Here is a 57,671-nt window from a genome sequence, read left to right as displayed (position 1 = left end):
GTGTCCTGATGCCAATTCCCCGTATCCTGTGCCCTCAGCATAAAATGATGCAGATCAAGAGGTATTCCTTTTCTTATATACCATTCCAGATCATACCAATCACGGCCCTTAACACGGTTCTGCCACTTGCGGAACAGTAGGGCGTGCATCTTACCGGCAAACAGGCTCGGCCTGTCAAAGCACTTCACATAAAAAGAGAAAGGCCGGGTGAGGAGCTTCATTTCTGTTGTAAAACCAAGAGGCGGTTGACGGTCTACCTCTATCTTTATCTTAATGGTTCTGTTGGTAGGTTTTATTCCTACCTGCCTGACAATATCCTCCAGAACAAGCTCCTTCCATAATGTCTCGGATTTAAGGAAGGCCGAATCGACATTTGTTTTCTCCTTCTTTTCTTTCTCACGGATGCTCACCTTCATGCCGATAGACTCGAATTCGATTACGATGGCACCAAAATAGGGTTCGAGAGAAAAATCGGGATCGGGTTCCAGCAACGAGAAATCAAGGTCTTCCGAAAAGCGGTCCAGCCCATAGAAGATCCGCAGGGCCGTACCGCCATAAAACGCAGCCTTTTCAAAAAAGTTTGTCCGTGAGAGTCCCGCAAGGGCAACCTCCTGCATAATTTCCCTTAAAGCAGAAAGGACATCTTCCGTATCTTTTGGGGCATATTCCCCTATCCAGTCTTTAATCATAAATCACTAAGTGTTTTTGTAAGCATTTTAAGGCTCTCTTTTTTCGGAGCGTCCGCAATCCAGGAATGTATCATTTTATGATCCAGCGTTTTGAGCCGTGTAGGGTCTATGCGAAGATCATCCCGGAGGTACTGTTGTGTCTGAACAGTGCTTCGCAGCGTAAGGCCGGCGGTAGTGACAATCTTGTCGCAAAGTGCCTTTTCCGGTGTTGCCATAAGGACGACCTGCCCAGGGGTGAGTACCACACTGTTGATCCCAAAGCTGTAGTAGGGCCAGGGAAGATACCGATAGCTGAACCTGCCTTTAGCAGTAATGAATTTCCTGGAAAGCTTCATTGTCGCCGAACCGATCTCATAGACTCGTTCCGGGATCAGCCCCCAGTATGACAGGGCGGACTCAAAAGATATGTAGCTCGGTCCCCAGAGATGGTTCGCGATAAGGAACGGTTCAGGGCCCTGAAGATCTGTGTTTGGCCCCGGGATATATAACCCTTTTTTTAACAGAATCAGTTCACCTTTTTTTATAAGTTCGCTGATCTTGTCATTCGGTCTTTTGTAATCCCGTAGCAAATCCAACATTAACTGACGGGTAAATGGCACATTATCATATGGTTTTACTAGATATCTAAAATCCATTATTGCTAAATTATTCAGCTAAAGTCGGAAATTTTCCGATTTAAAGCAAATATTTATACACTTTTATATGCTATATTATTAGATTATAATCGGAAAATTTCCGATTATATAATAAAAAATAAACAAGTAAAATTGAAAATTGCAATCAAACAACAACCGTGAAACCCTACCCCCTCTGCACTGTCGACATTACCCCGGACCACTTTCGTGGAGCCAGAGCAACCTGTGCCGGTTTGATATCATGCAGTACTACGGATTTTTTTTTAGTACTGCCAAGATATTTATATATTAGCAGCTTACAACCTTACCTTATGAAATACTTTCCTGACCTTATACCCGAGCGGTCAAAAGTGCAGGATCGAATTCCAAAAGCCTCTTCCGGACAAGGCGGTAATGCCTTGCGGTAGGGGCACTATCCTTAACGGAATCCGATAACAGTCCTCCAACAGTATAATCCTCATAAACTACAGTAATAACAATAAATAGATTGTATAACCTCTGTACTAAGGTTACCAGATAATTTTATCTAAATAAATACCTTCACTCAGTCCTAACTAGCTGTAAAATTCGAAACATATCATTTCCCCGTTCTGATACGCAGACGATGGTCTTTTGGGGACAGCCCAGTACGGTTTTTAAAGAACTTGCTGAAATGGGAAAGATGTTCAAATCCCAGCAGAAATGCGATCTCGCCCACCGTACGGTCACTTCCGGCAAGTAATACCTTTGCTTTTTCAGTAAGTTGCAGATGAATGTGCTCCTGCGTGGTCTTACCGGTGAACCTGCTGAGTAAATCGGAAAGGTAATTGGGTGAAAGATGAAGCTGGGAGGCAAAGTATTTTACATCGGGAATGCCCGATTCGCGTAACGCTTCTCCCGAAAAATAGGAAAGCAGCAGCCCCTCAAAGCTTTTGACCACATCATTACTTGTCTTTTCTCTGGTATAAAACTGCCTTTTGTAATAACGCATGCAATAATTGAGCAAAAGTTGCAGGTTGTCGGCAATCAATGTGGCAGTGAGACGGTCGATGTTCTGGTTGCATTCCCTCTGTATCTTGGCCAGACAATCCAGCAGGATGGCATTCTCTTCCTCAGAAACATGCAGCGCCTCATTGCTGTCGTACTGAAAAAATGTATAATCATGGATACTGCTGCCAAGGGGTGTCCCGGCCAAAAGATCCGGATGAAAAAAAAGCCCCCACCCTTCGGTTACCTTCAGCTCGGGATCGGAAAGAACCACCTGACCCGGCGCAGTAAACATCAGTGACCCTTCTTCAAAATCATAATAGGAACGACCGTATTTAAGGGTTCCCTCAAACTGCTTGCACATGATTACATACAAATCCGAACGGTAAAATACCGCATGGGCATCACGGTTGGGCGTAACCGATGCCAGATCCACAACGGTTATCAGCGGATGTTTCGGTTTGCCACAGTTGTAAAAACGATGGACATCCGCAATGGAGGAGATGACAACATAAGCCTGGCTCATGGTAGAATAGTTTAGGTGTTGCTACGGCTAAAGATACTGGATGTTGCGGAGATAGGAAATAAAAACCGGAAATGCCTTGACAGGCCCTCCGGCTTTATCCACTTACAATTATTTTACAAAGAAGCCCCGCATGGCATCAAGGAAGGTTTTTTCGTCATTATCGGCTTTAAGGCTGATGTAAAATGCGCCATCCTCACCTACGGTAAAGCGCAGCCTACCATGGGTATCAGTAACGGCCGTGTAAATGGTCTGCGCAACATCCGATGCAGTAGCATTGGTAAGTTCCTTAGTCGGTTCGGGATAGCGCTTAAAAAATGAGGCCATAACAGGGTCATACGAGGTAACAAGATTCGTGATAATTTCCAGTCCGTTGCGGAAATTGGTATGTACACCGCCCGGCTCAATAATTTTGACCCCTATATTGAAAGGCAGTAATTCATGGGAAAGCGCTTCTGAAAATCCTTCCACAGCGAATTTGGAACTGTTGTACAAACTGCCGAATGGCAACCCCACAATACCTCCGAAAGATGATACATTGACTATTGTCCCCTTTCCGCGCTCCCTGAAGTGAGGGAGAATTTCCTGCACAACACGCATCATGCCAAATACATTGACTTCAAACTGGTGCTGAATCTGCTCGGCTGTTGCCGATTCAAAAACACCCATCAGGCCGTAACCTGCATTGTTTACCACGGCATCAATACTGCCGAATGCTTCGATACCGGTAGCTATAGCGGTATGTATTGATTCCCTGTCAAGGACATCTAGACGGGTCAGCAATATGTTATCCATTGCGTTAAGTTCCTGCTCCTTTTCCGGGGTACGCATGGTTGCCACAACGTTCCACCCCTTTGACTGAAACAATAGCGCAGCTGCCTTACCAAAACCCGATGAAGCACCGGTTATTAAAACTGTTCTTTCCATTTTATAAGACTTTTAATTAGACAGGACAAAGTTCCTCCAAATAAAGAGTGGGTATTTATACATTTCACGGCAATACTTATACATATCCCGAATCAGAAAAAAACTGCACCGCACTGCCGAAAATTGCAGCAGAAGCCTCCCTTAAACGAAAAAAAGGATGTACCCGGCGGGTACATCCTTTTTTGCTATCTCTTGATAAAACGTAAAGCCTGTACTTCTACTCAATCCTGAATATATAATTATATAATGATCAGAAAACCACAGGCGATCCTACCTGCAAACTGATGTTTATTTTATCCGTGTGCTGCCACTGAAACTTCATCCCATGCTCTCCAGGTTTGCAGTTTCTCAGCATAAATGCGTTCTGTTTTCTTCAGTCCGACCTTACCCAGGAATAAACGTAACGGCGGGTTTTTACTGTCTATCAGTTTTAGTATTGCCGCTACCGTGGCTTCAGGCTTTCCGTAGTCTTCAGGCAGCAGCCCCTCGGTTTGTCCCAGTCCGGCTTTTACCGTATCGTAGGCAGCAATGGCATCACTCTGTACTGCAGAACTTCCCCCGAAATCAGTAGCGTAACCGTTAGGCTCTACTAATGTGACATGGATACCCAGGTCTGCCACTTCTGCATGCAGGGATTCCATAATTCCTTCCATGGCAAATTTGGTCGCATTGTAGATGCCTAATATTGGTAACGTCCATACGCCCAAGACACTGGACAACTGTACAATGTGTCCGGATCCCTGCTCACGAAGAATAGGCAACGCGGCCTGTGTTACCCATAATGAGCCGAAAACATTCGCCTCAAAAACATCTTTAGCGTCCTTCTCACTTACTTCCTCTATGGCACCAAATACACCATAGCCCGCGTTATTGATGACCACATCAAGGCTGCCAAAATGATTTTTGGCCTTATTTACAGCCGCTATTACAGCGGATCTGTCCGTAATGTCGAGTTCTATAGCCAGAAACTGGTTCTTGTACTTATCCGTCAGATCTTTTAAAGAATCAGCAGTTCTTGATGTAGCAGCTACGTTGTCGCCGCGTTGCAATAAGGCTTCAACCCAAAGTTTTCCAAATCCTCGTGAAGCTCCTGTAATAAAAATTGTTTTCATTATAATAGTATTGATTATTAGTTATTAATTTAAAAGTTATAGTAGCAAATTTATGTGGTTCCCATCCGGCAGAATGGTACATATGTAGGAATAAATAGTACGTTTTCACGAATTGGTGCAACCGGTCCTTGCTCAGGAAAAGTAGGGCGGGCCGGCTTAAGGACTTTAGGCACTACCCCCTTTTGGTGTCCTGAACATCTCAGGCGGATATCCTTCCATTTTGGTGAACAAAAGGGCAAACTTTTTGATTTCCTTAAAACCCAAAGTGTATGCTATTTCTTCGATGGATACCGGACTATTGCTCAAAAGTTCCCTGGCTTTTGCAATAAGGGCGATCAGTACAAGGCCCTCAACAGTATTGCCAGTCTTAAACTGCAACACATCGTTGAGGTAATACGGCGAAAGCTGCTGCTGCTTAGCGAAATGGGCGGCGGCCGGAATACCTTTGCGCTTCAGTAATCCTGATTTTATATAGGTTTCCAGATGGCTCTTAAAGCGTTCTGACACACTGTCGGTAATGGCCATCTGGTCCCTGAACTGTCTTTTGTAAAACCGCTTTACATATATTAGCATCGCTTCATAATGGCTCAGAATGATGTCCTTGCTGTATTCGTCTGTATTGTTATAGTATTCCCGCTCCATTTTTGTCTTGAGGCTGGTGATCAACTTTGCCTCGCAGGGAGCAAAAAAAAGGGATTCACTGGCGTAGTACTGAAAGAAATGGTAGGTGTTAATGCTCTGCGCCAGTCTTTGTCCCCGGAAGAAATCCTTATGTGCCACAATGACGAACCCGTTACTGCCGACCGTGATTTCCCGTGCTGAGATGTCAGTGCCCGGATGTATAAAACGCATGGCACCGTTACCGTGAGTGCCCTCCGGAAGAACAGCAGATGGTATCCCCTCGTCCCTGAGATCAAACCGAATGAGGTAGCAGTCGGTACTGAAGCGTTCCTCGGGAAGCTGATCTGAAAATTGACTGACAATACTGAACATCGGATTTTCAGGTGGCGCCCAGCCTAGGTCCCGGTGCAACTCGCTTACCGTTTTCAAATGTTTCATGCCTATAAAGATAAATTAGCTGTATACTTACATTAGGAAGCCGTTTACCGGCTGTGGTGGTTCCGGGACCCCTGAGTCATCAATCAGTTCCCGCAGATCAATTTCAATACCTTTTGAAATTGAGGTGATAGGCACATCATTATAGGTGCCCTCAAAAGGATTTTCTGAATAGTCCCCAATCATTTCCATAAGAAGGAACACCCATGAGATAAGGGCCGAAAAGGGAATGGTCAGCCAAACCGCCCCAAAGGATTCCTGACTGAAAATACTCAGCAGTCCAAAGGGAATTAATGCTGTGAACAGCAGTGTGATCCAAATTGCAACCGAGGCATACTGACGGGGAAAAGGGAAGTTTTTGATACGTTCACTTCTGCCCTGCTCGTCCATCAGAGCCAGTAACAGGCGATGAAGCTCCATATGCCTGAAGTCCTCAAAATAGCCTTCATCCCTGAGTTCCTGCAATCGTTGGGACTGTTTCCTGAGGATCTGTACCGCTGCGTTGGATGTTTTTTGAAAGGCCGTCCATTCGTTATCCCCTAAAAACGGCAGAATATCCTGTTCAAGTCCCGATAGGGTGTGTTCCGCTATTCGGGGCATATCATGGTCTTTCATCCGGTTCTCGGTATGTTCCCATTCGCGGTCGGTCCTGAGCTGGTAACGCAGGGCGGTTAGCCAGGCGATGTGCCTGTAAATCAATTCCTTTTTTATCGCCCCACTGTGTTCTCCCTGTACAAAACTGACCACTGAGGTTCCGAATCCACGGGAATTGTTGACAATACCACCCCATATCTTCCTTGCTTCCCAGGCCCTGTCATAACTGGCACTGTTTTTAAACCCGAGATAAAAGGCAACAGCTATACCCAAAACGGTAATAGGCTGCCAATTCAGCGAAATGTCAAAATCGAAAGCCCGAAATAGACTGCGATAGACCAGTGTTATCAGTGTGGCATAAAGAATACTGTATAAAAAGGGTTTCTTACTCCATCGGAAAAGTTTCCAGAAACCATAGTGTCTGCGGGTATACATGAATTTTAAGTTTACGGCCTCTTACGTGCCGTGGTTAAAAATTGTTTAGAAAATCGTTGGTCTGATTTACGAACCGTTGCGGATACTGATAAAAAGATCCGTGTGCTGCATCAGCATAATAGGTCAGTACGGCATTGGATAACTGCTTAAAGAGTGCGTACGAATTATCCGAATCCATCATCTCGTCATTACTGCCCTGTACAATCAATACCGGATGGGGTATCATTTTAAGGTTCATCGTAACGGGGTCAGCCCCCCATCGGGTAATGGCAGCCATTTGTGCCAAAACACTTTCCTGTGCTGTTTCCTTATCGCGGTCTTCGGTTCTCGTAAACAACCTTTTCAGGGTTTCCTTTCCCTTATTTCGGCTCGTAGTGGTGGCGGTAAAAAAAATATATAAAAAGCGTTCCTCCGGATCTTTTTGCATGGCATTGTTAATTAGTTCAGGAAAATGCTGCAAAACCGTTGCTCCCTGTGGCGCTGCGCCCACAATAACAAGCTTCCTTATCAGTTCCGGATACTTGACGGCCAAATATTGTGCAATGAAACCGCCAAGCGAAAAACCCAGCACGTCAAATTTATATACCCCCAGTGCCTTTAGAAAATCTATCGCATCATGAGCCATATCGGCAACGTTATCAGGCGTCTCACCTGTACTGTTTCCAACACCGGTATTGTCAAAAATTAGTACCTCCCGTTCCTGTGCCAGACCGTCAAGAATTAAAGGGTCCCAATTATCAAGGGTACCGGTAAAGTGCTGGAAACCGACAAGAGGAAATTCAGAGGGTTTACCAAATCTTCGGTAGGCGTAGTTAATGCCGTTAACATTTATATATTGTGTGGGTGCCGTGAGTGCAGTTATTAAAGTGCTCATCTGTTTGTTGTTTTAGAATGTTACTAATGGTTTGAATTATTCGAAGCGTACGTCAAGAATGTCAATGGATACCAGTACCGGGTCTGTCTGATAGCTGTTATCCGCATCGTTTAGGATGTAGATATTTCTTTTGGTACCGGTTTTTACACCCTGAAATTCCTTGTAACCTTCAATTATCTGGGTTGCAGACGAGCCTCCCAGTACTACCGGCCAATAGTCATGACGTTTTAATAATCCGGCTTCATTAAAGTAAAATACCTGTCGTTTGCTGTGTGTGGCAAACCCCTCAGGATAAATCACCTCAAGCCTGCTCAGGGTCTCACCCTTTTCATTCCAGGGTTCCAGTTCGTTAATTTCTACACCGGGAACAAGAAAATTAAAAGGCGCGGTAGCATAATTCCATGTAGCATAGCTCGAAAAGTACACCAGTTGCGCCCTTGTCCACGGGGTTTCTACAGTATGTCCTTCAAATGAATCACGTGGGGTTGTAAGGGCTTCCAGTAATTTACCGTTTTCATCAAACAGCTGTACTTTACCGGGTTCGAATGTTGAGGTATACCCCGTCTGGAAAAGGTTTTTCCAGCTGCTCTTCTGCTCGGTTAACGAACCAGTAAATTCTACATCGGCAAGGGCACCGTCATGCCCTTTTATAGGCCACACCACACCACCTATATTGGTGTGTATTTTTACTGTTGTAAAAGGGGCTGCGTTGGCGCCTCCGTGTGCGGCAATAACTTTGTCTACTAATTGTTGGGTTGAAGTTGTCATGATTGAATATTTATTATTGTTGGATATAATTGTAAAATGGTAATCGATTAATGTCCGTGAGCGGCAATACTTACTTCTTTCCAGGCCTCAATACTGTTAAGCCTTTCAGTATATACCTGTTTTACCACGTTATAGGCTATGCGGCCAAACAGAAGTCTTTGCGGTGGGTTAGCATGGTCTACAAGGTCAAGCACAATGCTTACCGTAGCTTCGGGCTTGCCCCAGGTTTCCGGATTTTCGCCGGTGGTGGCAAACGCTTCACGAACTGGATTATAATCTGAAATATCGTTCGTGGTTTGGTTTGCCGATGCCCCGGCCCAGTCCGTAGCATAGCCGTTAGGTTCTATAAGTGTAACATTGATACCCATGTGTGCTACTTCCCTGGCGATTGTTTCGCTAAGTCCTTCTACTGCAAATTTTGAGGCATTATAAAGGCCCAGCATAGGCAGCGTGGTAAGCCCTAAAAAGCTTGAAACCTGAATAATATGACCGCTTTTTTGGGCTCTCATAACCGGCATTACCGCCTGTGTAACCCAAAGCAGGCCAAAAAAGTTAGTTTCCATTTGTGCTCTGGCCTGTTCCTCGGTCGTTTCTTCTACCGTACCAAACAAGCCATAGCCGGCATTATTTATTAGTACATCAATACTGCCAAAATGATTTGCGATTAGGGCTACGGCCTTGTTTACATTTTCGCGTTTGGTAACGTCAAGTTGTATGGGTAAGATTTTATCACCATACATTTCCACCAGGTCGGCAAGGTCGGCCGTGTTGCGGGCAGTGGCGGCTACTTTGTCACCACGCTTTAAGAAGGCTTCGGCCCATAGTTTTCCGAATCCTCTCGAGGCTCCGGTTATAAAAATTGTTTTAGACATAATTGTATTTTATTACGGGTTATTGATTTTTGATAGAGCAAATTTAGCTTCAGTATACGCGACAGGGTAGTTCATATGTGGGAACTAATAGCACAAAACAACGTTTATACAGTCCGTGCCTTTACATAGTGTTTGAAAGCAACAAGCACTACTAATAAAAGCAGCACAATGCCAAGGTTTACAGACGATAAAAGGTGAACCGATTTAATGCTTAGGGAATTTATAAGCCCATAGCCAACCACAGAGCTGATAACATAAATACCACCACCGGTAAGGCCGCTGGCTGTACCTGCATTATGTGTAAAACGTTGTAGGCTGTAGGCATATACATTATTAAATATAAAACCGGATGCAAGATGAAGGGCCGCCGTAAAAACAATCAAAACCCAAATCGTTACGGTTGAGACGGATATCAGCCACATCATGGCTGCGGCAAAAAGCTGTAGTATTATGGCGGTATCCAGTTTTGTAAACAGTGCCCTTTTTAATAATAACTTGCTCATGATACCGCCACTCATCAGCGCAACACCCGATACCAGGGAACTGTACCCCGTAATTACCGGAGAATATCCATATACCTTTTCTATGATAAAGGGGCTTACCATACCATATACAACCAGAAGGGAATAACTCAGTCCGATAATCAGCAGCCCCATGGTAAAATCAGTCGTTTTCAACATTTCCTTATACACCTTTACAATGGGCTGTATACTGAAGGGCTGCCTTTGGGATAATGATTCACCCGAAAAACGTATTTCCATGATTAAGACAATAACTGCCAGGCTACCCAAAAAGTAAAAACTAGACTGCCACCCCAATACTTCCTGGAGATAACCTCCAAGAAACGGTGCCACTATTGGTGCTGTAGCCCATACAATGGAAAAAAGACTTGTATAATGCTTTAGTTGGGAACCACTATACATATCCACAAAAAATGCTCTCTTCCCAACGATGATAAGGGAAACGGTTATACCCTGTATAACTCGCATGGCATATATTACATAAATATTTGTGGTAAGGGCAATGGCAAAACTCGCTATGGCGAAGATTAATAATGCAAAACTGCTGATCCGGTAGCGTCCGAAACTGTCGAGAATACTTCCAATAAAGAGCTGGCTAAAGCCGGAACTGATCATAAAAAGAAGTAACGATAACTGTATTGCCCCCACCGACACGCCAAGATCGTGTGCCATGGCCGGAAGCGAAGGGATATAAATGTCTGTGGTAAGCCCTCCAAGCGGTATCAGTATAAAAGCTAAAATGGTGCTGATACGCAGGAACTCTGATTTTTGATTCTTCATAATAGATAGTGTTAAGTATCTTGTTTTTAAAAAGGTTACCCGGTATGAGGCCCAGGTCTCCGCAATCAAAAGTAGGGCTGCGGCTCCCCATTCAATAGTTCGTTTGTAAGGATAAATAGCACATATCTACGTACCCTTGCCTTTTGCAGCCGATCCGAAAAAAAACCGGAAATTTTCTCCACCCTTTTATTTTTTTACTACTTTTCACCTTCCAATTCTTGTTCATTAAATCCCTACGATCATTATGGAAAAAATATCACACTACAGGAGCATCACAGAACTGCATCAAAAAAGTGGCTTTGCCCCCCCAAACCATCCGTTGGTAAGCATGATGACGTGTAAGGAACTCATGACCTATTCAGTAGGTGAAGATCGCTTTACAGGCGACTTTTATATGATAGCGTTAAAGAAAATTATGGACGGTTATATGCTTTATGGAAAAACCAAATACGATAACGATAACGGGTCCATGGTTTTTGTTAAGCCCCGCCAGATTATTGAGGTCAGTAACGTGAAATTTGCCGAAAAGGGCTTTGTCCTGTTCTTTCACGAGGACTACCTTTCAGGGCATCATCTTCATGAGCTGATTAAAAAATACGGTTATTTCGAATATGAGATTAACGAAGCGCTGCACTTATCCCCGCAGGAGGAGACGATAATATGGGATCTTTACGATAAAACAAGAGCTGAATATGAAAATAAACCCGATGAGCTGAGCCGGGAGATCATTTTAAGCCATATTGATTCAATCCTCAAATATTCGGACCGCTTTTATAAAAGACAGTTCATTAACCGCAGTACCAATATTTCAGGTACCACGCTAAAGAAGTTTCAGGACACGCTGGAAAAGTACTTCGAGACTTCCCAGCATATTAGCAATGGGCTCCCTACCGTTAATTATCTGGCTGAGAAGCTCAATATTTCACCAAGATACCTTAGTGATGTCTTAAAGCAGGAGACGGGAAAAACTGCGCTGGACCACATTCATATTTACCTGATTAAGGAGGCTAAGAATCTGCTTTTAAGCAGTGACAGTAATGTAGCGCAAATTGCTTATGAGTTGGGATTTGAGACCCCGTCCTATTTTACAAGGCTTTTCAAAAAAGTGGTAGGGCATACACCGGTTCAATACAAACAGCAACAAGGTGCTCAGGCATAAAACATACCCGTTTTAAACAAAAGAGGTAAGCTGAAAGGCTTACCTCTTTTGTTTCATGCTATGTCCTTTTGATAGGGGACGGTTTCTTGTCCTTTAATTAGTCAAGTGCCGGTGCGGCAGGAAAATCTACCGGAACCTGAGTCTGTGCGTACACGTAATTCGTAAAGGTACGCACTGTAACAATACCAATAAGTTCAATCAAGGCCGCTTCATTGTAACCCGCATTAAAAAAAGCTTCTTTAAGGGATATAGCGGCAGTTCCCTTGTTTTGTGCAATTGACTGGGCAAGCTGTAATGCAGCCTCAAATTTGCCGTCAGCAGTTTGCCCCTTCCTTAAACCGATAATATCCTCCGGGGTATAACCTTTAAGTCCCGCAAGCATAGTATGGGCGGCAAGACAATAATCACAGTTGTTTACCTGTGAAACTACCAGGTTAATCCCCTCACGCTCCTTGGCGCTGAAGGCACTGTGACTGAATGCCTCCTCAAATTCCAGTATGCCTTTAAGTGCATTGGCAGAATATCCGATTGTAGCATAAAGGTTCGGTACTTTTCCCATTTTCTTTGTAATGGCTTCAAATATTTGTTGTGATGGTTCACTTACCTGATCTTTTGTAGGTACATTAATTGTTTTCATGATATAAAATTTAAATATTTTGTTATTACGTATTTTGATAAAGCAAAGTTAGCTGCTGTGATTTCGCTGTAGTAGTGCATTTTTGCGGAAGAATAGCACAGATTTACGAAGAGATTAATCAGTACGTTCCGCCGAATCTCCGGAACCTTTACTTGCCTTTGTGCTGCAGGTACAATCGGGCGGACTGACTCATGGTAACCAGGGCACCGCCAAGAATTACGACATCCTTGATTACCAGCCTCCCACGACCTGAAAGAAAAGGAAAGCCATAGTCTGTATCGCCCAGATTACCCACCCACGCCTCGGGAGTAGTGACAAGAAAGGAAAGAGTTCCCAGTGTCATCAGGAAAATGAGCATACTGCCCAACATACTCCATAAAGGAGCCACGCGGTGTAAGGCCACAAGCAGGCCCAGACTCATTAAGAAAATACCCAGCCCTTTCGAAAAGCCATAGGTATTGTTCTGAATATGCCATTGATGGTTTTCCACAATAAAGGCACCTTCCTTATTGAGATGCGTGGCATATTCATCAGGATGGTTGTAGAAAAAGCGCATAAAGGGACTGTTGGCGACAAATGGAACAATGCCATCAGCTTCATAGGTAAAGAATTTCAATGCCCCTATCCAGATAAAAACTATAACTATCCCTGCACGAAGTATATTTGTAGCAAGGTTATCTAACTGGGCAATCTGTTGTATAAAGAATGATTTCATGATGTAATTTGTTTTTTGTTGAAACAAAGTTACATCGGGACTAAAGCCTACAACATGGACAAAAATGGATATTACCTGTACAAATCTGCCACGATGGATATACCTGTCTTATCCCTAAAGCTTTGAGGTGATTCATTGGTTTGCTTTTTAAAAACACGGCTGAAATAGAATTCGTCTTCAAAATTCAGAGCATAAGCAATCTCCTTAATGCTTTTTCGCGTCAGGTGTAATTCTTTTTTTGCTTCGAGTATCAGCCGTTCCGTAATAAGCTGCGAAGGTGTTTTTCTAAAATAACGCGTACAGCGCTTGGTAAAATTATTGGGTGTCATTCGCAATAGCCCGGCATAATCTGAAGGCTTACGAAGTTCCAAAAAACGGGCTTCAAGGAGCTCTTTGAAATGCTCCATTTCCGTATCCCGTATCATGACGCTAGCCGTGGTCTCCATTTCCTTATTCTTAACCTGGCTAGAGCGGGCCAAAAAAAGTTGTAACAATGATTTCAGTACAATATCCGAAGGTGAAGCCAGTGCCAGCTCCCCTGCTATCTGATCTGTGATCTGAGTGAAACCAGATTTCTCCGAAGGGGTTAAGCTAACTGATGGCGCGATGTATATATTATTAAAAAGAAGTCCGTTACAGGCTACTTCCTCCCTATGGTACTCTATACAATAAAAATCACTATGGAAATGCAGTACATCATAAGACAGCGGTATTTCGGTCTCAATGTAGATAAGCTGCATGGGAGTCGCAAAAAGCAGGATAGGACCTTTAAAGTCAAACCTTCCAAAATCAGCATAAAATGTGCCTTGACCTTCACTTACAATAATTACAGTATACTCACTGAATTGTATAGGCTTCTTAAGTAATTCTGCTTCGGCTCGGAGCAGCCTTAGTAACAGGTTACCATCGGTTGAGGAAATTTGTGTCATATTATAAAACATTACAGTCTTAGGACCAAATCCTATTCTGTTTAAGTTTGTGGTCCAAAATTAGGAAAATATATTATACATATTAAATGGTGTTTTGGCCGTTTCAACAAAGTTAATTTTGGCCGTTTCAACAAAACAGGCAAATGGATTTAAACCGATATTTGTATCACAGTTAATCTTATAGCATAATGCAAAGTACTCTTGACCCCTATCCCCTTAGTTTTTCCTGTGAAGCGGCAGGATGGCGAGATGGTGAGCAATTTGTTTCACTGCACTGCCTGACCTACCTTGTGAAAGGAGAACTCCTGCTGGATGACGGTCATACCCGCACGCTGCTGAAAGAGGGCGATTTGTTTTTCTGTCGTAAGAATCAACTGCTGCGCTTCCGTAAGCCACAGGAAAAGGTAAAGGACTTCAAAACCGTTACGTTGTTCTTTGCAGAGCGTTTCCTAGGCGATTTTGCAAAAGAATTTACCATAAGGGCTAATGAAAATGTAGCGTCACCTGCCGTACAGCGAATTGAAAATAACATAATCAAATCATTCATGGACAGCATTCAGGCCTATGAACCGTTCCTGGCAACACCTTCTGAAAATGCCTTGGTGCCATTGAAACTAAGGGAAGCGCTACTGCTTATCCTCCAGCATTTACCGCAGTACGGGAGTATACTGTTTGACTTTTCCAACCCGGTTAAAAAGGATTTAAGCACTTTTATGGAAAAAAATTTTCATTTTAATGTCCCTCTGGAGCGCTTCGCCCTGCTGACAGGACGAAGCCTCACTTCATTTAAGCGGGATTTCAAAGCAATTTACGGAGAATCGCCCGCACGTTGGATTATCAGGAAACGTTTGGAGAGCGCTTATGAAATGATTACGCAACAGGAAAAAACAGCTGTTGAAATATATCAGGACCTGGGCTTTCGTGATCTTTCCCATTTTTCATATGCTTTTAAAAAACAATACGGGCTAAATGCTTCACAGGTAAAAAAAAATAGGTAATTCCTACCCTATCCCTGCACAAACAGAGGCGCTCACCTGCGGTGGAGGCAGTCTCCCCTATTACCCGGTCGGATTTGAATTAATAGTAATATTTATATATATATGGATACACAAATGCAACTTTTACCTGCGCTGTTGCAATACAGCATAGGAAACAGGAAAATCACCATTATAAACGACAGTTTCTTTATCGCGGGTGAATCCTACTTTACCCACCTGCCCGAAAACGGAGTGGGCCAGATACTGAGGAAAAATTTCAGGTCTGATACCCCAACCCTCACAACCAGCATCTTTATAATTGAGGGAGAAGGACAGCTCCCGATACTTATTGATACCGGCATGGGAGATCGATTTGCTCCGGATATGCAGGGCAGGTTGCTTGAAGCGTTACCTCTTTTGGGGTTATCACCGGATCAGATTGGCACAATACTACTCACCCATTTACACGGTGACCACTTTTACGGCCTGGTCAGTCAAGGTGGTAGTAAAAATTTTCCAAATGCCAGAATATGGTTTTCAGATGCAGAATATGACTACTGGATTAATAATAAAGACCTTAGCCCTGCAGATCAGGATAATGCGGTCGCGATTAAGCAAGCCCTCGCACTATACGAGCGGTTACAGCCCGCTGCAAACGAGCTATTGCCCGGTATTACATCCGTAGCGTTACCAGGGCATACACCTGGGCACACGGGCTTTTTGCTGGAATCACAGGCCGAAAAAATTCTTTTCTGCGGAGATATACTTACAATTCCAGCCGTACAGGCCGCAATGCCTGAAATAGGGTTTGCCACCGATGTCAATTATTCCGAGGCTGTACGCACCAGAATCGATGTACTTAAAAAAGCTGCGCATGAACGGCTCTTGCTGGCGGGACCGCATTTCGAATTCCCCTGCTTAAGTTATGTAAAAATAGATGGAGACGGCTTTCAGTTGATCCCAAAACAGCAGATATAGCTAATATCAATCCTCTTCCAAGACTGCCTGAAAGTATCAGGCAGTCTTTTTTTTGACTGTTTATAGGCATCTCTTATAGTTTATACATCCTTGAATTTATACCTGACTTACCCGAAAACGTACAATCATTACCCAAAGCTTTCTCACCAATTTTGTACCGTAGGATACAGTACCTGCAATGCTAATTTTAACACTAATAATTTAAGTACCATGAAAAACATCTCGTTTACAAAAATGATGACACTTGGCATAGTTTTATTAAATGCCATAACCTTACACGCACAAAGTGCCGCTAAAACTTTTACCCTTAAGAGCAGCGGGCTTGGCGGCCAGCTTACCAAAGATTATTACTATAATGACTGGGGTGTAAATGGGGGAAATATCTCTCCTGACCTTGCTTGGGAAAATGTTCCCGAAGGGACACAGGCTTTTGCTGTTACAATGTACGATGCAGCGGCCCCGACAGGCAGTGGCTGGTGGCACTGGGTATTATTTAATGTTCCGGCCGGCACACGATCACTTAAAGCCGGTGCTGCAAGTACACATCCTGAGTTACTTCCCGCAGGGAGTATATCATCGCTTAACGACTTTAAGCAGTACGGATATGGCGGACCCGTTCCCATTCCGGGAAGCGGATTTCATCCCTATGTTATTACCGTATACGCTCTAAAAAACAAAATTAACCTGGATAAGGATGCTAACCCTGCCCTTGTAGGCTTTAACCTTGGTGCCAATACCATAGCAAAGGCGTCTATTATCGCCTATGTATACGTTCCTTAATAAAAGATGCTGCTCTTTAAAGGGCGGCCATTTTTTTGGGTCGCTGCAATTACGTGATTTTGTACTCAAAAAACCTAAATATGTACCAGCAGCTACCCAATCTACTAAACTAATTTTACACCATACTTTAATCGTAACAAAATGAAAAATAAATTATTGCTGGTATCAGCCATGCTGTTGCTGGCCCTGACAGGATGTAATAAGAAGCCGGAGCTGGCAAAGGACAGCGTTGATGCCCCCGCCCAGTCTCCTCAAACAACAGTTAAAAACCCAGAACTTGAGGAGGTCTTTCGCGACAGTACCTATCAGCTTACAGGGGTGGCCGTATCTCCGGACGGTCGGGTATTTACAAACTATCCATACTGGCTGGATAACCATTCTTATTCAGTGGTGGAAATAAAAAACGGTAAACCGGTACCGTATCCTGACGCACATTGGAATAGCTTTAAGAAAGGGGATGAAGGAGCAGATAAATTTGTTTGTGTACAGGCAGTAGTAGCTGATGAAAAAGGCTACTTGTGGATTGTAGATGCAGCCGGCATAGGGCTAGGCCCGGTATACAAGAAGGCAAATAAAGTTTTAAAAGTGAGACTCTCTGACAACACTGTTGAACGTATATATACCTTTCCGGAGACTACAGCCGGCAAAGACAGCTATATTAACGATATCAGGATTGACAACAGTAATGGGTTCGCCTACATGACCAGTTCTTCCAACGGAGGCATTGTTGTGCTTAATACCGCATCAGGGGAATCCCGTTTTGTACTGCATGACTCTCCAAGTGTGCAATCTGACCCTGCTTACCATTTTTCTTTTGACGATAAGGAGTTTTCGAAGGCAGACGGAAGTATACCAAAGATCAACTCTGACGGCATTGCACTGTCACCAGATAAAGCCTGGCTGTATTACAAGCCACTGACCGACGACAAACTTTACCGCATTAACACCCGGTTCTTAAGAGACTTTACCACACCTTTAAAAACCATTACCAATAAAGTAGAGGATCTGGGACATTTCGTGACAACCGACGGAATGGAATTCGATAAAGAGGGTAATCTCTATTTCGGGGACCTCGAAAGGAGCAGTATCGTAAAAATAACTCCCGATTTGAAAATGCATATCCTGATAACCGACCCCGAAAACCTAATATGGCCTGATAGTTACAGTGTTTCGAAAGATGGATACCTCTACATTTCAGTATCACAGATCCAGTTAATGCCATGGTTCAACAATAACATCAATAAAACAGTACAACCCTATAAAATACTGCGACTAAAAATATAATATAATGGGAAAACATAAAGCAAAATTTACCTTGGCGGCTATTTCACTCATGACCTTACCGGTCTTCTCTCAGCAACCGGTTCCTTTTTCTTTCGGGGATCTTGAGGTAAAGCAGATGAATACGTTACTCACCAGGAGTACCATTTCGGGAGAATCAGGGACTGTAGGTTATTTCACCTATAAAAAAGGGGCTGTGGTTCCTTTCCATCAGCATGTCAATGAGCAATATTCTATCATTACCCAAGGTAGCGTAAAAGTGTTGGCAGGCGGAAAAGAATATATTGTAAAAGCCGGTGGAGGTATAATAATCCCCCCTAATATACCACACAGCTTTATTGCCCTTGAGGACAATACCATTGATATCGATTTTTTCACTCCGGCACGAATGGACTGGCTGGCAGGGACTGACAACTATTTTGTTAAAGAAACCAGTCAAAATAACTCCGAAACGCCATGGGACGGTAAAATCAGAAATGCGGAAATTTATGCAGAACTACCGCATTCGGTTGGTAATATTACCTATACGCCTCAGGGGGAACTAGTATACAGCCTGCATCCCTTTTTTAATCCGGAAATACGGGTAATGAAATACAATGCAAAGTCAAAAAAGAGTACCCCTTTTCCAAATGCTTATTGGAATACACCGCGTAGCACAGATGATCATTACCTCAGTAATGTTTTGGGAATGCGCAATGATGCCAACGGCATTGTCTGGATGCTGGATATGGGACAGCGAAACAATATCACCCCAAAGATTGTGGGATGGAATACCCGCACCGATAAACTGGAGCGCATCTACTACTTACCCGAATCAGCCCTGTCCGAAACCTCCCAACCCAATGATATGGTGGTCGACACCAAACACGGTGTGTTTATTATTGCCGATGAGGGGATCGGTAAAGGTGGCAACGGCACTACAGCCGCAATAATCGTTGTAGATATGAAAACGGGAGCAACCCAAAGACTATTAGAGGGTACCTCTACCATGCTCCCTGAACAAAAACCGCTTGTCATCAATAATAAAACATTATCGGTAAACGGTAAACCATTACTGGTAGGTTGTGACGGAATTACGGCCGATACAGCATTTAACTGGCTGTATTACGCACCGCTCAACGGAACCAAAATCTACCGTGTCAAAATAGACGACCTACTCAATATCTCTTTAACCCAGGAGCAGTTGGAACAAAAGATTGAAACTTATTCCGCTAAACCTAACAATGGCGGACTCAGTATAGATAACGCCGGTAACCTTTACCTTACCGCCCTTGAGACCAACGGAGTGGATGTAGTACTGGCAAAAGACAGGAGCATACATAAATTAATAAGCGATGCACAACTGCTGTGGCCCGACGGGGTAAGTTATAATGGTGTGGACGGCTATATGTATGTAGCTGCCGCACAGGTTCACTTAGGCGCTAATTTTAACGATGGAACCAACAAGGCGAAAGCTCCTTTCCTTATATATAGGTTTAAAACTATAGCACCCGGTGTATCTTACCGATAAATGAAAGCAAAAAAACTACTAAATATAATACGAAAATGAAAGCAATACTTTTAAATGAACAAGGCACTACCAATCAACTTATTTACAGTGAAATCCCTGTACCCTCTATAAAAAACGACGAAGTTCTTATTGAGGTAAGAGCAATAGGCATTAATCCCGTTGATGTAAAAAGCCGCGCCGGAAAAGGGGTGTACGGCAGACTCAAAGATCAACTGCCTATCGTATTAGGATGGGACATCAGTGGTATAGTTGTGGAAGCAGGAACTGATGCAGGTTTCAAAAAAGGTGATGAAGTTTTTGGGATGGTAAATTTTCCCGGACATGGCAAAGCCTACGCGGAATATGTTGCTGCTCCAGCAGCGCACCTGGCACTAAAGCCCGCTACTATTTCACATGCCGAGGCTGCAGCAGCTACACTTGCCGCCCTAACTGCTTATCAGGCGCTGGTACACAAGGTGCAGGTGAAACCCGGAGATAATGTACTGATTCATGCTGCATCGGGTGGTGTTGGCCATTACGCTGTACAAATGGCCCGCCATCTTGGTGCTGTTGTAACGGGGACGTCATCCGCCCGAAACAGGGATTTCGTACTGAGCCTTGGCGCACAGGAACATATCGACTATCATGGTTATGACTGGACGAATAGCCCTTTGGAATTCGACTTCGTTTTTGATACCGTAGGAGGCGATAATATTGACCATTCTATTGAGGTAGCAAAAGCAGGAAGTACGGTAATCAGTATTCCAACAGGCCTTAACGAAGCCGTTACTGAAAAAGCCGCTGCAAAAGGAGTAAATGGGTATTTTTTCCTTGTTTCTTCTAACGGAGCGGATATGAAAGTGATTGCAGACTGGTTAGGTAATGGCTATATCCGTTCCCACGTATCAGCACAGTATGATTTTAGCGAAATGGCGCAGGCACACCTGCATGTTGAAAGCGGTAGAACTGTAGGTAAAGTAGTCGTAACATTGTAATAAATTATCAGGCGCTGCAGTGTGGCGCCTGTTTTTACTTATGCTGTTATCCTGTAGTGTTTTTCAACCCAATCGCAGTTTATTATGCAGTTACATTACGTCATAAAAGGGGGAAAAGTTTTATATTTGCTAGTTCCCTCTACCTTTCAAAAAAAAGAACCAATCATGCACATCGAGAACTCTTTACAGCCTTTTGATATTGAAAAAGAAGTCCTTACTGAATGGAGTCGCAGGCCACACCAACATAATTTCTTTGAACTTGTTTTCATTGAGCGCGGGACAGGAAAGCAATGCATTAACAGTAACATACTCCCTTACAAGGATGAAAGTATTTTCCTTTTACCTCCCTATGATTGCCATTCCTTTGAAATTGAATCTGCTACCACTTTTGTTTTTATCCGCTTTAATGCTTTGTTTTTCAAAGAAGATAAACGTACCATGATGGACTACAGCCAGTGGTTTAGTAACCTCCACTACATCTTAAGCAGCTACAACCGCATACCTGGTGATATTATACATTCTGATTCCGACCGGGCAGTGATAATCAGCCTTATTCGAAGCATGCAGCTTGAGAAAGAGCAAAACAATTATTCCGAATCGATACTCCGGACAAATATGGTAGCCATGCTGAACATCCTGATTCGTAATTTTGAAAACCGTTTTCTAGAAAAACACCAGGATAAAGATATGCAGACACGCGATGTACTGCAATATATACAGTATAATCTCTTTGACAACAGTAAGCTGAAAACGGGTGTTATTGCCAGCGAATTTAATCTTTCTCCAAACTACGTGGGTGAATATTTTAAAAAGAAAACAGGCGAAAGTTTAAAAGAATATATCCTCAAAGCCCGTGTAAACGTAGCGCAAAGCCGTATTGAATATTCCGGACAGAGCCTCAAGGAAATCGCATACGATCTCGGATTTACAGATGCCAGCCATATGACCAAAGTGATTAAAAAATACTACGATGATGCGGGGACTTCATGCAGTACGTTTGCCTAACAATTTCAATTACTCATTTTGCGTGGTTTGAACGTTTCACCAAAGCTACTTTGAACGTTTCACCAAAGTTATTCGTTTCATTTTAATGGAAATTTGCTGTAATAAAATACATTACAATGAAAATAGTAAATCAAATTTACGTAAATGGTAACTTTGTCAAATCAACTGGCGCGGAGCGTTTTGACACTATCAATCCTGCCACAAACGAGAAATTGGCCGAGGTGCATTTAGCAAACAGCAATGACCTTGACAATGCCGTCGCCGCAGCAAAAAAGGCATTCCAAACCTTCTCACAATCTACACGTGAAGAACGCATAGACATACTGAAAAAGATATCCGATGCGCTCTTGAGACGAAAAAAAGACTTTATTGAAACAATGGTAACGGAATATGGAGGCACGCTTCAGTTTTCGGAGGCGAGTTTCACGAATGCACTGTCCACCTTTTCCAGTACCATTGAAATCCTTGAAAACTTTGATTTTGAGCGGAGTATAGGGGTTTCAAAATTAAAGCTGCAACCCGTTGGGGTTGTAGGGATCATAACACCCTGGAATGCCAGTAATAGCTTTATATGTTCTAAAATGGCTACTGCAATAGCTGCGGGATGTACCGCTGTGGTTAAACCCTCAGAGATGAGTGCGTTACAATCACAGGTAATTATGGAGGTTTTCCACGATGCAGGTTTACCCCCTGGCGTTTTTAATCTTGTTAACGGATTTGGTAATACGGTAGGAACTGCACTAACCTCTCATAAAGACATCTCCAAAATCTCATTTACGGGTTCGACAGTTACAGGAAAAGCAATCGCGAGAATCGCTGTAGATACTATGAAACGTGTTACCCTAGAGCTTGGGGGAAAATCCCCCAATGTTATTCTTGCTGATGCCGACCTGGCAACTACAATTCCAATGGCCGTTTATGGCGCTTATATGAACAGCGGGCAGGCCTGTATAGCTCCAACCCGTCTACTTGTCCCTGCCGATAAACTTGAACAGGTAAACCAGATCGCTAAGACGACTGCGGAAGGTATAAAAATAGGCAACCCATCGGAAAGGGATACCATCGTAGGCCCGATGGTGAGCGTGAAACAGTTTGAAAGAGTACAAAACTACATCAGGCTGGGAATAGAAGAAGGAGCTACCCTATTGACAGGAGGCAGCGGAAAACCGCAAGGATTAGACAGCGGTAACTTTGTAAAGGCGACGGTTTTTACTAATGTATCCAATAGTATGCGGATTGCGCAGGAAGAGATTTTCGGCCCCGTGCTTTGCATTATACCCTATAAGGATGAAGATGAAGCGATTCAACTGGCTAACGACACAGCATATGGCCTCGCCGCCTATGTAAGTGCAGCGGATGATAAGGCTGCTGAGCGTGTTGCAGCACAAATAGACGCCGGAAGAGTATGTATAAATGGCTTTTCCCATGATCCGCTGGCTCCTTTTGGAGGATTTAAACAGTCTGGAATTGGGAGGGAATATGGTGTATATGGCCTTGAAGAATATCTGGAAGTAAAAGCAATATTAAATTAAACTGATACTTAGGACGGGCGTGTGTCCGTCCTAAGTATACAATTTTGCAATAATGAAAGAGAAGGAAGTATTACATTTTTCTTGCCACTATACCCGATTTAGGGATGGAGAACACTTCACTCCTGATACGGTTTTAGGAATGGTTATTACCGGATCAATGGAATTATTTGATGGTAAAAAACGACTACATTTTAAGGCGGGGGATCTCTATCTGGCCCATCGTAACCAGCTGCTGAAATATATAAAGTATCCGCCGGACCAGGGTGAGTTTCAATCAGTATCCCTGAGTTTTGAAGAAGACTGTATACGTGCTATTGCAAAAGAAATCAATTTTCAAGATCAAAACAGCTACGAGAAACAAGCATGTATTGAAATACCCAAGTATAAACCCTTACTCGCTTTCTTCCAGTCGTTAAATGAATATGAAGCTATCCTAAACACCAACACAGCCCTTTTAAAGCTTAAACAGAAAGAGGCTCTTTTGCTATTGTTGGAATGCCAGCCTTCACTCAAAAAACAGCTGTTTGACTTTAATGCCCCAAACCGGATTAGTCTGGAGGCTTTCATGGAGAAGAGTTTTCACTTTAATGTTAACCTGGAACGGCTTGCCTACCTATCGGGTCGCAGCCTGTCAACCTTTAAGCGGGATTTTGAACAGATATACCACCAAACACCCAGCAGATGGCTCATGCAGCGCCGCCTTAGTGAAGCGTACTACTTAATAAAGGAAAAAGGTCAAAGTGCCTCAACAGTATATCTGGAAGTCGGTTTTGAAAATCTCTCTCATTTTTCTTTTGCTTTCAAAAAATATTTTGGTATAAACGCTTCGAGTATTAATCCTGAATAGGATATTTCTAAGCTTTTTTTAAACACCTAAAAAGTAAAAATAAAAGGATGCCCGGAACTTGAAACGCTCCGGGCTATACCACAGATATAATAGTATTATTCCCTTATACTGTTGCGGTCTTCCAAGGTGAGCTTTGCAATCTCATCCTTCCTTTTAAAACTAACTCCCTTGTGAGTCTGGATATAGCGTATCAGATCATAAGTTGTTTTCACCATTTGAGGGGTACCGCCGATACGGTCGTGGAAACTGATTGACATCTGCCTTTTCTGGTAGGCACTCTCCGCATACAACTGATCAAAATCGGCTTTTACCTGGTTAAAGAACTGATCCGTTGAGAAGTTTTTGCCTTCTATTAAAAGAATATCATTGTTTCTTAAAGTATACGGAACAACAGCAAAATCCTTATTGTTAACCGATATGATGAAAGGTTCGTCCCGGCTCAAATCATCTATGTGGTAGGTGAAGCCCAGTTCCTGAAGTATCTTCAGCGTATTTTGTCCCCTTCGTAACCAATTGGCATTATAACCCACCGGAGTAAAACCCGTAGCCTTCTTTATGGCTGTTACCCCCTCGGCAATAAATTTCTTTTCCTCCTGATAGGACATATCGTACTGGTTGCTCCAGTTCATTCCATGTGCGGCCGCTTCATGCCCCCTATCTGTAATTTCTCGCGCCAACTCAGGGTTTTTAATTACTGCCGAACCCACCATATGCGAGGTCACCTTTATCCCTAATTTGTCCCAGTTATCGAGCATTCTGGGAATCCCTTCTTTGTAACCGTAGTCATACCATGTTGCAGCCGGCAGATCAGCAAAGCCCTTCTTCATATTTTGAGGAAATGGACTCTCTGCGTTTTCAGGCTGCCCTCCTGATTCAAACTGCATTGAAACCGATACCACGAGCTGCGTACCATCAGCCCAACGGCGCCCTCCCTCATTCATTACTGAAGATTCGCCGGCGATACCGGCGCCATAACCGGCAAACGGAAGTACACTTAACGCCCCGAGTGCGCCGGACTGTTTCAAAAAATTTCTTCTGCTTGTCATATTTTACTCTTTTGTATGTAACAAATTATCAACTGCATATGAGTTGCTATTTATGTACTGTAGCAGTACTCCAAAAAAAATAAGGTGGATCAGCTGTGAAGGGATTGCCTCCCAATTTTCAATCAGACAGGTTCCCAAAATCAATAACAGCATGACTACCCCTGCGGACAGTAAAGCTTTTCGGGTAAACAAACCTGTGAGAAGTAAAGCCCCAATTGTAAATTCTGCTAAGGGCAGCATATAGCTGAATACGGCAATTAAAGGATGTGGCAACATGGAATCTTTGAATGCACCGGACATCCATGCGCTAAAGAGTTTTAATTTAGGTAGCCGGACCAGACCATGCCCCAACATACTGACTCCTGCACCGAGCCGCAGCAATATGTAAACTGTTGGTTTCATAATTGTATTGATGTCTAAAAAATTTAACTAACACAAATTTCATCAACTTCTTAGTAAATTTAAGGTATATTTACAGGTTTTAATTGTATATACAAAGGAGCATGCAAGTAAAGAATATATATCAACCCTTTGAGTGTGAAAATGTGATTGCGGACACATATTCAGCGCGCGAGTATAAAAACACTTACTTCGAAATGGTTTTTATTTTTGAGGGTACGGGAATTCAGCAAATAAACGCACATCATTTACCTTATTCCCCGAACAAACTGTTCGTCATTTTCCCACAGGATACGCATAGTTTTGAGATACATGACACGACACATTTTTTTGTTTTACGGTTTAATGAGGACTATCTGAAATCGCAGTCTCAGTTGTGGCTGAAAAAATTAGAGTACATTTTTTTTAACCATGATCATATGCCTGGCTGCATCTTAAAGAATACTGCCGATAAAACATTGATAAGAGCATTGGCTGAAGCTATTACAAGAGAATATGAGCTACAAATCCAATCAGGAAATGAGGTTATAAAACAACTTGTGAATACATTTATAACGGTCGCTGCAAGAAACATAAGCCTAAAACAATTACACAATGGCATGCCTTCAGAGCAACCGGTTTCTTTACAAGGTTACATCCACCAGAATATATACAGTCCTGAAAAATTGCAGGTAGCGGCCTTTGCCAATGAATTTAACATCTCACCTAATTATCTGGGAGAACTTTTCAAAAAACAGACAGGACTAACCTTACAGCGGTATATCGCTTCCTACCGACTGAAACTCATAGAGGCCAGGCTAAGGTATACCAATAACAGAATGAACGAAATTGCGACGGAATTCGGTTTTTCCGACATGAGCCACCTGAACAAGTTTTTCACCCGGCACAATGGAATAAGCCCATCAGCCTACAGAAAAAATGCTAAATTATGAGACAAGTTTACTAAATGCACTTAAAATTACAGACATCTTTGTTTTGTATACCTACGAAGATACACGAAATTGAGCAATATAAAAAAAGGGATAATCCAGATATGCATTATCCCTTTAATGATTGGTCTATTGTACCAATGCTTAGCGCATTATTTTACCAGAGCATTTTTAATTACTACAGCTGCCTGTAACAAAGCTACTTGTACAGCCGGTTCATCAGCAATCGGATTTAACAATCCGTAATCGTGAATCAATCCGTTATAGGTGGTAATGGTAGTAGGCACTCCTGCTGCATCCAATTTTCTACCGTACGCTAAGCCTTCATCATGTAAAATATCGTTCTCGGCCAATTGAATCAATGCCGGTGGCAAGCCTTGTAATTCTGCTAAACCAGCCTGTGCAGGTGAGACATATATTTCTTTACGTTTTGCTTTATTTGGCAGGTAATTGTCCCACATCCATTGCATTAATGGGGTTGTCAGAAAACGTTCCTGGGTGTATAAAGTATAAGACGGTCTTGTAAAATCGGCATCGGTTACAGGCCATAACAATACCTGTAATTTAATTTCCGGTCCTTTTTTATCTTTGGCCATTAGGGCTACAACCGCAGCCATATTACCCCCTACACTATTACCCACAACCGCCAGGTTTTTACCATCTACACCTATTTCTTTACCATGGGTTGCCACCCAGCTTGTTGCGGCATAGGCCTGGTTGATGGCTACAGGATATTGTGCTTCCGGTGAAGGGGTATAATCCGGGAATACGGCTGCTACTCCACTAGCCACCACTAAATCACGTACCAATCTTTTGTGGGTAGGGTAATCTCCCAGTATCCATCCACCGCCGTGGAAGAACATAAATACCGGTATATCTTTTTTAGCGCCTTTTGGTTTTACAATGTGTAGCGTAACGGTATGACCGTCCTGAGTAATTGTCTTTTCAGATTCTTCAATTCCTGAATAATCTACTTCAACCGATTTTTGAGCGCCTACTAAAACCTGTCTGGCCTGTTCCGGACTTAAGGTTTCTAAAGGTCTACCTCCACTGGTATTTAATGCATTCAGAAATTCACGGATTCCTTTACTAATTTGTGGGTCATCCTGCCCATGATATGGGCGTGGTGCTACTTGTGCCATAACATTTGTTGTTAAAGTTAATACTAAAGCTGCTAACAGCATTTTGAATGTACGATTTATTGTTTTCATGATACTCTATTTTAAAGATTATATATTAGTTTTTTAATTGTGCATTAAGGGTAATCTCAAAGTTGAAAGCTCCGCTAACCGGACAGGTAGCTTCTGCGTTTTTGGCTATTTGTTGAAAAGCAGCTTCATCAATTCCTGGCACGACGGCTTCTAAATCAAGTAAAGAATGGGTTATTTTTCCGTTGTCTAAAGTAATGGTAGAGTTGGTTTTCAGCTCAGTTACCTCATACCCTGCTTCGGTAAGGTCTACACTTAATTTCATGGTAAAACAGCCGGCATGGGCTGCGGCCAGTAATTCTTCCGGATTGGTACCGATGCCTTCGGCGAATCGGCTATTGAATGAATATTGGGTTTGGTTTAAAACGGTACTTCCTGTAGTTAAATGTCCGTTTCCTTCTTTAATATTGCCGTTCCAAACGGCTTGTGCTTTACGTTTCATATCTTATGACTTTTAATTAAACTATCAGTTAATTTGATAGGTCAAAGATATAACCACACTAAGCCGTTAAAAATGGATATACTCCTATTCTAATTGTACATTTTTCCCTTCGAGGTATTTTTTACGAAAAACATTGGGGGCATCACCAATTTTCTTGCTAAAAAGCCGGTTAAAATAGGCCGGATCGTCATATCCTAAATTATAGGCAATCTCTTTGGCACTTAAAGTGGTATGAATCAATAATCGCTTTGCTTCAAGTAAAATGCGGTCTTTAAGTACCTCATTAGGAGCTGGCAGCTCAAATTTCTTAAACTTTTGCGTTAAGGTCTTGGCTGCTATTCCTAATAAATCGGCATAATCTGCTACTAAATGTTTGGATCTGTAATGGATTTCTACCAACCGACTAAACTCTCTAAAAAATTCTACCTCCTGATGAGACTGACTTTCAAGTATTCCCAGCTGTTGTGCTTTCCATATCCGGGTGGCTCTAATAATAATTTGTTTTAGGTAAATGCGTAACATCTCTTCTTGTGTGGAAGCCTCCAATTCAAACTCTTCTTGCATTTGAACTAATATACTCTTTATAATACCATCCTCTTTTGCATCCAATACTGTTTTTGGCATTTGGTAGATGTTATTAAAAAGTAACCCATCGCACGCTACTTCTGCATCATGTATTTGTACACAATAAAAATCACGGTTGTAATATATAAAATAGCCTTCCGTACCACCTAAATCAAAAAACTGCACATATTGGTTAGTGTTGATGAAAAAAAGTGTAGGCTCCTCTGTGTAATAGTCGTTAAAATCAACATTTACACGTACACCTCTAGGAGCATATACTATTTTAATGTATCCCTTATACTGGCTACTATTCAATAATTCAAGGGAATCTGAATTGAAAGGAATAAAACCTAAACGCTGATAATTGGACTGAAATAGCTGTGTTGACATGATTGTATATATTTTGCGCTTCCTCATTCAAAGTAAATAATTATTACCTGAATAACCACTATGTAAAATCAGCAGATGTGAATTTTCATTTACTCATAAAATATCTTTCGGAAAACCTCTCATTGATTAATCTGTTAATTTTTATTTTATAAGGGCTCTGTTAGAAATTCTCTAACATAATGGTAGCAAATTTGAAAGCGCTACCATTACAGTTTTTTTCTAAATGGTAAAAACATGATTATGCCTGATCATAGAGATAGAAATAGAGATAGACATCATACCCGTCGTTGGTAAAAAGTATAAAAAAATCAGTTTCAATTTGTCTTATATAGACACCTGGTCCCCCCAATGTAAAAATATAATTGAAGTTTTTTTTCGGAATTGTTGATTTTGCTGGCAGTTTATAATAAGCAATAGTACTACCCGTTTTAAGTTTCCAATACTTCACCTCGACATTTTTTGGGGTCTGACCCGGGGAATTACTTCTTTTAAAATTTATAAACGCTTGCTGTCCTCAAGTCAAGAAAGAAACTATGCGGTTTTTCTTTGTTGATAAACATACTTCTAAGGAGTATCATTAACAAACCTTACATATAATTTACGAGAAAAGAGTACTCTATCTCCAGGCTGGAGTCTAGAGTATCTTCACTTTAATAAAAATATCATTTGTTATTTTTACGAAATTCTCTGGGAGTACAATTATTTATTTTTAAAAAGGCAGTGTTAAAACTACTAATAGAATTAAAACCACAGTCAAAAGCAATCTGTGTTATACTTATATTTGAAGCAACTAACTTTCTCTGTGCATGAGACACCCTTTCATGTATAATATAATCACTTAATGTGCATCCGAAAGCCTTTTTAAATATATTGTTAGCGTAGTCTGGATGCAGTCCAACTGCTTTGCCTATATCAGTAACTTTAAGTGGATTTCTGTAATTTTGGGCAATATAGATAGCTATTTTTTCAACAACAGTTATCTCCCTTGACATGATATCAGAGTTGCTTTTTGAATGAGTATATGACTGGTTAACTGCAAGTCGCATTAAACGGGCCCGCATTTCAATTAAAGCTACTTCCGAAAAATCTTTATCCTCAATTTCTTTAATCCACTTCCCAAAGAGGAACTCATCATAGCAAGAAAATTCTTCGGATGTTTCATGAACGATTTCACCATTTAAAATACAACGAACAAAATTAGTAGGCAATTGCCACTCTAAAAATTGAGAAAAAGGTATAGTACAAACAAAATACGGCTGGGAATTATCATAGTGTATAATTTGATGCGGTACCAACCCCCAGAAAACCGCGATTTTTTTTGCAGGTATGATTATAGGTTTATCCTGAAACAAATATGTTATTGAACCTTCGATAAAATAATTTATCTCAATCTCATTATGGCGATCCGGCCTTTTCATGATATTCGGTTTCCATAATTCACATGTAAAGCCATACCCTTTAAACTCATCTCTTCTTTCATTAAAAGTATTTATTATCTCGTTATTCAGCATAATAATTCCGTAAAGCAGGTAGTTTAAGTTTAAAACCCATGTTACATTTACATTTTAAACAAAAATACATGAAAAAGATTTTCTTTGCCATTCAATTTCTATTGATATTTAACCCTTTTGGTGTTTTCTCGCAAACGATTAAAAAAAACAGGGTGATAATATTATCAGATATTGAAGCAGACCCGGATGATACCCAATCATTTGTACGTTTATTTTTATATTCCAATCAAATTGATATAAAAGGATTAGTGGCTACAACTTCTACACATCAAAAAAATGCTATATACCCCCAATCAATAATTAATCTTATTGAGGGGTATAGAAATGTACAACCCAATCTTATTTTGCATGAGGAAGGATACCCAAATGCCGATGCATTATTAAAGCTCGTAAAAAAGGGAGCACCTGTATACGGAATGAGTGGCGTCGGCAAGGGTAAAGATAATGAGGGTTCTGACTGGATTATAAAAATACTCGAAGAAAAAGATAACAGGCCATTATGGGTTTCTGTTTGGGGTGGAGCCAACACGCTTGCTCAGGCGCTTTATAAGATAAAAGACACTAAAAGTAAATCAGAAGCGGCCAGGTTAATTTCTAAATTAAGAGTTTATACAATATCTGACCAAGATGACAGCGGCATATGGATTAGGAATAATTTTCCAGATTTGTTTTTTATTGTTAGCCCTGGTAATTATGGGCGCTCTACATGGATAGCTATTAACCAGGTAGCAAAAGGCTTTAATAATGATGTTATAAGCAATAAATGGCTATTGGACAACATTCAGCAGGGACATGGGGCTCTAGGTGCATTGTACCCTGATGTTATGTGGGGCATGGAAGGGGATACTCCTGCTTTCCTTTCATTAATTCCAAACGGACTAAATGAGCCAGAGCATCCTAATTGGGGCGGCTGGGGTGGCCGTTACGAGCTTTACAAACCCGATTATATTAAAGATGAAGGCTCTGGCGGGGTAAAAACTATTGCCGAAACACGACCTATATGGACAAATGCGAATGACACCTATAAACCTTATATTTATAACTCTTACGGAAGAGCCTTAAAATTAGATGATGACAATACCTATTCTGACAACAAGGTAACAATTTTAAGATGGCGGGAAGAGTTTCAAAATGATTTTGCAGCTCGTATTAACTGGTGTATAAAACCGTATAAAGAGGCTAACCATCCTCCCGTTCCGGCATTTAACCACAAAGACGAAATAACACTTAAATCAGGCGAGTATTTTACCTTAGATGCAAGCGGCACTTTTGATCCTGATGGAGATCATATTAGTTATTTATGGTTTAGCTACCCGGAAGCTGGAACTTATAAAAAACCCATTATTACATCTGTACAGAATTACTATAGGGCATATATTATAGCTCCTAAAGTAGAAAAGCCAGAAACTGCCCATATCATTTTAAAAGTTACGGATAAAGGAATACCAAACTTAACCCGTTATAAAAGACTACTTATAAACATTCTACCTGAATGAATTGAATCATCTAATAAGGCAAAGTAATTACATCTAGAATCACCGATTCGTCTAACGCCCGCTTTAACGTTTGAATAATTCGGATTTCTCCTATTAACCAATAAAAGGTTTGGGAATTATAAAGGATTCAAATTGTACCCATTTTTAATTTAGTGCGGCAACCGATTCAGGATCACCGATACGATACCTTACAGCTAAAATGGGTCAAATTCTTCTCACTGTTTGATTATATCTCAACTTTGGACTATGACAATGATTAATTTGAATTGGGATAATCCTATACAGATAATTTATTGTTCCCTTCCAGAGGGACTCCAATGGTCAAGAGTGGAAAACATGTTCCTTGTCGTTTAGGTTTTCAAAGGGTTTCTTAAATTGATGAACTTGTTTAACCGCTAACTCTTCGGTACTATGAAAGAAAACATAACAAGGGAAGATCTTTTTCGGTTGGCGGCCGAAATTATTCGTGAGGTAAAAAAGATACAGCAGCCTGCCGTCCCCAATACTAATCTCAATGAGGAATGGCTAAAAAGCAAAACGGTACGAAAAATGTTGGATATCTCAGCGGGAACACTGCAAAATATCCGGATTACAGGGAAAATCAGATACAGAAAGGTATTAGGATCCTACTATTACAAAAAATCCGATATACTAAAGCTTTTTAAGGAGTAACTACATACTACTGATCTTGCTGTAAAAAGACGTGTAAGTATAATGCTTTGTATTTATACGGCTAAAACATCTTAACGCGGACTTTCAACAGCTAGAATACCGCTGCTTCCTCGTATAAGGAAGGAATGAAATCTCAATCGGTTCCTTCCAATAGATGAAATGGGCTGTTCGTATACCGCTGCTCATCCCCTTGCCTTTTCTTTCTTATATCACTGATGAGATCATTACTGTAAATTCAACTGCCATGAAACACTGTACTGGTCAATCACCCAAGCAAATTTTTGGCTGAAACCGTAATTACCTGGTGGCACAGCCACCTCTCCTTCTTCAGACAGTTTCGAAAACAGTCGTTCAAATTCTTTTTCATCCTTACATTCGACAAAGCTAGAGACGGCAGGAGTAAAGTCCCAGTCATGAACAGGCGGACTGTCACTGCATATAAATTTTTGACCGTTCAGCTCAAAAACAGCCTGCATTATGGTCCCCTCTTCTCCCGGGCCCTCCTTTTCCCAACGATGAATACCAATAATTCTGGAGTTGTCAAACAGACTCACATAAAAATTCATAGCATCCTCAGCATCATTTTTCTGAAAAGTCAAAGATGTTATTATCTGCTGCTTCATAGTAGGTACTCTTTTATTCAAACTTGCTGTAAGAGTGTCATTTTCCCGCTTTACTTCCTTACTGTAGTGTGCATTTTCCCAAACATTGTCCCCATATCCAAAACCTAACAGTGCGGATATCAAAATTATTAAAGTCGTCTTCATTTCTGTTGTTTAATTAGCTGATACCTTACTATTATCATAACATCTGGACAATCTGGATCTGATTGCCGCAAGTGTCATCGAATACGGCAATTTTAACTGTCCCCATTTCTGTAGGCGTAACGCTGAATTCCACGCCCAGGCTCCTGAGCCGCTCAAATTCCTGCTGCACGTCCTCACAATCGAATTGCGTATAGGGAATACCCGCATCAAATAAAGCTTTCTGATACGCTCTGGCAGGCTGAAAATGATTGGGTGAGGGTTCCAATAGTATTGCTGCACCGTCCGGTTCTTCTTTACTCACTACGGTTAGCCATCTGTTGCCTTCCGAAAGAGGAATATCAATTTTTTTCACAAAGCCTAACTTCTCTGTATAGAACTGCAATGCTTTCTGCTGATCCTGCACCGGAATGCCAATTACTTTTACTTTCATACTTTAAGTTTTATATTTAGGGACAAAAATCCCCAATCAAAAGCTATCGGACTTTGCGAAAGTTGCTCTTTTTCGAAAATCACTTGGCGTACTACCGAAGAAGCGGGTTTTGAATAATGTACTAAAGGAGCTCGGACTTTCAAAACCGACATCATAACAGGTTTCGGCTATATTGGCTCCCTCGAGCAGCAGTGCCTTAGCTCTGTATAGACGGCTCTCAATATGATACTGTTTCGGGGTTAACCCATAGTAACGTTTAAAGAGCCGAAGCAGATGAAATTTTGAAGTACAGTTAACCTCAGACAGCAATTCCAAACTCAGTTCTTCGTCGAAATGCTTGTTAATATAATTTCTGGTACCGATTACAGTATCAAGCTGCCTCTGATTCCGATAGCAGATGTCTTTGATTCTGGTTATTTCCGAAAGGTAATGTGTCATAGTGAAGTAATCAATAATTGTGTAAAATTACTGTTACGGTTTGAATCTTGCTTTACGTGGAAAGATAAAAAAAATTAAATATTGCCGATATCTATTTTTTGTTTTTTTATGTTTATTAGCTGAGAATTGTTCATACGACTTTTAATTATTCGGAAAACACGCGCTCCCGTTTTTACAAAGCTCCTGCTACGATAGTAACTACCAAATCAGAAAGTGTCAAATTTTCACTGTAAAACTGAAAATTTGACATGAATAAGGTTTGGCATACTTTTCGGTTTTTTTCCCATAAACCGGCGTCATCGCTGGTTATGGAAATAAAATAGTTGTCTAATTTTAAAGTTAACAGTTATGAATTTACTTAAAAGAAACGGAAATGTCGGAATGGGCTTTCCACGTTTGTTTTTTGATGACATTTTTGGCCGTGAGCTTTTCAATTGGGAAAACGGCAACTTCTCAACGTCCAGCACTACCCTGCCTTCGGTAAACATCAGGGAATCGGCAGATCATTTTGAGGTGGAAGTCGCTGCTCCCGGAATGGACAAAAATGATTTCAGCGTGACACTGGAAGGAAATACACTTACCATTTCATCCAGCAAAGAGCAAAATGAGAATACCCACGAAGGTTCTTATACCAGAAGGGAATTCAGTTACCAGTCGTTCCAGCGCAGTTTCGAATTGCCGAAAAATGTAGTGGATGAGGATCAGATTTCGGCCCGTTATGAGAACGGTCTTCTCTTACTTACAATTCCTAAGAAGGAGGAGGCAAAACAAAAACCACCGAGATCGATAGAAATCTCATAATGCTATTCTTTTATACTACTTGAGGCTGCCCTTTTGGGGCAGCTTTTCAATTAATAAATAATTTCGGTATGTTTTCTGATCTGTTCTCAGGTATCGCAATACTTTCATTTGTAGTATTACTGTTAATCTTCTTACTTCGCAGGCTGCAACAGCCGTACTTTATTGCTTATATAATCTCAGGTATCCTACTGGGTCCCGGGGTATTGAATATCATTCATTCCCCCGAGGTAGTCGGTCAGTTGGGAGAGGCAGGAATAGTATTACTCATGTTCTCTATAGGAACGGAAATCGATATCCGCCACCTAAGCCGGAATTTTCTGCGCCCGCTTTTCATTGCGATGGTTCAGGTGCTGCTAAGCTTTATCTGCATTTATACTATTGGAAGCCACATAGGATGGAGTATAAACATAGTGTTTCTACTTTCCTTCATCATCAGCCTGAGCAGCTCTGCCATAGTCTTCCAGTACCTGGAAAGGACCGGCGAGATAAAGAGTCAGTTGGGTAGCATCACCTGTGGTGTCCTTCTCATGCAGGATATACTGGTAGTTCCCATGATTCTTGTACTAAATTTTCTTAGCGGAAGCTCCGCTTCGCCCGTAGATTTGGTAAAAGTATGCATCGGAAGTGTATTTATTATACTCTTTCTCTGGGCATCAATACGTAAAAAATTATTTCGCATACCTATGCAAAGGGAAATAATGTCAGATCATGACCTACAGGTTTTTATTGGTTTTGCTATTTGCTTCGGAATGGCCTGGTTTAGTGCCTGGCTGGGACTCTCACCCGCATTTGGTGCTTTTGCAGCAGGAATGGTCATCGGTCAGGACAAGGCTACAAAATGGTTGGGTAAATCGGTTGTACCCTTCCGTGTTTTTTTTATGAGCTTTTTCTTTCTCGCAATAGGATTACAGCTTGACATATTTTTTTTCGCTGCTAATTTTGGAACCATAATTCTGATAACCGTTGTGGTCCTCCTGATCAACAGTATCATCAATTCCGGCCTTTTCCGCTTAACCGGAAACAACTGGCGCGACAGCATCTATGGCGGCGCCCTTCTCTCCCAAATTGGGGAGTTCAGCTTTGTACTGGTTACCCTTTCCGCTTCCCTTGGCCTGGTTGGGAGCTATACCTACCAGATTACCCTTGCAGTAATAACCTGTACTATGCTGTTCAGCACCTTATGGTTAATGGTAATTCAAAAAATGATTTATCAGTTACCACTGGAAAAAAAAACATTGCATTGCAGAGACACTAAAAAATAGGAACTATGGAAAATTTCTTTTACATCACACTTAATATACGAACAGTTACAGGGATTGATTCCTACGCCTACTATTATTTAGGTAGCGACAAAAATAAAGCAGAAGCCATATTTCAGCAACTTAAAGGATCGGAGCAGCTCGCGCCGGATACGGTCCTTACAATGGATTATACCCAGATGATAGACGGAATCCCATTTCCCCTCACCATGCTGGCCTGTACCCTTGAAGAGGTAACTTATAATACGCGAATCATTACCAGAGAAATTTTTAAAAATTTAAATCTGGAATCGGATTGATTTGATGAAAATAATTCCTAAGGCCTTCCACGACCAGAAACTTACCTATTACATCAGAAGCAAATTAGTGATGGAAATCCTCCCTTTTCCTTACAAGTACTTTTTCAGCTTAGATCCAGACCGTTAGTTACGATCTCAGGAAGTAAAGTCTTTGGACATTTTTTTATAAGAATATCTCAGTACAGTTAAGGTTTAAAAACTTTACCTGACATCAGGCTGTAACACCTCCCGGGATATCAGCAGTTTTCCAGTAGGCTACTATTTTATGAAGGACATTCTGCAACTCCTGATAATCAGTTGGCTTATGAAAAAAGCCCTGCAAGGACTGTCTATAGGCACGTTTGACACTATCTGGTGCAGCAGCTGTAGTAAAGAAGATAAAAGGTACTGTTTTGACTAATAGTTTGTCATCTGCAAGCAAATGCTCTCGAAGCTGATAACCGTTCATACCCGGCATGTTGACATCACATATAATAAGAAACGGTGCTGCACTATGATTGCTGAAATACTCCAGTGCCGAAGCCCCATCGGGAAAAGCAACTATTTCATTTTGATGCTCTAGGCTAAAAAGAACTTCCTTTATTATTTCCCTGTCATCTTCATCGTCGTCAATAATCACTATAGGTCCTCTCTTTTTCATTGCTGCATGTTTTACGAGGTAAAGGTAGCAACTTTTGAGAGAATTCCCACTTTTTTCGTGTTACGCATAAATTTCTTCCTGTTTCCGAAGTGCTTTACAAATTTCTACCGACGCCGCTTCACAAAAGTCAAGGCCGCTATAATCCGGGTTAAAACCTCCCATAAATGGTACTGCCATCATATAAACCCGCCTGCTTGCCAGTCCTTCCCTGTCGACTACAGCAAAATGATCCGTGACCGCTATACCGGGCACTGTTAGGAAAAAATCGCCTTTAAAATCTGTGACAGGAGCGCCACTTTTCATAGCTGAGGCCGCCTTTGCCTGTGAACGAAATTTGAGCCTGGCTGGACTGACAGTACCATCATACAAAAGGCCCTGAAACAGAAATTGTTCAAAAGGCAAAGCACACTGCCCAGTACAGTAAACAAATGTGGAAAAAAATGTGCTGGTATATTGCCCCTGTTGATCCCTGTATCTGTAGGTTATTCCCCCTTCCGGTAAAGGAATGACTTCGCTTTCCTCTCCCACTGCCACTATATCCAGGCATCCCGCCTGATGTAGGGCAATTAGTTCCCGACAGGATGACTGTGGTACAAAAGCTATAACTACCGATATTAAGGACTGCAACACTTTTTTTAGCCTTAGCATATCCTCTGCCGACAGGTACTTAGCCGGATAATTCATAGCAAAACTTAGTACCGCAAGCAACTCTTTCCAATAAATTGTTCTATGCCGTTTGATGGACTGCTCTGCCTCGAAATACTCGCTGCACAGAAGTGCGAAGGAATCCTGTTCTTCCCTATAGCTCATCACATAATCTACAAAATCCTCAACGTTCATATTTTTGACACGCTGGTAAAAATCCGGTTCCTTTGCTTTGAAGAGGGCTATAAAATCGTTCGTAAACATAAAGTCCAGAGAGATGAAGCCTTCGTTGGCCGCACGGTGTTTTTGTATTTCTTCCGTAGTTAAAAGAGAAGCGTTTTTAAGGTGGGGGTCATCGAGATGAAAACGTACTGCGGGAAGGAAACCGTGGCGCCAATGCATCACTATCCTGAATTCCTTGCTTTCTGCATACAACTGATAACTAAGCGATCCTGAGGCAGTACGTATAAAACGTCCATTATGCCGCGCGAGAGTCCTTATTGCATCAATTGCAGTCAGGGAACTTCCCCTCAAAGCCACTGGATGATTAAGATGCAATGACAGTTTTGCCGGTGGGTACGGGCTGTCATAATAGCCCGGCACAGTACTCTCATGTTTCCGAGGCCAGAAATGGCCCGTACAGATTACTATTTTATCAAAACCCCTGTGCATACCTGATCCGTAAAAGACCCTTACCTTATCCTCGACGGGTCTGTCGCTGACATCGGTAACCTCTGTATTCAAGAGTAGTTGCGTTTTTATACCTTTTTGTTCCGCAGATTTCAATAGCAGGGAAAATTGGTCCTCGAGATAACTACCGAACACCAATCTTGGAAGGACTTTGTATTCGTGATATGATTCTGCACTTAAACCGTACCTAATAAGCTGTTGGGGGTCTTTGCGCCTAATCCAATCTTCAACGTTCTCCATAAGACTGGGAATCTCATTGCCGGAGACATTTGTTATATGCTCTGAATTCGCACCTATGCCACTATAGGGCATGCCCGCTCCTAAACGACCTCTTTTTTCGAAGATAGTAATGTCATAATCGGAATCTGCAGATTCTATAAGTTGTTTGTACATATAGAGAGCACTCGGACCACCTCCCAGTAAGGCAATTTTGAGTTTTTTCATCATCGTAAGGTTAGTTATGATTCCGAAATTAATTAGAAAACTCATAACGTTTTGTTTAAGGCTTCCCAAAAAACACAAAAAAGATTCAAAAGTGCATAATCTAAGAATTATTTAAAAGGATGAAGGGTTAGAAAACAAAATACAATCTAACATGTTAAAATTTAATCAATTATGAAATATTTAAGGCTATAATTGCCACTCAAAAAATACTTTTGATAGTATAAAAAATACAACGCAGCACGTGATTACTGGTCAAATAACAGTGGAGAGATTGGCTTTTCGTACACCACTAGAGGCCGAAAAAATAATTTGGCTTGCTGCACCTGGTTTCTTTTAATAAAAAATTAAAATTAGTTACAATAATAAAGTAATATTTTAAATAAACCTATTATGACCGATATCACGCCAGCACTATTTGCAGCTGCACGTCAGGGAAACGTCCCGGTGCTGAAAGAGATTATCTCCAGTTATGGAAATGTACTAATCGACAGTAAAGACGACCGGGGCTACACCCCCCTTATAATTGCATCGTACAATAATCAACCGGGGGCCGTGGAATTTTTGCTGCAATCAGGAGCCGATCCCAATGTAGCCGATAATGGGGGCAATACGGCTTTGATGGGGGCTGCCTTTAAAGGATATTCCACGATTGGGGAAATTCTCTTGGAGTATGGTGCAAATATCAATGCGCAACACTGTAACGGCGGAACGGCCCTGATGTTTGCAGTGCTGTTCGGTCGTAATGATATGGTTAACCTCTTACTTGAAAAGGGTGCTGACCATACCATTACTGACAGCCGTGGTCATACAGCCCTTGACCTTGCCCGCCAGCAAAGAAACCAGGTTGCCGCTGACAAACTTATCACCCTTGAAGAACCAACAGAATATTAAAACAGAACCTATACTATGAAAAAAAAAGATAGTGCCAAAGCATCAGGAGCGCCGGTGAACGACGCAAATGTAAAACTAGACAACTTAGAGCGCAACAGGGAATACAGCGACGGGCAGTTCCTTACCACCGACCAGGGGGTCAGGATTAATAATGATCATGATACCTTAAAAGCAGGTGAACGCGGTCCTTCCCTACTGGAAGATTTTATCATGCGTGAGAAAATCACCCATTTTGACCATGAGCGCATACCGGAACGCATTGTCCATGCCCGCGGATCGGGGGCACACGGTTATTTTGAGGCGTATGGTAACGTCAGTAACTATACAAAAGCCGCCTTTCTTAACGATACCAGTATCAAAACCCCTGTTTTTGTGCGCTTCTCCACGGTAGCAGGCTTTAGGGGTTCGACCGATCTGGCCCGTGATGTACGTGGGTTTGCCATAAAATTCTATACCCAGGAGGGCAATTTTGATATGGTGGGCAATAACATGCCCGTATTTTTTATACAGGACGCCATGAAATTCCCAGACCTTATCCATGCCGTAAAACCCGAGCCACATAATGAGATACCCCAGGCGCAGTCAGCCCATGATACCTTTTGGGATTTCATATCACTGATGCCCGAGTCGATGCATATGATCATGTGGGCGATGAGTGACCGTGCAATACCCCGCAGCTACCGAATGATGGAAGGCTTCGGCATCCACACCTTCCGCTTTGTAAATAGCGAGGGTAAATCCACCTTTGTCAAGTTCCATCTGAAGCCAAAACTGGGCACCCATGCTGTCGTATGGGATGAGGCGCTGAAAATTTCAGGGAATGACCCGGATTTCCACAGGCGTGATCTTTATGAAAATATTGAAATGGGGAATTTTCCGGAATGGGAGTTTGGCGTTCAGCTCGTCCCGGAAGAAGATGAACACAAATTCAATTTCGACCTTTTGGATCCTACCAAAATCATTCCGGAAGAAATGGTGCCGGTAACCCCAATTGGCAGGATGGTACTTAACCGCAACCCTGATAACTTCTTTGCCGAGACCGAGCAGGTTGCTTTCCATCCAGGCCATGTAGTTCCCGGAATCGATTTTACAAACGATCCCCTCTTACAAGGTAGGCTTTTCTCCTATACTGACACACAGCTCTCAAGGCTGGGCAGCCCTAACTTCCATGAAATTCCCATAAACCGCCCGGTAGCGCCGATGCACAACAACCAGCGTGACGGACACATGCGACAGGAAATAAATGTTGGCAAAACGCATTACAGCCCTAATTCACTCAATGATAATTATCCCGCCCAGGCTAAAGAGTCGGAAGGAGGTTATGTAAGTCACTACGAACGAGTAGAGGCACATAAGGTACGCGAACGAAGTGAAAGCTTTTCCGATCATTTCAGCCAGGCCGCGCTGTTTTACAACAGCCAGACAACCGTGGAGCAGAACCACATTATTAATGCCCTGCGTTTTGAGCTGAGCAAGGTTGAAACGGTTGCCGTGCGTGAGCGTATGGTTGGCCTTTTGAGCCAGGTTGACAAAAAACTGGCAAAAAAAGTGGCAGAGGGATTGGGACTTGCTGTTTCTAAACCCGAAAAGCCGATGAACAAAGGTGTGGGAGCCGATGCCGACCAAAAGAAGCATGAACCAAAGCCACTGGATAAGAATTATGAACCAAGTGATGCATTAAGCATGGTAAAGAATCCAACCGTTACCAATACCATTGAGACAAGGCAGGTGGCTTTTTTATGTGGTGATGGTGTCAGTGAAAAATCAGTAAACGCACTTAAAGATGCTTTGAAAGCCAAAGGTGCCTCAGCAAAAATAATAGGTCCTCACGCCGGCAGTATTAAAACGGATACCGGTAAGGATATTAAAGCTGATTTTGCATTTTTCTCCTCTTCTTCCGTACTGTTTGATGCCGTATATGTACCAACTGTAAAAAGCAGCGATGCCCTGGCCAAAAATGACAACGTAATAGAGTTCATTAACAATGCTTTCAGGCACTGTAAGGTTATAGGTTTTGACAGCACGATGGAAAATCTAATCAAAATGACTTCCATCGGTGATAAAGGGGGTATGGACAAGCTTAAAGACGTACCCGGGGTACTGGTCAATAGCAATACCTCAAAAAACTTTACAGATGATTTTATAAAACTTCTGGGTCAGCACCGTATTTGGGAACGCGAACAGTATATAACGGAATAACGTGCCTTAAACCTATATTTTCTAACTAATAAAAAATTGAATTATGGAAAAAAAAGCTAATAATCAGTCACATTCCTCCAGAAAAGTGGAAGCGAAACCATCAGCTGCTGAAGGACTCAGGGAGCTCTTTATCGATGAGCTTAAAGACATTATTTACGCCGAAAGGGCATTAGTGAAAGCTTTGCCTAAAATGGCTAATAATGCTACAGATGCGTCATTGAAAACAGCCATTGAAGAACATCTTGCCGTAACAGAAAACCAAGTAGAGCGCCTGGTAAAGGTATTTGATCTTTTGGGAGAATCAAACCGTGGCGTCAAATGTGACGCTATGGAAGGGCTTCTAAAAGAAGGTGAAAGCATTTTGGAAGAGACCGAAGCAGGTCCGGTTCGCGATGCCGGAATCATCTCGGCATCACAAAAAATAGAGCATTACGAAATTGCCTCTTATGGAACATTGGTCGCTTTTGCGAAAATTTTGGGTGAAGAGGAAGTTGCCGGCCTACTTCAGGAAACGCTTGATGAAGAAAAACAGGCCGACGCCAAACTTTCGGAAACAGCATATCACAGTATTAATATTGAAGCTGCGGAAGAAGAGTAATAAGGCTGATATAAACATAGAGGGTAGTGGAGACTGCCCTCTTCTTTATATGATATAACTGTCTAATAGGATTTATGAGAGCGCAATGACAGATAACCTTAAAAATAATAGCAAAAGCGATTAATAACTAAAAAGAGTACTACTATGAAAAATTTATTTGCATTACTGATGTTTTTTAGCATGACTATAGCGACCATTTCATGCAGGGAAAAAAACACGGATATCGAGCATCATAGCGAATCCGGAAACGTGGATGACATTGAAGCCCGTAGTCCCGGAGCCTACCCTGCCCCGGAGAACGGCGGGGATCATTCTGTAACCTTACCACACACCGAGGATACCATTACAAATAATCAGAGAAATACCACTCCTGCTACTCCATAAAGTAAATTCAGCCCATTTAGAACAGAAAACTTTTCTAAGGCTGACTAATGGTAAATTATTTAAACATTTATAAAATGAAGGCAGTCGGAAAAATTATTATTGCAGGCATAGCAGGCACTACATTAATGACCCTTTACAGTTATTACCGTGCCAAAAAAGAACACCAGGAATATATAGAGCCAGTGGTCATGAACAAGCTGATTGATAATTCCCAAGCCTTGCCGGAAATCGACAACACCTATACCCATCCCGCAGGATGGGCTCTGCACTATGCTGCAGGAATTTTCTTTATTGGCGGATACTACCTTTTGTGGCAAAACACATTGAATAGGCCTACAACCCATAAGATACTCTTTATGGGTTCGTTTAGCGGACTAATAGGGATACTCATCTGGAAAACATTGTTCAGTAGCCATGATAATCCTCCATACAATAATAGAATGGGCTATTACCGGCAGCTTTTAATAGCTCATATTGTCTTTACAGTAACAGGAGTCAGTACATATAAATTACTGAATAATGCTTAATCTATATTAAATACAAAATACTTATTCAAACATGCGAATGCCATGATTAAACTAGGTATTAGTTTTTCCTTACACTGTTATGTATGGTTTTCATTTTTATTACCTTCTACCTCTATATTTGTACCTTTTTCATAGGCACGTGCGGCATTTAATGCTAATGAAGCAGCTTTGCTATTACCTGTAAAATTTACAAAGAGGAAAGACTCATATTCCAATCTTCATTCATCGTAAATTAATTAGGTGTAGATTAATAATGACAGGTAATGACAATTACTATATAATAATATTTAGTCTGATCCAGTACAGTTACCTATAAGTGTTAGTTTATAATTTACATGAGTCGGTAAAAGTCCGTTTTCATAAAGCCGTACAGAACCTTCTTATGATATGAAAAATTAGATTATATCCTAAACTGCTATCAGTAAGACTTAATCATCTTATTGAGAGACATAATGACTAAAATTTGAAAACAAGAAACAAGTTCTAGGCTACCAAACTAATAACATCCTAGCAAATACACCTACCAAATACCACTACGGTGTACAGCCATTTACCTAAAAAATATTCAACAACATTATTGATTTGATTTATTCACGGATTAATATCCTCTGATATGAAAATAGAGTTTCCCCCTAGGTTAATTCTCAAAGAGATTAAAAATTTATTATTCTAAAAATTGTATATCTCAAAAGTCACATTAATTTCTTCAAGCTTTAAATTAAAATAATAGGTTCTGAGCCTGAAAATTATATGGATTATAATAATTTGCTACATTCAGAAAATGTTTTAGACTACTTTTTAAAATATCCTTAATTGTAATTGGACAACCTAAATCAAAAACTAATCAGACATACTATTTCTACTAACTGGATGATGTAAAGTACATAATCACGAAACAATTGTTGCTGTTTTCAAATCTAAAAAAATAAGACAATCAACAAATACAGTATTTGCGAGCGGTGGCTTAAACTAAATTCTATTGGTTCAAGGAGCACATCTGTATGAAAATGGTGACGAAATGTTTACCCTGTAGAGCGAATTACATCCAATACTGGTTGGTGAGAAATGCATAAACTTATAAAACGGAACTTTTTTATAAGCTCTTGCCAAAACAATTCATGATTTTGCTAATAAGACGAATAGAACAGTTAATGTCCTGGATTTTTATATTTCTGGGGGCTTTAAAGAAATATGCTATACACTGAAAACTGGTTTCAAGAAAATTAGAACTATTGAGCACTACAACTTTTTAATATATAGGGTAACCAACGTCACAAAACTAAACCAAACTTTTTTGAGTTTACTGAATTACGTTCCATAATAAATGAGAATGATAATTTTTATATTCACCTTTTGATCTTATTAGATGGTAAACCGGTAACTAATATTAAAATAATCTCAACAGAATAACCGGTGATTAAAAATGCTTAAATCTTTAGTGATAATAATTAATTTCAGTACTAGGTAACAAACGTGAATCTGCAAGTGCTGCTAAACGGTGATATGCATATTCCAGATAATCTTTACTTTGCGCAAATTCTATAAAATTTATTATTGACTTGTGCTTTACTAGTAAAATAGCATCCCATTGCTCTGCCTCAGGACCAATTAAAAACCCCTTACTTTTACCATAATAAATGATTTCGCTTCCTGCCTCTAGTAGTAAGGGGGAGATACCATCAAGATACAACTTATAGGCTTCCTGCCCGCTTATTTCCTTCTCTGGAATTATGTATTCTAAATTTTTATAATCAGCTGTCCGTTTAAATCTCAGCAAATTGAGCATTACAATTTCTCCTTCACTTTTAAAATTTAAATAAAACTCTTTAGCAGAGTCAGGACTGGCTTCTAAATAATTTTCCATACTAAGTGTTTTAATATACATGAATTGGTAAATGATAAAAAGTGTTTTTATTATAAATTGTATCTATACACTTCTTACTACTAGTTTAAGGAAAACTATTTTTAAGTGAATTTTTATTTTCAAAAACTATCCTAATGTTATTACAATAATTTACCATAACAGTACTTACCTGATTTGAGTGATTTTGAAGATACAATAGTCCTTATATATATTATCCTTAATGATACAAAAGAAAGAAACATACTGAAGTTTTAGGAATTATTACAAAATCGATTTCAACTAATTGAAACAACTTACCAAACTCTATACCCTATCCAAGAACATACTAAAACTTATTATTTATCTTACCAAAACTTTTGTTATAAATGTTTTCTCATCATTAGTTAATTTCACTACATAACACCCGCTCTGCAAAGCGGATACATTGATACCTGAGGATTGTATATAATCATGTTTAATGATTAATTTACCCATTAGGTCGTAAATCTCCAGTGCTCCTTCAAATCCGGATACAAACAATTTATCAGAAACAGGATTGGGATACACTACCACATCATTATCGCTAAAATCACTAATCCCTAAATTAGCCTCCAACTGTAAATTATCTACAGTAAATATGGAGCTAATTCCATCGTCAAAAGCTGACGAATGTGATGACAACCATGTTTCCCAGTTAATGGTTAAGACAGAGCAGTCTAACATTATTTTTATATAGTCCGGGGTTTCATTGCTGCTATAGGTAATCGGACAAACAAAAGCTGTATAATTCTCACTACTGCCAAGTGTGATATGACCGGTTCCTATAACTTCATTGGATTTGGTTACATAGACCCTAACAGAGGCATAGTCTTCAATAACATTTCCTGTTTCCACCTCAATAACCGAATTCAGTATATACTTATAAAATCCGGTAAGTGCACTGGGTCTGTAATCTATGGGTGCCATCTGATAGGCCTCATCTTTATCGCTATGGTTCCACACGCACATTTTTAAGGCATGGTTACCCTGCTGGGCATCTGCAGGAGCATCAAAGTAAAACCCGCCTGTACTAAAAATCGGCAGGGAATTGGTTCGAGTCCATCCTTGGGCTATATTATAAACTTCAGGGTTTTCCGGATTGGGAGTCCAAACTTCAAAATCAGGGTTTTGTAATTGGGCCCTAACTGGTAAAATAACCATACTGATGACCGTTAATACTAATAATTTTTTCATAACATCTATTTTATAATTGTTGTAGTGAAGTTACACTTCTAAGTTATTCATTTTGTTATCAAAAGAACGGAATTGCTTATGATTTTTCTATAAGAAGTCGTACTATTTACCTCAAAATCGAAAAATGCCCTTTGTATAGTCTGCCATCCTGTCTTTCCGCTATAAACCAATAATCCGTAGCAGGAAGATCCTTGCCGTCATACGTACCGTTCCAGCCCTGGCTATCACCTGTAATAGAAGTGATTTTTTTACCATACCTGTCAAAAATATGGATAACCATATTAGGTTCATTGTAGGCGTATTTAATTCTCCATGTTTCATTTATCCCGTCACCGTTGGGCGTAAAAAACTTTGGATACATCAATAGTGTCACCTCTTTGCTGGCTATACCGCAGCCATCCCTGTCCCTTACATAAACTGTGTATAAACCACTTTCCAGATTATAAAATTGCGGACTGTCCTGATAGGTAATCCCGTCCAGTGAATATTCATAACTTCCACCTCCTGAAGTCATAACGCTTATTATATTATTATTCGTTGTCCAGTCACTGGTTATAACCTGAGTAATAAACGGAACATCTGACACATCAACAGTGATCTCCTTTGAATTTTCACATAGTATCCCGTTGATTTCTTTTATGACAGACAGTATGTAAACACCCGCACTGTCAACCGTTATGCTGCGTGTTGTTTCACCGGTGGACCATATATAGCCATCAAGACCCTGCGGAGCAGTAAGGGTTACACTTGCATTCTTACAGAGGGTATAATTATCAGGCATTACTATTTCCGGCTTCGGAGAAACAATAAGATCGAAGGAGGTTGTAGCATAGCACCCTGAATTTATATCCTCTACCCTCGCGTAGATTTTTTGCGGATTTGAAGTATTACTGAAATTTGTGGACAGGCTGCCCGCCCCGGCCTCAGCCTCGTCTTCTGACAAATGGTAAGTTACTGTATAATCGATAGAATTTAGAGTATCAAGTATTGGAGCATTTTGTGTCGCAAGATTAAAGACAGCAGTATGAATAGCGCTCTCTTCACACATCCACATATCATCTGGCTGTCCTATAGATGGCAAAGGAGCGATCTCTATTACAGCCTGGCTACTTCTTACTACCCCATTTTGTTCTGCCGTAAACCTTACAGTATAGTTACCTGCTTGCTGATACGTATGTAAAGGGTTCGACTCCTGCGAAGTGGAGCCATCGCCAAAATCCCAATGAATATTGCTGAACAATCCTGAACTGCTAAATGAAAAGGCAGATGGCTCGCCTATACAGCTGGGATTGGTTAGATCTATCCTCAATGGTGAAAGTATAGTGTTTGGCAACCCTGCTGTGCTAAAAATAAGGGGTATTCCGCCTAAACTTAATCCATTCTCTTCAAAGTCACAATCAACGCCAATAACATCCGGTTGATGGATAACCGATAAGAATCTTCTACCCCTTATGGCAACATATATTTTGTCATCTGGTCCTCTTTGAAGCGCCCCGACAGATAGTCCACTAGGAGAAAGTGTATCATTATAAATTTCAATTCCTGATGCAGGGATAATGTCGGCCAGCAAATTATATTGATATATCTTTCTGCTAAGCAGATCAACTGTAGTGCTAACATATAAAACATCTCCGGAGGCCGAAAACTCTACATAATAGTCACTTGTCGTTGTAACAGTTACCGGGTTAGATACTATCCCTGTTGATGTATCAAAATCAAATAACTCTGTTCCATTTTCCATTCTAAACCTACTTAAGGCAAGTTTGGACCCATCGGGTGATAGTTTTAAACAAGCTTGGCCCGACGGCTCAATATCGAAACCAATATCACTTATAACAGGATTGGTCATAACACCGTTTGCAGTAACCAGATAGGCAGTGAATAAACTGGTATCGTATTCGTGAGCCACAACCCATATATCTTCTCCATTACTGTGCCACGTGGCGGTAAGCGCTTCAGTGGTAGGAGTATTCAACAAGATGTTTTTTTGTGTTATGGCACCTAAACCACCATCGTGTTCCATGTCAACTAGCGAGTATCTGAGTCCATATTCCGCTTCGATGGCAGAGGTGGTAAATATAATATATATATTCTGACTCTGAGGTTGCTGTACTATTAATGAGGATTGAACACTTGAACTATGACCAAATAGTTCTTGCCCGTTTTGCATTATTTCATGGTTTTTGTTCCAAACCGTTTCTCCGTTTGTATAAAAGATAAGTTCCCCATTGGCATCTGCTATGGAGGCAGACCCCTCCGGCGAATATAGTTGGCCATCAGTAAAGGCGACCGGAACACCGCCGTTAAAGTCTAAACCTGCGTTACCCCCGAAATACCAGATATTATATTCCTGCGCATGGATGGTAATTGTGAACAGTAGCAAAATAAAAATCTTTTTCATAACAAATAATTTTACTCTTTAAAGCAGGTAAAGCTATTAACTAACTAAACAGAATAGGTTATGAAAACTACCCAATTACTTATAAATTTCAAGTATAGAGGCTTGCAGCTCTGTTGGGGTTAGTCCTGTATGCGATTTGATAAATGCACTGAAATTAGCAGGACTGTCAAAATTTAATTCGTAGGCAATCTCTTTTAATGATAATGGGCTTAAAAGGAAAAGTCGCCGGATTTCCAATAATAATTCTTCATGTATCAGCTCTAAAACAGTTTTACCCAGTGCATTTTTACAGGCTGTATTTAGTTTATCCTGCGAACAGTTCATTAGTTCACAGTAATCTGCTACTTTTCTACAGGAATAAATATTTTCAGACAATAGTGAAAGAAGGAGAGAAACCAATTGCGAGTTATTTATTGTTAAGCTGTCTTTATCTTTCATTTCCACAAGAGTTAAAAGAACAATTTGCAAATAGCTATATGCCTTGTATTTTGAAATAGTTGTCAGTTCTTCTTGAAGTAACAGATCCTTTATTTGCCCGGCAATATCATACAAGCGGTTAAAAGTACTTTGGTCAGGGGTAAAAGCAGGATTATTAAAATATAACTGATCGTGAGTAATCGGTTTTATGAACTCGAACAAATCTTTACGGAATTGTATTAATACTCCATAGGCACTACCTCGGTGCATCAAATGAACCTGACCAGGATAAATATTATAAACCTGTCCACCCGCTAAATCGAATTTTTTAAAGTCGATGTACTGAGTACCCTGTCCACCTTCCACACAGATAATTTCAAAATAATCATGACGATGTGGTCTTTGAAAGTCGTAAGGATTAGAGTAATCTAAGGGTTCAATAACAAGCAAACTGTTCGGGTGAGGCAACGTTACATTTGCAAAGCGATAGTCCTTTTCCATTTCTTTCTTGTTTTTGAGGGTAAAAATTATAAAATAATTGTTGACTATGAGTACATGTCGCCTTTTTTACCATGATAATTCACCTTATTCATAGTGATTTTCTCACGTATACAATTTTCTTTACTACCATTCTCATCAGTTTTCGCCTACATTAGAATCCGCCTTGCAACAAATTCTACTCTGGCTATCCCTCCAATAATGATAAAAACGAAAAGTATAACTCTTTAGAACCTGATCTTGATAAAGGTCCAATTCAGTGTATCTTATAAAAGTAAGATATCTATATACCTATATGAGCCAAAATTAAACTTCTAAATTTTGATGCCTCTATGTTGATTCCATACAAACAAAATGATAATCCGCTATTTGCATATAACATAAAATGCGCAAAATTATAAGGAATCAATTCCAACCACTTCTAACGGTTTTGAGAATAACAGAAACCATGATTATATCAATAATGACATCGGTATAATATTCGAAGATTTACATGATGAAAATGTACTGACACAAAATGTGGTGTTATATTTTATAGATACTGTTTTTTATTTTACCGACTTTTTTGAGGATAATAGTAGCTTATAAATAAATTTAAACAGGAGATTTGTACCTCACTAAAATTTTGCAAATAATGGTGTTATAAAAGGGCCTGTAACTAAAGAAGATTTATGGCAGTTCGCCACTTAAATCATAAGAGAAGTAAAGAAGATGAGTTTGTTTTTAGCAAACTAAAATGCAAATATTGCTGCTGAATGGCTCAATAGAAAAGTCGTCCGAAAATGTTGGATATTTCTCTGGGGACATTACAAAATATCGGGCTTAACGGAAAAATACGTTTCAAAAAATTTCTCTGTTCCTATTACTGTACCAAGTCAGATATTCTGCAACTTTTCAAGTAATGGTTAAATAGTATCAGTCATACCTAACCATAAATTCTTATATTTGTAAGCATAAAGAATTATGAAGTAGTCATTTAGACATCTCTTTCAGATAGGTGCAAGTTCGATGCAATTTTTTCAAACCCATCGAAACACATAGGTTTTACAGGTCATTTCGAATAAGGTTCGATTCCCGGCGATTCCACTGGACGGGACAACTCTAAATTCTTAAAGAGTTGTCCCTTTTTTATTCCATCTAAATCTTTATTTACCAACAACATAAGAACTAATAATTGATTAATTCTCGGAGTTCGACATTTTTGTTCTGAAAATTCAAGGTTTTCGGGAAATATCGAACTCAAAAGCTTTTGTTTTTCTACTACATCCGCTTTTTGATATATTTTTTTGGCATTTACAAGTAGATTAATTCCTCGCTCTACCTTACTTTCAGTTTCTTTATCCATACTATTAGGAGGCAACACATAAGCTTTTAGTTCATCTAACTTTGTTTGAAACTGAGCCTTCTTTTTTTCATATTCCTGGATCGTAAAAGCTCCATCAATTAATAAATCCTGTAACTTATCAATTCTTGATTCCAAAATTGATATTTGACTTTTTACTTCCTTTAAATCATGTTTTTTTATTGATGTATTATTTCGCTCTGCACTTAATAATTTAAGCATATCAGTATAAATACTCATAGCTGATTTTCGAAACTTTAATTCATCAAAAAACGACTCAATAGATGTATTAGTAACTTCTGCTCTATATCTTTCCTTCTTACAGTAGTTGCAATGATAATAAAAGTGTTTTGCTCCTGCTGGCGCTACCTGTAACTTTTTTGCCACAGTTTGAACAAAACAAAATACCTCTTAACGGTAATTCAGGTTTTGCTGAGTTTTCTTTTTTCCTATTTCTATCCTTATATCCCTTGTTTAATACATCTTGTACTTTTATAAAAAGTTCGTAATCAATAATGGGTTCATGTACACCTTCTACAATTTCTTCAGGCTCGGTTTCGTTAGCAGGAACTCTTACCTTCCCTACATACAAAGGGTTCCTTAACAATAAGGATAAATTATTCCTGCTTACAGTAAAACCGAATTGTTTTAAATTTTTTAAAACAAATTGTTGTGAAGAACCTTGAGATATTTCTGTAAAAGCTAATTTTATACCATCAGCTTTTTCATTAGTTACTATGATTGGCTTATTATTTTCATCTCTAGAGTTTTTATAGCCAATAGGAGCACATCTACTCCATCTTCCTGACTTTAATGCTGCTCTAATACCTTCCTTAATTTTCATTGATCTTCTATCATTATCAACTTCCGGTAAAGTCAAATAAATTGCAAGAAGCTCTTTACTTTCAGGTATACTAAAATCAATAGGTTGTTGGATTGATTTTAGTATACCAATATTCCTGAAATAATGTAATTCATTGAAAGCATCAGTAGTATTACGAGAAAACCTATCCCAAGTTGTAACTAAAATCATATCAATTGATTTTTGATTGATTCGGGCATATTTTTTCAATTCTTTCCATTCAGGCCTATTGAAGTTTTTAGCCGAATGATCTTCCCTAAAACATTTAACAACTTCAACACCTCTATCCTCACACCACTTTCTCATATTATCTTCCTGTATATTCAAAGAATATCCTTTAGCCTGTTCATCACTTGAAACACGGGCCATAATTATTGCTCTTTTCTTAATACTCATAATACTAGAGCTTGTTTGTTATTGAAGTTTCCCATGTTGCTAAAAACATTAGGTAATCAATTAATTCGTCAAGGATTTCCTCAGATAAATCTTTGTAATCTTTTTTTAATTCTTTCTTATAACTATTTCTTTTTTGCTCTGATAATAAATTAGATTTAGACATTATTAAAATCATGCGCTCATTATCCTGCTTATCAGGTATAATAAAACCGATTTTTAAATAGTCTGCTGTCTACAGTACTTTATATTTTTCTTTTAGTTGTTTTTTCACAAACGGCTATTTGCCCCTTTTGGGTTACAATTCTTATTTCTTCATAATTGCCAGCTACAAGCAAGTTTTTTACATATTGATTAATTGATACATTAATCTCCTCTTTAACCTCCAATAAATCAATCTTTGATTTATTATTAAATCTAATATTTATTGATTTTAATTGTTTCTCCGATTGAATCAAATTCAATAAATCAACTTCATTTTCATTGATTAATCTCCAATGCGCTTTTAAATCTCTTATTGAATAATCATTAAAAACCTTTGAAATCAATTCATTTATTGAAATTGATAAGTGACTTTTTTCAAGGTGTTCTTTATAATAGTTACTATTGATTATTTCATCCCTGTATAACTCACTGTAAAAAGTCATTTGTCCATTATAATTCAATAAAATTTTATATTGAAATTTCAAAAAATAAGCTTCTAAAAAGAAGAATTCAAACAAATTATCAGGCATAAGACTTTCCAATCCATTGATTTGTTTCGTTTTTCTAAGTTGTTTATGCGCTTCTGAATTGATTATTATATTGTATTGCTCTTCTGAAAACTGTCTTTTCAATAAATCTTCAAATACATCAATTCCTATTTGTTGAACTAGATTGAAATACGGAACGGGTAAACTAACTGTTTCCTTGATTATTTTTAATACTATTAATGGTAAATTATAATAGCGTAGTTCTTTTAGAATTTCAATCCAAATCAATTCAATCGTATTGAATTTCCTCCATTTACCAACTATTATAAAACCTTTTTAAGGCTCTTTAAAGAGCCTTAAAAATAAAAAAGAGACGACCAACAGGTCGTCTCTTTTTTAATCAAAATTTTTAATTTAATACTGTTTTTCAGATGATTACGTTAACAGTTTTATCAAAACACCTAATCTCTATATTACCAATACATTATCAAAAAAACGCCAAGCTCTAAGCCTGGGGTTTTGGCTATTCATATCGAACATCCCACATTTTATGAGTATTGATGTCTTCGACAACTTTGTTTAAAAAATCAGATTTGTATTTTAGTTTGGTAAAACATTCTATGCCTATAGGCAAGTCCTGTTGCTCTATTTCTGAATCTCTTTTTATCCTATAACCAAAGCCGTCCCCGTCTAATTCCATACATTGGTCTAACTCAAATAATTCTTCTTTTGATATTTGGTTAACATTATAAATGCTTGTTGTGGAATATTCTTGTTGAAGGCTTATTTTACCATTTGCTAATTTATAAACCTCAAGCTTATCATTATGGTATGTCCATATCGTTGAAAAAGTTGCATAAGTAGAAGTAAGGTAAAAAACATTCCCGTTCTTCTCTAAAAGGGAAGATATTGTTTTGTCTGTGAACTTGTTGTTCTTATTAATATTTTGTTTCATCGTTGAACAGGATGTACAAAATATTACAATGACTGCTAAAGTTATTCTTATAGTTTCTTTCATTTCAATTAAAGATTTATTTACCGCCCATTGTCTTAAAGTCAGAATACTTAACTGTAATCAATGGTTTCTTGCCATTATAAAATGTAACGGTACCACTTCTTACTCCGATAACAAAAGTATTGCCTTTAAATTCTCTTTTAATCATTTCTGTTTGCCCTTTAAAGTCTGCTGGCGAAGGATTTGAACTTCCTAATAATAACCCGTTTACTGATGTTTTTGGATGTGTATGCCACCAATATTCTACATTGGAAGCATCTGAAGGCATTTTATTTTTACCCCCAATTTTAAACATCGTCAATGTTGCTTTTGCTCCCAGATTACCATCTTTGTCTGTAAATCCTATCGCTGCCGGTCCTTCGTCCCAACGTGTTGCATTAGAATCTCCAATATTTGCGTGTCCTCCGTGTTCTTTCTGGGATGTCTTTGTGTCATTGACCGAACTTATCACATCATCCATTACACCGCCTGTTGGAATTTTAAATACATTATCACTTTCGGCAAGTGAACCTTTATAATTTTCACCAGCTTTAGTAGCTTTTTTAACATCCCTCTTTATCACTCCTCTTACAAGATAACTCTGTCCATCATTCTTTCCATCATCACCTATAAGCTTAGTTCTACCCCAAAAATTTTTACCATATATTGGGTCTCTACCATCAGGGTCTGTATAAATTATAGGATTATTATAACAATATCCATAAGAACTCATTGTTTTCTCCGCCAAGGGGTCAACCGATATAAAGATACTCCATTTTGGGTCATAATACCTGGCACTGTAATAATAATTCCCCGTTTCCTCGTCATACTCCTTGCCGTTAAACTTAAACGGCGTGTTAAAGGAATTGATGTGTTCGTCAACCAGTATTTCACCAAACGGCATGTACTCTATATGTTGGCTCACGTTACCAGCTAAGTTACTGATATAACTTGAACTACCTAATTGATCTGGATGAAAATAAAATGCATCATACAGTTTAGGATCATGGGTAGACCTGTCATCTAATATACCTTCAGTAAATGAATTAAATTGAGGAATATTAGCTGTTTGATCAAACTGCCCATATACATAACTCACTATTGTCTCTGCATCATCAACACTTTGATTACTTAAATTGCGTATAATGGAAGGGTTAATTCCAGGGAATTTATCTAATACCATCTTATCCGGATATAAACCTAAATCCCTGAACGTTCCGGTTTTTGCACTCATACGCTCGGTACCCATATAATAATGCTTGGTATAAATAAACCTGTTCTCTGAGGCACTTATTTTAGTTACTTTACCCATTAGCAAACCACTTGGGTATATCATTACATTATCCTTTGTTTCCTGTCCTACCTCTGTAGCATTGGAAGAGACATCTATACGGTCAAGATTGTATTTAATAACCCTTTCTCCTCCGGCATCATAGGTATAAACTGCTATAGGGTGACCGGTTTCCTCATCAGGGTTAAGGTCTACACCTACCAGCCTGTTCTCCTCATCCCAAAGGTTTTTGCGCAGGCTTACATATTCCTCACCTACTTTTTCCTTTATTTCGGTTTGGTTACCATTAGCATCATAATCTATTTCCTTGTGCCTTACACGGGGATCATTCTCAGGAACACTCACCCACGACGGATATTCGGTAATCTTTCTTGGTGCATGCGGTTGCTGGTAGCCATAACTACCATTTTGATACATTAAGTTATTATAAAACCTTTTTAAGGCTCTTTAAAACCTTAAAAATAGAAAAGACGACCATCAGGTCGTCTCTTTTTTTAATCAAAATTTCTAATTTTATACTGTTTTTCAAATGGTTACATTGTAATTTTACCAAAACACCTAATCTGATACATTACCCGAATAAGGCTCAGGATATTTCTCGGGATACTCTTTACGTTTATCTATATAATATTGACTCCCTTTCCTATTTGAACCTTTTTTTTCTTTAAATAGAAACAAATATCGGTCCTGCCTATTTAAATATAAAATAAACGTATTGTCATTATAGTCAACAATATCTAAGCTATGTTCACCCCATTTTAAAATACTGTCTTTTGATATTACCCAATCAATATCATCAAAAATTAAATCACCATCTTTAGTAACTTGCTCAAATTCACCATTTAAATTTTTTCGATAGTGAGTAGAACTTCCATCACCATTAAACTTAAAATAAGCACCTCCTAAATATCCTGGATCTGCTTCATCATAAACTAACCAATAGTCATTAACTCCATTAACAATAAAGCTACCCATAGACTGATTATTACAACTCAGACAGGTTAGACTTAATAAAAAAAGAAATACAGCTCTAATTATCAACTTTCTCATATTTAACTTTATAAACATCTTTCCCATGATAAATTTTTAAATTTAATTGTCCTTTTTTGAAATTACCCGGATTATTAATATAATAACCCGTTTTTAATTTATTGAATGCATCAATCTTATCTACAATATGGTTTTGATTTACAGTAGGATCTCTATCCAAATTTAAGAGATAATTAGCAAATGAATGAATCTGTCCCAATTTAAATTCAGGGGTTGTATTTTTAAAAGTATCATCTCCAAACTGTCCGAGATATACATCGGCATGATTAAATATTGTACTAGTTATACCTTTCTCATTGTTAACTTGATGAAGATTTTCATGCTTGATTACATTCATTAAATTATTGGCATCATCAAGATGCTTATTAAAACCTCCTTGTGTATTGATAACAATATGATTATTATTATGACTCGTAAAAGCAGGATTCTTATTCGCCAAATCCCCTTCTGGATTTGGACCAGCCGCGGTTTTATATTTTGGATCTATCCCCATTTTTGTTCTATAATGTCCGGCAACACTCGCCATTATCTTCCTATGGTAAGTATTATTGGAATCAAGCGTAGAAGGACTATATTTATTTCCATCTGCATCAACAATAGTTATGATTGCAGAACCATCTTTTACTACTTTTATGACTCCACCCTTGGCGTTTACATAAATAATATCTTCAGGTGCTCTTCCATCAGGATCAACATATCTAATGGGATTATTAAAGCAATAAGCATAAGAACTCCAGTCAGGGTATTTATCCGCCAATGGATCTACTCCTATAAACATACTCCATTTTGGGTCATAATAACGTGCTCCATAGTAATAATTTCCTGTTTCCTCGTCATATTCCTTACCGTTAAACTTAAACGGCGTGTTAAAGGAATTGATATGCTCGTCAACCAGCATTTCTCCAAAAGG

58 protein-coding genes (1 of these 58 running past the window's edge) are annotated in these 57,671 nt (G+C 39.9%); 22 read left to right on the top strand and 36 right to left on the bottom strand.

The genetic code is table 11. The features are described 5' to 3' along the window. From ABS768_RS04355 to ABS768_RS04305, 11 genes are all read right to left on the bottom strand, one after another. Positions 1–689: the 5' portion of a nucleotidyl transferase AbiEii/AbiGii toxin family protein gene (locus tag ABS768_RS04355; RefSeq protein WP_408073747.1), read on the bottom strand. The gene continues 166 nt to the left of window position 1, outside the view; only the first 689 of its 855 coding nucleotides appear in the window; its start codon is at positions 687–689; the stop codon falls past the left edge of the window. Beyond that, complete coding sequence (locus ABS768_RS04350; protein ID WP_408073746.1) at positions 686–1,324, bottom strand: type IV toxin-antitoxin system AbiEi family antitoxin domain-containing protein; 639 nt, start codon at positions 1,322–1,324, stop codon at positions 686–688. The genes ABS768_RS04355 and ABS768_RS04350 overlap by 4 nt, the downstream gene beginning before the upstream one ends. Positions 1,325–1,901: 577 nt before the next feature. Beyond that, positions 1,902–2,816 (bottom strand): helix-turn-helix domain-containing protein, encoded by a 915-nt coding sequence (locus ABS768_RS04345; RefSeq protein WP_408073745.1) that lies wholly within the window; start codon positions 2,814–2,816, stop codon positions 1,902–1,904. Between the two features lie 108 nt (positions 2,817–2,924). Beyond that, positions 2,925–3,740, bottom strand: a complete 816-nt coding sequence (locus tag ABS768_RS04340) for an SDR family oxidoreductase (protein ID WP_408073744.1) — start codon at positions 3,738–3,740, stop codon at positions 2,925–2,927. Positions 3,741–4,033: 293 nt separating this feature from the next. Next, entirely contained in the window at positions 4,034–4,852 is an 819-nt protein-coding gene (locus ABS768_RS04335) for an SDR family NAD(P)-dependent oxidoreductase (RefSeq protein WP_408073743.1), read from the bottom strand. 165 nt (positions 4,853–5,017) lie between these two features. Then, complete coding sequence (locus ABS768_RS04330) at positions 5,018–5,911, bottom strand: helix-turn-helix domain-containing protein (protein ID WP_408073742.1); 894 nt, start codon at positions 5,909–5,911, stop codon at positions 5,018–5,020. Between the two features lie 27 nt (positions 5,912–5,938). Beyond that, the gene (locus ABS768_RS04325) at positions 5,939–6,937 is read right to left on the bottom strand and encodes a bestrophin family protein (protein WP_408073741.1); all 999 of its coding nucleotides are present in this window, start codon (positions 6,935–6,937) and stop codon (positions 5,939–5,941) included. A 34-nt stretch (positions 6,938–6,971) separates the two neighbouring features. Further along, positions 6,972–7,811 carry an alpha/beta fold hydrolase gene (locus ABS768_RS04320; protein ID WP_408073740.1) on the bottom strand — a complete coding sequence of 280 codons (840 nt, stop codon included), beginning with the start codon at positions 7,809–7,811 and terminating at the stop codon, positions 6,972–6,974. A gap of 36 nt (positions 7,812–7,847) precedes the next feature. Continuing rightward, positions 7,848–8,579: a hypothetical protein gene (locus ABS768_RS04315; RefSeq protein ID WP_408073739.1), complete on the bottom strand. Its 732-nt coding sequence runs from the start codon at positions 8,577–8,579 to the stop codon at positions 7,848–7,850. A 47-nt stretch (positions 8,580–8,626) separates the two neighbouring features. Continuing rightward, positions 8,627–9,451, bottom strand: a complete 825-nt coding sequence (locus ABS768_RS04310) for an oxidoreductase (protein ID WP_408073738.1) — start codon at positions 9,449–9,451, stop codon at positions 8,627–8,629. Between the two features lie 104 nt (positions 9,452–9,555). Continuing rightward, positions 9,556–10,752: an MFS transporter gene (locus ABS768_RS04305; protein ID WP_408073737.1), complete on the bottom strand. Its 1,197-nt coding sequence runs from the start codon at positions 10,750–10,752 to the stop codon at positions 9,556–9,558. A 244-nt stretch (positions 10,753–10,996) separates the two neighbouring features. On the opposite strand from ABS768_RS04305, the gene ABS768_RS04300 reads away from it, so the two are divergent. Then, entirely contained in the window at positions 10,997–11,911 is a 915-nt protein-coding gene (locus ABS768_RS04300) for a helix-turn-helix domain-containing protein (protein WP_157483955.1), read from the top strand. 97 nt (positions 11,912–12,008) lie between these two features. Here ABS768_RS04300 and ABS768_RS04295 read toward each other — a convergent pair whose 3' ends face one another. From ABS768_RS04295 to ABS768_RS04285, 3 genes are all read right to left on the bottom strand, one after another. Further along, positions 12,009–12,548, bottom strand: coding sequence for a carboxymuconolactone decarboxylase family protein (locus ABS768_RS04295; protein ID WP_408073736.1), 540 nt, complete (start codon positions 12,546–12,548; stop codon positions 12,009–12,011). A 148-nt stretch (positions 12,549–12,696) separates the two neighbouring features. Then, entirely contained in the window at positions 12,697–13,263 is a 567-nt protein-coding gene (locus ABS768_RS04290; RefSeq protein WP_408073735.1) for a DUF417 family protein, read from the bottom strand. 71 nt (positions 13,264–13,334) lie between these two features. Next, positions 13,335–14,192, bottom strand: coding sequence for a helix-turn-helix domain-containing protein (locus ABS768_RS04285; RefSeq protein ID WP_408073734.1), 858 nt, complete (start codon positions 14,190–14,192; stop codon positions 13,335–13,337). 188 nt (positions 14,193–14,380) lie between these two features. Here ABS768_RS04285 and ABS768_RS04280 point away from each other — a divergent pair, with 188 nt between their 5' ends. The 9 genes from ABS768_RS04280 (at position 14,381) to ABS768_RS04240 (ending at position 24,076) form a co-directional block, all read left to right on the top strand. Continuing rightward, positions 14,381–15,190: an AraC family transcriptional regulator gene (locus ABS768_RS04280; RefSeq protein ID WP_408073733.1), complete on the top strand. Its 810-nt coding sequence runs from the start codon at positions 14,381–14,383 to the stop codon at positions 15,188–15,190. 102 nt (positions 15,191–15,292) lie between these two features. Continuing rightward, a complete protein-coding gene (locus tag ABS768_RS04275) occupies positions 15,293–16,147 on the top strand; it encodes an MBL fold metallo-hydrolase (RefSeq protein ID WP_408073732.1) in 855 nt (284 codons plus the stop codon). A 210-nt stretch (positions 16,148–16,357) separates the two neighbouring features. Further along, positions 16,358–16,927 carry a YbhB/YbcL family Raf kinase inhibitor-like protein gene (locus ABS768_RS04270; protein WP_231749138.1) on the top strand — a complete coding sequence of 190 codons (570 nt, stop codon included), beginning with the start codon at positions 16,358–16,360 and terminating at the stop codon, positions 16,925–16,927. Between the two features lie 318 nt (positions 16,928–17,245). Further along, positions 17,246–18,211: an L-dopachrome tautomerase-related protein gene (locus tag ABS768_RS04265; protein ID WP_408073731.1), complete on the top strand. Its 966-nt coding sequence runs from the start codon at positions 17,246–17,248 to the stop codon at positions 18,209–18,211. A gap of 4 nt (positions 18,212–18,215) precedes the next feature. Next, positions 18,216–19,718: an L-dopachrome tautomerase-related protein gene (locus ABS768_RS04260; protein ID WP_408073730.1), complete on the top strand. Its 1,503-nt coding sequence runs from the start codon at positions 18,216–18,218 to the stop codon at positions 19,716–19,718. A gap of 35 nt (positions 19,719–19,753) precedes the next feature. After that, positions 19,754–20,692 (top strand): NADP-dependent oxidoreductase, encoded by a 939-nt coding sequence (locus ABS768_RS04255; protein ID WP_408073729.1) that lies wholly within the window; start codon positions 19,754–19,756, stop codon positions 20,690–20,692. 165 nt (positions 20,693–20,857) lie between these two features. Next, positions 20,858–21,697: an AraC family transcriptional regulator gene (locus ABS768_RS04250; RefSeq protein WP_408073728.1), complete on the top strand. Its 840-nt coding sequence runs from the start codon at positions 20,858–20,860 to the stop codon at positions 21,695–21,697. 116 nt (positions 21,698–21,813) lie between these two features. Further along, entirely contained in the window at positions 21,814–23,229 is a 1,416-nt protein-coding gene (locus tag ABS768_RS04245; protein WP_408073727.1) for an aldehyde dehydrogenase family protein, read from the top strand. A 52-nt stretch (positions 23,230–23,281) separates the two neighbouring features. Beyond that, entirely contained in the window at positions 23,282–24,076 is a 795-nt protein-coding gene (locus ABS768_RS04240) for a helix-turn-helix domain-containing protein (protein ID WP_408073726.1), read from the top strand. Between the two features lie 95 nt (positions 24,077–24,171). Here ABS768_RS04240 and ABS768_RS04235 read toward each other — a convergent pair whose 3' ends face one another. Together ABS768_RS04235 and ABS768_RS04230 are read right to left on the bottom strand one after the other, a co-directional pair. Next, on the bottom strand, positions 24,172–25,122 hold the full coding sequence (locus tag ABS768_RS04235; RefSeq protein ID WP_408073725.1) for a polysaccharide deacetylase family protein: 951 nt from the start codon (positions 25,120–25,122) through the stop codon (positions 24,172–24,174). Positions 25,123–25,125: 3 nt separating this feature from the next. Beyond that, the gene (locus ABS768_RS04230; protein WP_408073724.1) at positions 25,126–25,524 is read right to left on the bottom strand and encodes a DoxX family protein; all 399 of its coding nucleotides are present in this window, start codon (positions 25,522–25,524) and stop codon (positions 25,126–25,128) included. A 416-nt stretch (positions 25,525–25,940) separates the two neighbouring features. Here ABS768_RS04230 and ABS768_RS04225 point away from each other — a divergent pair, with 416 nt between their 5' ends. Further along, positions 25,941–26,453, top strand: coding sequence for a helix-turn-helix domain-containing protein (locus ABS768_RS04225; RefSeq protein ID WP_408073723.1), 513 nt, complete (start codon positions 25,941–25,943; stop codon positions 26,451–26,453). A 149-nt stretch (positions 26,454–26,602) separates the two neighbouring features. Here the strand turns inward: ABS768_RS04225 and ABS768_RS04220 are convergent, their stop codons facing one another. The 4 genes from ABS768_RS04220 to ABS768_RS04205 form a co-directional block, all read right to left on the bottom strand. Beyond that, the gene (locus ABS768_RS04220; protein ID WP_408073722.1) at positions 26,603–27,661 is read right to left on the bottom strand and encodes an alpha/beta hydrolase; all 1,059 of its coding nucleotides are present in this window, start codon (positions 27,659–27,661) and stop codon (positions 26,603–26,605) included. Between the two features lie 25 nt (positions 27,662–27,686). Further along, a complete protein-coding gene (locus ABS768_RS04215) occupies positions 27,687–28,100 on the bottom strand; it encodes an OsmC family protein (RefSeq protein WP_408073721.1) in 414 nt (137 codons plus the stop codon). Positions 28,101–28,184: 84 nt separating this feature from the next. Further along, complete coding sequence (locus ABS768_RS04210) at positions 28,185–29,054, bottom strand: helix-turn-helix domain-containing protein (RefSeq protein WP_408073720.1); 870 nt, start codon at positions 29,052–29,054, stop codon at positions 28,185–28,187. 662 nt (positions 29,055–29,716) lie between these two features. After that, positions 29,717–30,565, bottom strand: a complete 849-nt coding sequence (locus tag ABS768_RS04205; protein ID WP_408073719.1) for a helix-turn-helix domain-containing protein — start codon at positions 30,563–30,565, stop codon at positions 29,717–29,719. A gap of 68 nt (positions 30,566–30,633) precedes the next feature. Here ABS768_RS04205 and ABS768_RS04200 point away from each other — a divergent pair, with 68 nt between their 5' ends. Both ABS768_RS04200 and ABS768_RS04195 read left to right on the top strand, forming a co-directional pair. Beyond that, positions 30,634–32,061, top strand: a complete 1,428-nt coding sequence (locus ABS768_RS04200; protein ID WP_408073718.1) for a nucleoside hydrolase-like domain-containing protein — start codon at positions 30,634–30,636, stop codon at positions 32,059–32,061. A 411-nt stretch (positions 32,062–32,472) separates the two neighbouring features. Then, on the top strand, positions 32,473–32,733 hold the full coding sequence (locus tag ABS768_RS04195) for a helix-turn-helix domain-containing protein (protein WP_408073717.1): 261 nt from the start codon (positions 32,473–32,475) through the stop codon (positions 32,731–32,733). A gap of 224 nt (positions 32,734–32,957) precedes the next feature. On the opposite strand, the gene ABS768_RS04190 is transcribed toward ABS768_RS04195, so the two are convergent. From ABS768_RS04190 to ABS768_RS04180, 3 genes are read right to left on the bottom strand one after another with little or no spacing between them, the layout of a single operon-like run. Then, on the bottom strand, positions 32,958–33,500 hold the full coding sequence (locus tag ABS768_RS04190; RefSeq protein WP_408073716.1) for a VOC family protein: 543 nt from the start codon (positions 33,498–33,500) through the stop codon (positions 32,958–32,960). A 34-nt stretch (positions 33,501–33,534) separates the two neighbouring features. Then, positions 33,535–33,930, bottom strand: a complete 396-nt coding sequence (locus tag ABS768_RS04185; RefSeq protein WP_408073715.1) for a VOC family protein — start codon at positions 33,928–33,930, stop codon at positions 33,535–33,537. A 36-nt stretch (positions 33,931–33,966) separates the two neighbouring features. Beyond that, complete coding sequence (locus ABS768_RS04180) at positions 33,967–34,368, bottom strand: helix-turn-helix domain-containing protein (RefSeq protein WP_408073714.1); 402 nt, start codon at positions 34,366–34,368, stop codon at positions 33,967–33,969. 348 nt (positions 34,369–34,716) lie between these two features. On the opposite strand from ABS768_RS04180, the gene ABS768_RS04175 reads away from it, so the two are divergent. From ABS768_RS04175 to ABS768_RS04165, 3 genes are all read left to right on the top strand, one after another. Further along, a complete protein-coding gene (locus tag ABS768_RS04175) occupies positions 34,717–35,169 on the top strand; it encodes an Hsp20/alpha crystallin family protein (RefSeq protein ID WP_408073713.1) in 453 nt (150 codons plus the stop codon). A gap of 68 nt (positions 35,170–35,237) precedes the next feature. Beyond that, positions 35,238–36,431 carry a cation:proton antiporter domain-containing protein gene (locus ABS768_RS04170; RefSeq protein ID WP_408073712.1) on the top strand — a complete coding sequence of 398 codons (1,194 nt, stop codon included), beginning with the start codon at positions 35,238–35,240 and terminating at the stop codon, positions 36,429–36,431. 5 nt (positions 36,432–36,436) lie between these two features. Next, positions 36,437–36,727: a hypothetical protein gene (locus tag ABS768_RS04165; RefSeq protein ID WP_408073711.1), complete on the top strand. Its 291-nt coding sequence runs from the start codon at positions 36,437–36,439 to the stop codon at positions 36,725–36,727. 211 nt (positions 36,728–36,938) lie between these two features. Here the strand turns inward: ABS768_RS04165 and ABS768_RS04160 are convergent, their stop codons facing one another. Then, positions 36,939–37,367: a response regulator gene (locus tag ABS768_RS04160; RefSeq protein WP_408073710.1), complete on the bottom strand. Its 429-nt coding sequence runs from the start codon at positions 37,365–37,367 to the stop codon at positions 36,939–36,941. 60 nt (positions 37,368–37,427) lie between these two features. Further along, positions 37,428–39,191: an FAD/NAD(P)-binding protein gene (locus tag ABS768_RS04155; RefSeq protein ID WP_408073709.1), complete on the bottom strand. Its 1,764-nt coding sequence runs from the start codon at positions 39,189–39,191 to the stop codon at positions 37,428–37,430. 345 nt (positions 39,192–39,536) lie between these two features. Between ABS768_RS04155 and ABS768_RS04150 the strand changes: the two genes are divergently transcribed. The 5 genes from ABS768_RS04150 (at position 39,537) to ABS768_RS04130 (ending at position 43,745) form a co-directional block, all read left to right on the top strand. Next, positions 39,537–40,037 (top strand): ankyrin repeat domain-containing protein, encoded by a 501-nt coding sequence (locus ABS768_RS04150; RefSeq protein WP_408073708.1) that lies wholly within the window; start codon positions 39,537–39,539, stop codon positions 40,035–40,037. A gap of 15 nt (positions 40,038–40,052) precedes the next feature. Next, on the top strand, positions 40,053–42,236 hold the full coding sequence (locus ABS768_RS04145; protein ID WP_408073707.1) for a catalase: 2,184 nt from the start codon (positions 40,053–40,055) through the stop codon (positions 42,234–42,236). Positions 42,237–42,279: 43 nt separating this feature from the next. Further along, positions 42,280–42,834 (top strand): YciE/YciF ferroxidase family protein, encoded by a 555-nt coding sequence (locus ABS768_RS04140; protein ID WP_408073706.1) that lies wholly within the window; start codon positions 42,280–42,282, stop codon positions 42,832–42,834. Between the two features lie 144 nt (positions 42,835–42,978). Beyond that, complete coding sequence (locus tag ABS768_RS04135) at positions 42,979–43,218, top strand: hypothetical protein (protein ID WP_408073705.1); 240 nt, start codon at positions 42,979–42,981, stop codon at positions 43,216–43,218. A gap of 74 nt (positions 43,219–43,292) precedes the next feature. Then, entirely contained in the window at positions 43,293–43,745 is a 453-nt protein-coding gene (locus tag ABS768_RS04130; protein ID WP_408073704.1) for a hypothetical protein, read from the top strand. Positions 43,746–45,180: 1,435 nt separating this feature from the next. Here the strand turns inward: ABS768_RS04130 and ABS768_RS04125 are convergent. The 4 genes from ABS768_RS04125 to ABS768_RS04110 form a co-directional block, all read right to left on the bottom strand. After that, on the bottom strand, positions 45,181–45,609 hold the full coding sequence (locus ABS768_RS04125) for a DUF1330 domain-containing protein (RefSeq protein ID WP_408073703.1): 429 nt from the start codon (positions 45,607–45,609) through the stop codon (positions 45,181–45,183). Positions 45,610–45,948: 339 nt separating this feature from the next. After that, positions 45,949–46,821, bottom strand: a complete 873-nt coding sequence (locus ABS768_RS04120; RefSeq protein WP_408073702.1) for a T9SS type A sorting domain-containing protein — start codon at positions 46,819–46,821, stop codon at positions 45,949–45,951. 106 nt (positions 46,822–46,927) lie between these two features. Further along, entirely contained in the window at positions 46,928–49,222 is a 2,295-nt protein-coding gene (locus ABS768_RS04115) for a T9SS type B sorting domain-containing protein (RefSeq protein ID WP_408073701.1), read from the bottom strand. A 75-nt stretch (positions 49,223–49,297) separates the two neighbouring features. Further along, positions 49,298–50,140, bottom strand: a complete 843-nt coding sequence (locus ABS768_RS04110) for an AraC family transcriptional regulator (protein WP_408073700.1) — start codon at positions 50,138–50,140, stop codon at positions 49,298–49,300. 405 nt (positions 50,141–50,545) lie between these two features. Here ABS768_RS04110 and ABS768_RS04105 point away from each other — a divergent pair, with 405 nt between their 5' ends. Then, positions 50,546–50,725 (top strand): putative polyvalent protein kinase domain-containing protein, encoded by a 180-nt coding sequence (locus ABS768_RS04105; protein ID WP_408074015.1) that lies wholly within the window; start codon positions 50,546–50,548, stop codon positions 50,723–50,725. 463 nt (positions 50,726–51,188) lie between these two features. On the opposite strand, the gene ABS768_RS04100 is transcribed toward ABS768_RS04105, so the two are convergent. From ABS768_RS04100 to ABS768_RS04070, 7 genes are all read right to left on the bottom strand, one after another. Beyond that, positions 51,189–51,866, bottom strand: coding sequence for a hypothetical protein (locus ABS768_RS04100; RefSeq protein ID WP_408073699.1), 678 nt, complete (start codon positions 51,864–51,866; stop codon positions 51,189–51,191). Next, on the bottom strand, positions 51,799–52,737 hold the full coding sequence (locus ABS768_RS04095) for a recombinase family protein (RefSeq protein WP_408073698.1): 939 nt from the start codon (positions 52,735–52,737) through the stop codon (positions 51,799–51,801). The genes ABS768_RS04100 and ABS768_RS04095 overlap by 68 nt, the downstream gene beginning before the upstream one ends. A 242-nt stretch (positions 52,738–52,979) precedes the next feature. Next, complete coding sequence (locus ABS768_RS04090) at positions 52,980–53,714, bottom strand: hypothetical protein (RefSeq protein WP_408073697.1); 735 nt, start codon at positions 53,712–53,714, stop codon at positions 52,980–52,982. 235 nt (positions 53,715–53,949) lie between these two features. Beyond that, complete coding sequence (locus tag ABS768_RS04085) at positions 53,950–54,444, bottom strand: hypothetical protein (RefSeq protein WP_408073696.1); 495 nt, start codon at positions 54,442–54,444, stop codon at positions 53,950–53,952. Positions 54,445–54,457: 13 nt separating this feature from the next. Beyond that, positions 54,458–56,128, bottom strand: coding sequence for an RHS repeat domain-containing protein (locus ABS768_RS04080; protein ID WP_408073695.1), 1,671 nt, complete (start codon positions 56,126–56,128; stop codon positions 54,458–54,460). A 141-nt stretch (positions 56,129–56,269) separates the two neighbouring features. After that, on the bottom strand, positions 56,270–56,686 hold the full coding sequence (locus ABS768_RS04075; protein ID WP_408073694.1) for a hypothetical protein: 417 nt from the start codon (positions 56,684–56,686) through the stop codon (positions 56,270–56,272). Positions 56,687–56,741: 55 nt separating this feature from the next. After that, positions 56,742–57,671: RHS repeat-associated core domain-containing protein (locus ABS768_RS04070; protein ID WP_408073693.1), on the bottom strand; the 930-nt coding region annotated here is incomplete at its 5' end.

Source organism: Flavobacterium rhizophilum (assembly GCF_046000485.1).
Lineage (GTDB): Bacteria > Bacteroidota > Bacteroidia > Flavobacteriales > Flavobacteriaceae > Flavobacterium > Flavobacterium rhizophilum.
Note: the sequence above shows the minus strand (reverse complement) of the source record. Positions and strands in the feature narration are given on the sequence as shown.

Coding starts and splice junctions, on each gene's coding strand:
- ABS768_RS04350 (WP_408073746.1), bottom strand. CDS start 1,324: ATGGATTTTAGATATCTAGTAAAACCATATGATAATGTGCCATTTACC.
- ABS768_RS04345 (WP_408073745.1), bottom strand. CDS start 2,816: ATGAGCCAGGCTTATGTTGTCATCTCCTCCATTGCGGATGTCCATCGT.
- ABS768_RS04340 (WP_408073744.1), bottom strand. CDS start 3,740: ATGGAAAGAACAGTTTTAATAACCGGTGCTTCATCGGGTTTTGGTAAG.
- ABS768_RS04335 (WP_408073743.1), bottom strand. CDS start 4,852: ATGAAAACAATTTTTATTACAGGAGCTTCACGAGGATTTGGAAAACTT.
- ABS768_RS04330 (WP_408073742.1), bottom strand. CDS start 5,911: ATGAAACATTTGAAAACGGTAAGCGAGTTGCACCGGGACCTAGGCTGG.
- ABS768_RS04325 (WP_408073741.1), bottom strand. CDS start 6,937: ATGTATACCCGCAGACACTATGGTTTCTGGAAACTTTTCCGATGGAGT.
- ABS768_RS04320 (WP_408073740.1), bottom strand. CDS start 7,811: ATGAGCACTTTAATAACTGCACTCACGGCACCCACACAATATATAAAT.
- ABS768_RS04315 (WP_408073739.1), bottom strand. CDS start 8,579: ATGACAACTTCAACCCAACAATTAGTAGACAAAGTTATTGCCGCACAC.
- ABS768_RS04310 (WP_408073738.1), bottom strand. CDS start 9,451: ATGTCTAAAACAATTTTTATAACCGGAGCCTCGAGAGGATTCGGAAAA.
- ABS768_RS04305 (WP_408073737.1), bottom strand. CDS start 10,752: ATGAAGAATCAAAAATCAGAGTTCCTGCGTATCAGCACCATTTTAGCT.
- ABS768_RS04300 (WP_157483955.1), top strand. CDS start 10,997: ATGGAAAAAATATCACACTACAGGAGCATCACAGAACTGCATCAAAAA.
- ABS768_RS04295 (WP_408073736.1), bottom strand. CDS start 12,548: ATGAAAACAATTAATGTACCTACAAAAGATCAGGTAAGTGAACCATCA.
- ABS768_RS04290 (WP_408073735.1), bottom strand. CDS start 13,263: ATGAAATCATTCTTTATACAACAGATTGCCCAGTTAGATAACCTTGCT.
- ABS768_RS04285 (WP_408073734.1), bottom strand. CDS start 14,192: ATGACACAAATTTCCTCAACCGATGGTAACCTGTTACTAAGGCTGCTC.
- ABS768_RS04280 (WP_408073733.1), top strand. CDS start 14,381: ATGCAAAGTACTCTTGACCCCTATCCCCTTAGTTTTTCCTGTGAAGCG.
- ABS768_RS04275 (WP_408073732.1), top strand. CDS start 15,293: ATGGATACACAAATGCAACTTTTACCTGCGCTGTTGCAATACAGCATA.
- ABS768_RS04270 (WP_231749138.1), top strand. CDS start 16,358: ATGAAAAACATCTCGTTTACAAAAATGATGACACTTGGCATAGTTTTA.
- ABS768_RS04260 (WP_408073730.1), top strand. CDS start 18,216: ATGGGAAAACATAAAGCAAAATTTACCTTGGCGGCTATTTCACTCATG.
- ABS768_RS04255 (WP_408073729.1), top strand. CDS start 19,754: ATGAAAGCAATACTTTTAAATGAACAAGGCACTACCAATCAACTTATT.
- ABS768_RS04250 (WP_408073728.1), top strand. CDS start 20,858: ATGCACATCGAGAACTCTTTACAGCCTTTTGATATTGAAAAAGAAGTC.
- ABS768_RS04245 (WP_408073727.1), top strand. CDS start 21,814: ATGAAAATAGTAAATCAAATTTACGTAAATGGTAACTTTGTCAAATCA.
- ABS768_RS04240 (WP_408073726.1), top strand. CDS start 23,282: ATGAAAGAGAAGGAAGTATTACATTTTTCTTGCCACTATACCCGATTT.
- ABS768_RS04235 (WP_408073725.1), bottom strand. CDS start 25,122: ATGACAAGCAGAAGAAATTTTTTGAAACAGTCCGGCGCACTCGGGGCG.
- ABS768_RS04230 (WP_408073724.1), bottom strand. CDS start 25,524: ATGAAACCAACAGTTTACATATTGCTGCGGCTCGGTGCAGGAGTCAGT.
- ABS768_RS04225 (WP_408073723.1), top strand. CDS start 25,941: ATGCCTGGCTGCATCTTAAAGAATACTGCCGATAAAACATTGATAAGA.
- ABS768_RS04220 (WP_408073722.1), bottom strand. CDS start 27,661: ATGAAAACAATAAATCGTACATTCAAAATGCTGTTAGCAGCTTTAGTA.
- ABS768_RS04215 (WP_408073721.1), bottom strand. CDS start 28,100: ATGAAACGTAAAGCACAAGCCGTTTGGAACGGCAATATTAAAGAAGGA.
- ABS768_RS04210 (WP_408073720.1), bottom strand. CDS start 29,054: ATGTCAACACAGCTATTTCAGTCCAATTATCAGCGTTTAGGTTTTATT.
- ABS768_RS04205 (WP_408073719.1), bottom strand. CDS start 30,565: ATGCTGAATAACGAGATAATAAATACTTTTAATGAAAGAAGAGATGAG.
- ABS768_RS04200 (WP_408073718.1), top strand. CDS start 30,634: ATGAAAAAGATTTTCTTTGCCATTCAATTTCTATTGATATTTAACCCT.
- ABS768_RS04195 (WP_408073717.1), top strand. CDS start 32,473: ATGAAAGAAAACATAACAAGGGAAGATCTTTTTCGGTTGGCGGCCGAA.
- ABS768_RS04190 (WP_408073716.1), bottom strand. CDS start 33,500: ATGAAGACGACTTTAATAATTTTGATATCCGCACTGTTAGGTTTTGGA.
- ABS768_RS04185 (WP_408073715.1), bottom strand. CDS start 33,930: ATGAAAGTAAAAGTAATTGGCATTCCGGTGCAGGATCAGCAGAAAGCA.
- ABS768_RS04180 (WP_408073714.1), bottom strand. CDS start 34,368: ATGACACATTACCTTTCGGAAATAACCAGAATCAAAGACATCTGCTAT.
- ABS768_RS04175 (WP_408073713.1), top strand. CDS start 34,717: ATGAATTTACTTAAAAGAAACGGAAATGTCGGAATGGGCTTTCCACGT.
- ABS768_RS04170 (WP_408073712.1), top strand. CDS start 35,238: ATGTTTTCTGATCTGTTCTCAGGTATCGCAATACTTTCATTTGTAGTA.
- ABS768_RS04165 (WP_408073711.1), top strand. CDS start 36,437: ATGGAAAATTTCTTTTACATCACACTTAATATACGAACAGTTACAGGG.
- ABS768_RS04160 (WP_408073710.1), bottom strand. CDS start 37,367: ATGAAAAAGAGAGGACCTATAGTGATTATTGACGACGATGAAGATGAC.
- ABS768_RS04155 (WP_408073709.1), bottom strand. CDS start 39,191: ATGAGTTTTCTAATTAATTTCGGAATCATAACTAACCTTACGATGATG.
- ABS768_RS04150 (WP_408073708.1), top strand. CDS start 39,537: ATGACCGATATCACGCCAGCACTATTTGCAGCTGCACGTCAGGGAAAC.
- ABS768_RS04145 (WP_408073707.1), top strand. CDS start 40,053: ATGAAAAAAAAAGATAGTGCCAAAGCATCAGGAGCGCCGGTGAACGAC.
- ABS768_RS04140 (WP_408073706.1), top strand. CDS start 42,280: ATGGAAAAAAAAGCTAATAATCAGTCACATTCCTCCAGAAAAGTGGAA.
- ABS768_RS04135 (WP_408073705.1), top strand. CDS start 42,979: ATGAAAAATTTATTTGCATTACTGATGTTTTTTAGCATGACTATAGCG.
- ABS768_RS04130 (WP_408073704.1), top strand. CDS start 43,293: ATGAAGGCAGTCGGAAAAATTATTATTGCAGGCATAGCAGGCACTACA.
- ABS768_RS04125 (WP_408073703.1), bottom strand. CDS start 45,609: ATGGAAAATTATTTAGAAGCCAGTCCTGACTCTGCTAAAGAGTTTTAT.
- ABS768_RS04120 (WP_408073702.1), bottom strand. CDS start 46,821: ATGAAAAAATTATTAGTATTAACGGTCATCAGTATGGTTATTTTACCA.
- ABS768_RS04115 (WP_408073701.1), bottom strand. CDS start 49,222: ATGAAAAAGATTTTTATTTTGCTACTGTTCACAATTACCATCCATGCG.
- ABS768_RS04110 (WP_408073700.1), bottom strand. CDS start 50,140: ATGGAAAAGGACTATCGCTTTGCAAATGTAACGTTGCCTCACCCGAAC.
- ABS768_RS04095 (WP_408073698.1), bottom strand. CDS start 52,737: ATGAGTATTAAGAAAAGAGCAATAATTATGGCCCGTGTTTCAAGTGAT.
- ABS768_RS04085 (WP_408073696.1), bottom strand. CDS start 54,444: ATGAAAGAAACTATAAGAATAACTTTAGCAGTCATTGTAATATTTTGT.
- ABS768_RS04080 (WP_408073695.1), bottom strand. CDS start 56,128: ATGTATCAAAATGGTAGTTATGGCTACCAGCAACCGCATGCACCAAGA.
- ABS768_RS04075 (WP_408073694.1), bottom strand. CDS start 56,686: ATGGGTAGCTTTATTGTTAATGGAGTTAATGACTATTGGTTAGTTTAT.